Source organism: Bifidobacterium miconis (assembly GCF_019331735.1).
Classification (GTDB): Bacteria; Actinomycetota; Actinomycetes; order Actinomycetales; family Bifidobacteriaceae; genus Bifidobacterium; species Bifidobacterium miconis.
In genome coordinates this window covers 1-56,385 of record NZ_JAHBBH010000019.1, presented here as the reverse complement: position 1 = coordinate 56,385, position 56,385 = coordinate 1, and the positions used below count along the sequence as shown (strand labels likewise).

52 protein-coding genes and 7 tRNA genes are annotated in these 56,385 nt (G+C 65.8%); 39 read left to right on the top strand and 20 right to left on the bottom strand.

The window, feature by feature from the left end; all coding sequences use genetic code 11:
- A partial coding sequence (locus tag KIH79_RS07890; RefSeq protein WP_420829370.1) for a 2Fe-2S iron-sulfur cluster-binding protein occupies window positions 1-422 on the bottom strand: 422 nt, incomplete at its 3' end.
- Window positions 423-524: 102 nt separating this feature from the next.
- Window positions 525-2,462: an FAD-binding protein gene (locus tag KIH79_RS07885; protein WP_219058892.1), complete on the bottom strand. Its 1,938-nt coding sequence runs from the start codon at window positions 2,460-2,462 to the stop codon at window positions 525-527.
- A 74-nt stretch (window positions 2,463-2,536) separates the two neighbouring features.
- Here KIH79_RS07885 and KIH79_RS07880 point away from each other — a divergent pair, with 74 nt between their 5' ends.
- Window positions 2,537-2,881: an MGMT family protein gene (locus tag KIH79_RS07880; protein ID WP_219058891.1), complete on the top strand. Its 345-nt coding sequence runs from the start codon at window positions 2,537-2,539 to the stop codon at window positions 2,879-2,881.
- Between the two features lie 42 nt (window positions 2,882-2,923).
- Here KIH79_RS07880 and KIH79_RS07875 read toward each other — a convergent pair whose 3' ends face one another.
- The 5 genes from KIH79_RS07875 to KIH79_RS07855 all read right to left on the bottom strand — a co-directional run bounded on the left by KIH79_RS07875 (window position 2,924) and on the right by KIH79_RS07855 (window position 9,616).
- On the bottom strand, window positions 2,924-4,396 hold the full coding sequence (locus tag KIH79_RS07875; RefSeq protein WP_219058890.1) for a DNA-processing protein DprA: 1,473 nt from the start codon (window positions 4,394-4,396) through the stop codon (window positions 2,924-2,926).
- A complete protein-coding gene (locus KIH79_RS07870) occupies window positions 4,393-5,931 on the bottom strand; it encodes a YifB family Mg chelatase-like AAA ATPase (RefSeq protein WP_219058889.1) in 1,539 nt (512 codons plus the stop codon). Before KIH79_RS07870 ends, KIH79_RS07875 begins: the two co-directional genes overlap by 4 nt.
- Entirely contained in the window at window positions 5,931-6,437 is a 507-nt protein-coding gene (locus KIH79_RS07865) for a YraN family protein (protein WP_219058888.1), read from the bottom strand. Before KIH79_RS07865 ends, KIH79_RS07870 begins: the two co-directional genes overlap by 1 nt.
- A 188-nt stretch (window positions 6,438-6,625) precedes the next feature.
- The gene (locus KIH79_RS07860; RefSeq protein ID WP_219058887.1) at window positions 6,626-8,209 is read right to left on the bottom strand and encodes a substrate-binding domain-containing protein; all 1,584 of its coding nucleotides are present in this window, start codon (window positions 8,207-8,209) and stop codon (window positions 6,626-6,628) included.
- A gap of 189 nt (window positions 8,210-8,398) precedes the next feature.
- Window positions 8,399-9,616, bottom strand: a complete 1,218-nt coding sequence (locus KIH79_RS07855) for an NADP-dependent isocitrate dehydrogenase (RefSeq protein ID WP_219058886.1) — start codon at window positions 9,614-9,616, stop codon at window positions 8,399-8,401.
- Between the two features lie 114 nt (window positions 9,617-9,730).
- Here KIH79_RS07855 and KIH79_RS07850 point away from each other — a divergent pair, with 114 nt between their 5' ends.
- The 13 genes from KIH79_RS07850 to KIH79_RS07790 all read left to right on the top strand — a co-directional run bounded on the left by KIH79_RS07850 (window position 9,731) and on the right by KIH79_RS07790 (window position 23,563).
- On the top strand, window positions 9,731-10,852 hold the full coding sequence (locus KIH79_RS07850) for a GuaB3 family IMP dehydrogenase-related protein (RefSeq protein ID WP_219058885.1): 1,122 nt from the start codon (window positions 9,731-9,733) through the stop codon (window positions 10,850-10,852).
- A 183-nt stretch (window positions 10,853-11,035) separates the two neighbouring features.
- Window positions 11,036-11,521 carry a hypothetical protein gene (locus KIH79_RS07845; RefSeq protein ID WP_219058884.1) on the top strand — a complete coding sequence of 162 codons (486 nt, stop codon included), beginning with the start codon at window positions 11,036-11,038 and terminating at the stop codon, window positions 11,519-11,521.
- A 46-nt stretch (window positions 11,522-11,567) separates the two neighbouring features.
- Window positions 11,568-13,643: an AMP-dependent synthetase/ligase gene (locus KIH79_RS07840; protein ID WP_219058883.1), complete on the top strand. Its 2,076-nt coding sequence runs from the start codon at window positions 11,568-11,570 to the stop codon at window positions 13,641-13,643.
- Window positions 13,644-13,645: 2 nt separating this feature from the next.
- Window positions 13,646-14,134, top strand: a complete 489-nt coding sequence (locus tag KIH79_RS07835) for a peptide deformylase (RefSeq protein ID WP_219058882.1) — start codon at window positions 13,646-13,648, stop codon at window positions 14,132-14,134.
- A gap of 321 nt (window positions 14,135-14,455) precedes the next feature.
- Entirely contained in the window at window positions 14,456-15,292 is an 837-nt protein-coding gene (rpsB, locus tag KIH79_RS07830) for a 30S ribosomal protein S2 (RefSeq protein WP_219058881.1), read from the top strand.
- A gap of 74 nt (window positions 15,293-15,366) precedes the next feature.
- Entirely contained in the window at window positions 15,367-16,224 is an 858-nt protein-coding gene (gene tsf, locus KIH79_RS07825; protein ID WP_219058880.1) for a translation elongation factor Ts, read from the top strand.
- A gap of 226 nt (window positions 16,225-16,450) precedes the next feature.
- Window positions 16,451-17,149, top strand: coding sequence for an alpha/beta fold hydrolase (locus KIH79_RS07820; RefSeq protein ID WP_236023710.1), 699 nt, complete (start codon window positions 16,451-16,453; stop codon window positions 17,147-17,149).
- Between the two features lie 143 nt (window positions 17,150-17,292).
- Complete coding sequence (gene pyrH, locus KIH79_RS07815) at window positions 17,293-18,033, top strand: UMP kinase (RefSeq protein ID WP_219058879.1); 741 nt, start codon at window positions 17,293-17,295, stop codon at window positions 18,031-18,033.
- 73 nt (window positions 18,034-18,106) lie between these two features.
- The gene (gene frr / locus KIH79_RS07810; protein ID WP_219058878.1) at window positions 18,107-18,661 is read left to right on the top strand and encodes a ribosome recycling factor; all 555 of its coding nucleotides are present in this window, start codon (window positions 18,107-18,109) and stop codon (window positions 18,659-18,661) included.
- A 122-nt stretch (window positions 18,662-18,783) separates the two neighbouring features.
- Complete coding sequence (locus KIH79_RS07805; RefSeq protein WP_219058877.1) at window positions 18,784-19,818, top strand: phosphatidate cytidylyltransferase; 1,035 nt, start codon at window positions 18,784-18,786, stop codon at window positions 19,816-19,818.
- 101 nt (window positions 19,819-19,919) lie between these two features.
- On the top strand, window positions 19,920-21,134 hold the full coding sequence (gene rlmN, locus KIH79_RS07800; RefSeq protein WP_219058876.1) for a dual-specificity RNA methyltransferase RlmN: 1,215 nt from the start codon (window positions 19,920-19,922) through the stop codon (window positions 21,132-21,134).
- A 198-nt stretch (window positions 21,135-21,332) separates the two neighbouring features.
- Window positions 21,333-22,115, top strand: a complete 783-nt coding sequence (locus KIH79_RS07795) for a hypothetical protein (protein ID WP_219058875.1) — start codon at window positions 21,333-21,335, stop codon at window positions 22,113-22,115.
- A gap of 77 nt (window positions 22,116-22,192) precedes the next feature.
- Window positions 22,193-23,563: an MATE family efflux transporter gene (locus KIH79_RS07790; protein WP_219058874.1), complete on the top strand. Its 1,371-nt coding sequence runs from the start codon at window positions 22,193-22,195 to the stop codon at window positions 23,561-23,563.
- Between the two features lie 17 nt (window positions 23,564-23,580).
- Here the strand turns inward: KIH79_RS07790 and brnQ are convergent, their stop codons facing one another.
- From brnQ to tkt, 3 genes are all read right to left on the bottom strand, one after another.
- On the bottom strand, window positions 23,581-24,951 hold the full coding sequence (gene brnQ, locus KIH79_RS07785) for a branched-chain amino acid transport system II carrier protein (protein ID WP_219058873.1): 1,371 nt from the start codon (window positions 24,949-24,951) through the stop codon (window positions 23,581-23,583).
- Window positions 24,952-25,147: 196 nt separating this feature from the next.
- Window positions 25,148-26,251: a transaldolase gene (tal, locus tag KIH79_RS07780; protein WP_033492192.1), complete on the bottom strand. Its 1,104-nt coding sequence runs from the start codon at window positions 26,249-26,251 to the stop codon at window positions 25,148-25,150.
- A gap of 90 nt (window positions 26,252-26,341) precedes the next feature.
- On the bottom strand, window positions 26,342-28,444 hold the full coding sequence (gene tkt, locus KIH79_RS07775; RefSeq protein WP_219058872.1) for a transketolase: 2,103 nt from the start codon (window positions 28,442-28,444) through the stop codon (window positions 26,342-26,344).
- Window positions 28,445-28,818: 374 nt separating this feature from the next.
- Here tkt and hrcA point away from each other — a divergent pair, with 374 nt between their 5' ends.
- Both hrcA and dnaJ read left to right on the top strand, forming a co-directional pair.
- Window positions 28,819-29,976 carry a heat-inducible transcriptional repressor HrcA gene (hrcA, locus tag KIH79_RS07770; protein WP_219058871.1) on the top strand — a complete coding sequence of 386 codons (1,158 nt, stop codon included), beginning with the start codon at window positions 28,819-28,821 and terminating at the stop codon, window positions 29,974-29,976.
- 51 nt (window positions 29,977-30,027) lie between these two features.
- Window positions 30,028-31,179: a molecular chaperone DnaJ gene (gene dnaJ / locus KIH79_RS07765; RefSeq protein ID WP_219058870.1), complete on the top strand. Its 1,152-nt coding sequence runs from the start codon at window positions 30,028-30,030 to the stop codon at window positions 31,177-31,179.
- 143 nt (window positions 31,180-31,322) lie between these two features.
- Here the strand turns inward: dnaJ and KIH79_RS07760 are convergent, their stop codons facing one another.
- Window positions 31,323-32,114 (bottom strand): fructosamine kinase family protein, encoded by a 792-nt coding sequence (locus KIH79_RS07760; protein WP_219058869.1) that lies wholly within the window; start codon window positions 32,112-32,114, stop codon window positions 31,323-31,325.
- A gap of 153 nt (window positions 32,115-32,267) precedes the next feature.
- Between KIH79_RS07760 and uppP the strand changes: the two genes are divergently transcribed.
- The gene (gene uppP, locus KIH79_RS07755; RefSeq protein ID WP_219058868.1) at window positions 32,268-33,182 is read left to right on the top strand and encodes an undecaprenyl-diphosphatase UppP; all 915 of its coding nucleotides are present in this window, start codon (window positions 32,268-32,270) and stop codon (window positions 33,180-33,182) included.
- Window positions 33,183-33,270: 88 nt separating this feature from the next.
- On the opposite strand, the gene KIH79_RS07750 is transcribed toward uppP, so the two are convergent.
- On the bottom strand, window positions 33,271-34,101 hold the full coding sequence (locus KIH79_RS07750; RefSeq protein WP_236023708.1) for a PAC2 family protein: 831 nt from the start codon (window positions 34,099-34,101) through the stop codon (window positions 33,271-33,273).
- A gap of 173 nt (window positions 34,102-34,274) precedes the next feature.
- Between KIH79_RS07750 and KIH79_RS07745 the strand changes: the two genes are divergently transcribed.
- The 18 genes from KIH79_RS07745 to KIH79_RS07660 all read left to right on the top strand — a co-directional run bounded on the left by KIH79_RS07745 (window position 34,275) and on the right by KIH79_RS07660 (window position 47,116).
- A tRNA-Gly gene (locus KIH79_RS07745) sits at window positions 34,275-34,347 on the top strand.
- 29 nt (window positions 34,348-34,376) lie between these two features.
- Window positions 34,377-34,447 (top strand) — tRNA-Cys (locus KIH79_RS07740).
- Between the two features lie 39 nt (window positions 34,448-34,486).
- Window positions 34,487-34,558 (top strand) — tRNA-Val (locus tag KIH79_RS07735).
- A gap of 32 nt (window positions 34,559-34,590) precedes the next feature.
- Window positions 34,591-34,663, top strand: a tRNA-Val gene (locus KIH79_RS07730).
- Window positions 34,664-34,682: 19 nt separating this feature from the next.
- Window positions 34,683-34,755: transfer RNA gene (locus tag KIH79_RS07725), tRNA-Ala, on the top strand.
- Between the two features lie 31 nt (window positions 34,756-34,786).
- Window positions 34,787-34,862, top strand: a tRNA-Gly gene (locus tag KIH79_RS07720).
- 269 nt (window positions 34,863-35,131) lie between these two features.
- Window positions 35,132-37,177: a threonine--tRNA ligase gene (gene thrS, locus KIH79_RS07715; protein WP_219058867.1), complete on the top strand. Its 2,046-nt coding sequence runs from the start codon at window positions 35,132-35,134 to the stop codon at window positions 37,175-37,177.
- Between the two features lie 167 nt (window positions 37,178-37,344).
- Window positions 37,345-38,100 carry a YebC/PmpR family DNA-binding transcriptional regulator gene (locus tag KIH79_RS07710; RefSeq protein ID WP_219058866.1) on the top strand — a complete coding sequence of 252 codons (756 nt, stop codon included), beginning with the start codon at window positions 37,345-37,347 and terminating at the stop codon, window positions 38,098-38,100.
- Between the two features lie 7 nt (window positions 38,101-38,107).
- Complete coding sequence (gene ruvC, locus KIH79_RS07705; protein ID WP_219058865.1) at window positions 38,108-38,695, top strand: crossover junction endodeoxyribonuclease RuvC; 588 nt, start codon at window positions 38,108-38,110, stop codon at window positions 38,693-38,695.
- Window positions 38,696-38,768: 73 nt separating this feature from the next.
- Entirely contained in the window at window positions 38,769-39,392 is a 624-nt protein-coding gene (gene ruvA / locus KIH79_RS07700; RefSeq protein WP_219058864.1) for a Holliday junction branch migration protein RuvA, read from the top strand.
- An 8-nt stretch (window positions 39,393-39,400) separates the two neighbouring features.
- The gene (gene ruvB / locus KIH79_RS07695; RefSeq protein ID WP_219058863.1) at window positions 39,401-40,456 is read left to right on the top strand and encodes a Holliday junction branch migration DNA helicase RuvB; all 1,056 of its coding nucleotides are present in this window, start codon (window positions 39,401-39,403) and stop codon (window positions 40,454-40,456) included.
- 92 nt (window positions 40,457-40,548) lie between these two features.
- A complete protein-coding gene (locus tag KIH79_RS07690; protein WP_219058894.1) occupies window positions 40,549-40,977 on the top strand; it encodes a preprotein translocase subunit YajC in 429 nt (142 codons plus the stop codon).
- A 78-nt stretch (window positions 40,978-41,055) separates the two neighbouring features.
- Entirely contained in the window at window positions 41,056-41,637 is a 582-nt protein-coding gene (locus tag KIH79_RS07685) for an adenine phosphoribosyltransferase (protein WP_219058862.1), read from the top strand.
- A 54-nt stretch (window positions 41,638-41,691) separates the two neighbouring features.
- Complete coding sequence (gene sucC, locus KIH79_RS07680; protein ID WP_219058861.1) at window positions 41,692-42,885, top strand: ADP-forming succinate--CoA ligase subunit beta; 1,194 nt, start codon at window positions 41,692-41,694, stop codon at window positions 42,883-42,885.
- Window positions 42,885-43,814 carry a succinate--CoA ligase subunit alpha gene (sucD, locus tag KIH79_RS07675; protein ID WP_219058860.1) on the top strand — a complete coding sequence of 310 codons (930 nt, stop codon included), beginning with the start codon at window positions 42,885-42,887 and terminating at the stop codon, window positions 43,812-43,814. Before sucC ends, sucD begins: the two co-directional genes overlap by 1 nt.
- A 50-nt stretch (window positions 43,815-43,864) precedes the next feature.
- On the top strand, window positions 43,865-45,196 hold the full coding sequence (locus tag KIH79_RS07670) for a cell division protein PerM (RefSeq protein WP_236023706.1): 1,332 nt from the start codon (window positions 43,865-43,867) through the stop codon (window positions 45,194-45,196).
- Entirely contained in the window at window positions 45,144-46,775 is a 1,632-nt protein-coding gene (gene purH / locus KIH79_RS07665; protein WP_219058858.1) for a bifunctional phosphoribosylaminoimidazolecarboxamide formyltransferase/IMP cyclohydrolase, read from the top strand. Before KIH79_RS07670 ends, purH begins: the two co-directional genes overlap by 53 nt.
- A 56-nt stretch (window positions 46,776-46,831) precedes the next feature.
- Window positions 46,832-47,116, top strand: coding sequence for a DUF3017 domain-containing protein (locus tag KIH79_RS07660; RefSeq protein WP_219058857.1), 285 nt, complete (start codon window positions 46,832-46,834; stop codon window positions 47,114-47,116).
- Here KIH79_RS07660 and KIH79_RS07655 read toward each other — a convergent pair.
- Window positions 47,033-48,070, bottom strand: coding sequence for an MIP/aquaporin family protein (locus KIH79_RS07655; protein WP_219058856.1), 1,038 nt, complete (start codon window positions 48,068-48,070; stop codon window positions 47,033-47,035). The two genes, KIH79_RS07660 and KIH79_RS07655, sit on opposite strands and share 84 nt — an antisense overlap.
- A gap of 274 nt (window positions 48,071-48,344) precedes the next feature.
- Between KIH79_RS07655 and KIH79_RS07650 the strand changes: the two genes are divergently transcribed.
- The 4 genes from KIH79_RS07650 (at window position 48,345) to KIH79_RS07635 (ending at window position 52,508) form a co-directional block, all read left to right on the top strand.
- Window positions 48,345-49,121, top strand: a complete 777-nt coding sequence (locus KIH79_RS07650; protein WP_219058855.1) for a pseudouridine synthase — start codon at window positions 48,345-48,347, stop codon at window positions 49,119-49,121.
- On the top strand, window positions 49,118-51,253 hold the full coding sequence (gene der, locus KIH79_RS07645) for a bifunctional cytidylate kinase/GTPase Der (protein ID WP_219058854.1): 2,136 nt from the start codon (window positions 49,118-49,120) through the stop codon (window positions 51,251-51,253). The genes KIH79_RS07650 and der overlap by 4 nt, the downstream gene beginning before the upstream one ends.
- 215 nt (window positions 51,254-51,468) lie before the next feature.
- Window positions 51,469-51,542 (top strand) — tRNA-Pro (locus KIH79_RS07640).
- Between the two features lie 264 nt (window positions 51,543-51,806).
- The gene (locus tag KIH79_RS07635) at window positions 51,807-52,508 is read left to right on the top strand and encodes a DUF1206 domain-containing protein (protein ID WP_236023705.1); all 702 of its coding nucleotides are present in this window, start codon (window positions 51,807-51,809) and stop codon (window positions 52,506-52,508) included.
- Window positions 52,509-52,563: 55 nt separating this feature from the next.
- Here the strand turns inward: KIH79_RS07635 and KIH79_RS07630 are convergent, their stop codons facing one another.
- The 7 genes from KIH79_RS07630 to KIH79_RS07600 all read right to left on the bottom strand — a co-directional run.
- Window positions 52,564-52,845, bottom strand: coding sequence for a holin (locus tag KIH79_RS07630; protein WP_219058853.1), 282 nt, complete (start codon window positions 52,843-52,845; stop codon window positions 52,564-52,566).
- 12 nt (window positions 52,846-52,857) lie between these two features.
- Complete coding sequence (locus KIH79_RS07625) at window positions 52,858-53,751, bottom strand: GH25 family lysozyme (protein ID WP_219058852.1); 894 nt, start codon at window positions 53,749-53,751, stop codon at window positions 52,858-52,860.
- Between the two features lie 75 nt (window positions 53,752-53,826).
- Window positions 53,827-54,144 carry a hypothetical protein gene (locus KIH79_RS07620; protein ID WP_219058851.1) on the bottom strand — a complete coding sequence of 106 codons (318 nt, stop codon included), beginning with the start codon at window positions 54,142-54,144 and terminating at the stop codon, window positions 53,827-53,829.
- Window positions 54,145-54,166: 22 nt separating this feature from the next.
- Window positions 54,167-54,634, bottom strand: a complete 468-nt coding sequence (locus tag KIH79_RS07615) for a hypothetical protein (protein WP_219058850.1) — start codon at window positions 54,632-54,634, stop codon at window positions 54,167-54,169.
- Window positions 54,635-54,682: 48 nt separating this feature from the next.
- On the bottom strand, window positions 54,683-55,156 hold the full coding sequence (locus tag KIH79_RS07610; protein ID WP_219058849.1) for a hypothetical protein: 474 nt from the start codon (window positions 55,154-55,156) through the stop codon (window positions 54,683-54,685).
- Window positions 55,157-55,187: 31 nt separating this feature from the next.
- Window positions 55,188-55,667 (bottom strand): hypothetical protein, encoded by a 480-nt coding sequence (locus KIH79_RS07605; protein ID WP_219058848.1) that lies wholly within the window; start codon window positions 55,665-55,667, stop codon window positions 55,188-55,190.
- 509 nt (window positions 55,668-56,176) lie between these two features.
- Window positions 56,177-56,385: hypothetical protein (locus KIH79_RS07600; RefSeq protein ID WP_219058847.1), on the bottom strand; the 209-nt coding region annotated here is incomplete at its 5' end.

Sequence of the window (56,385 nt, the reverse complement as noted above, 5' to 3'; positions counted from 1 at the left end):
TCCGCGCCGCCGGTGCGGCGGAAACCGTCCTCGTCGGTCTGCGCCAGCGGATTCGGCCGCTCGGCCCAGTCGGAGACGGTGGCCGTGCACAGCAGCGTCGGCGTGCCGTTGATCGCCACCGCGTCCGAGCCGCACATGCCGTGACCGCACGAATAGCGGAACGCGAGCGTGGGATCCACGGTGCGCTTGATCGCCAGCAGGCAGTCGAGCACCGTGTCCTCCGGGCGGACGCGCAGCGTATACTCCTGCACCCACTGCTTGCCGCGCGGACGACGGTTGCGCGACGCCCCTCCGCCGAACGGGGAGCCGCCCTTCTTGGCGAACGGCGAACCGCCGCGCGCGCCGCGGTCGCGTTCCGGACGCGGCGTGAACCTGTTCACCTTCAGCGTCACCGTGGTCAGCGCATCGTCCATGCCGCTCATACTGCCTCCCTCAACACAAGAATCGACATCATATTGTGCCATAAGCCGTGGCCGGGCGCGGATTGCGCGGAGGCGGCGGTCATATCCGACTGCCGGTCGCGATCAATAGGCGCGTGCCTGCGGCGGATAGTCGACGACGCGCACCGGCTGCCACAGGATGCCGTGAGCGGTTTCGCCTGCCGTCTCAGGCCGTTCGCGGCTTTCGCCATCGAACGACGAACCGATCATCGAGTGGGCGAGGAACCGCTCGTCGTCGCGCTCCGGGAAATCCAGCCGTTTGAGCGAACCGCGCGACTCGTGACGCGCGTCGGACGCCCGCAGCACCGCGTCGGCGAGCGTGATCAGATGCCGGACCTCCCAGATCGCGGTGATTTCCTGATTGAACGCCGCCATGTCGCTGTGCGCGTGCAGTGCGGCCGCGCGCGGCATGAGCTCGTCGCGCAGCGTGTCGAGCGCCTCGTCGATCGTCTGCGCACTGCAACGGACCGCCACGGCCTGCTCCATGACGCGTCCGAGATCGGCGAGCAGTCGGTAGGGGTTGTCGTCGGAGCCGTCGCCGCCATCATCGGCGGCGGGGGACAGGAGCGCGGCGAGTTCGTCTCCACGGACCCCTGCCGCGGCGTCGACCGCGGCGGATTCGTCCGCATCGTCCGTGACGTCGGCCATCGGATCGTCGACGGGATGATCGGCGACGCGCGCGGCCAGCGTCTGGCCTGCCCTGGTGCCGAACAGGCATGCGTCGAGCAGCGAGTTGCCGCCGAGGCGGTTTGCGCCGTGCACGGACACGCACGAACACTCGCCCGCGGCGAACAGGCCGGATACGATCTCGCGATGCGCGGCGGAGCCGCCGTCGGAGCCGGCGCCGGCGACCCAGCGGTACACTTCGCCGTCCGTGGTGATCGGAATGCCGCCCATCGTGTAGTGCGCGGTCGGCTTGACCGGAACCCAATCCACGGCCGGGTCGATGTTCGCGTACTTGCGCACCGTTTCGACGACCTGCGGCAGCACGGCCTCCATATGCTCCCGGTCGATGCCGGTCATGTCCAGCCACACGCAGTCCTTCGGGCCGTCCGGATCCTTCGGATCGGCCACGCCGCGGCCGGCGTCGATCTCGGCCATGATCGAACGGCTCACCACGTCGCGCGCCGCCAGATCGCGGTGCTCCGGCGCATAGTCCGCCATGAACGCCCTGCCGTCCGCATTGCGCAGTACGCCACCTTCGGCGCGTGCAGCCTCCGACAGGAGAATGCCCGTATGCGCGAGCCCGGTCGGATGGAACTGCACGAATTCGACGTCTTCGAGCTGCAGGCCGGCGGCCAGCGCCAACGCCATGCCGTCTCCGGTCAGATCCCACGAATTCGACGTGGTGTGGAACAGGCGGCCGGCTCCTCCGGTGGCCAGCAGCACGTTGCGCGCGTGAATCGCATGGACCTTGCCGTCGTGCGTATCGTAGGCGACGACGCCGGCGACGCGTCCGCCGTCCCCGTCCAGCACCAGATCGGTCACATACCATTCCTCGGCGAATTCGACGCCCGCCCCCACGCATTCCTGCCACAGCGTGTGCAGGATCTGATGGCCCACGCGGTCGGCCGCATAGGCGGCGCGGCGCACCGGCTCGCCGCCGAAGTCCCGCGTGTGCCCGCCGAAGCGACGCTGCGCGATATGCCCGTCGTCGGTGCGCGAAAACGCGACGCCGCCGCGCTCCAGGTTGATCACGGTCTGCGGCGCGTATTCGGCCAACAGCTTCGCCGCATCCTGATCGACCAGCCAGTCGCCGCCCTTGACGGTGTCGTAGTAGTGCCAATGCCAGTCGTCGGTCTCCGCGTTGCCGAGGCTCGCGGCGATGCCGCCCTCGGCCGAACCGGTGTGCGAACGCAACGGCTGGAGTTTGGAAATCACCAGAATCTTCGGGTCGATGCCCGCCTCGCGCAAACCCTTCACGGCGTCGGACCGCAGCGCTCCCAGCGCGGCGGACAGACCGGCCGCTCCCGCGCCGACGATCACCGCATCATACATGTCTTCGATATGCTTCGGACTCATACCCCTGATTGTCGGGACACGTCGGGACGAACGCCGCGGCGCCGCAGCGCGACGAATCGGCGATAATGGGACGCATGAGCGAAACCTTCAACGAGCAGGTGTACGACGTGGTGCGGCGCATCCCGCGCGGCAGGGTGGCCACATACGGGCAGGTGGCCGCCTTGGCGGGACGCCCGCGCGCCGCCCGGTTCGTCGGCTTCGCGCTGCACGCCAACCCCGAGCCCGGCGTGATCCCGTGCCATCGCGTCGTGTTCCGCGACGGTTCGCTCGCGCCCGGCTTCGCGTTCGGCGGCCCCGGCGAGCAGCGGCGTCTGCTCGAAACTGAAGGGGTCATGTTTGTGCCGCCGGACGACGATTCCGTGAATGCCGGAGCAGACGGATGGCGCGTCGACATGGCGCAATGCCAGTGGCGCGAGTGACGTGTTCCGCCGGTTCGCGCGCCGCATGGCCACTCCGTCCGGTCACCGGGATACGACGGATACCATGCCGTTCCGCATGTCGATTGCACCGTTGAGTTCCAAATCACCGAGCAACGCCAGAACTTCGGCAAACTCCGGATCGCCGTCCATATGCGCGGCGACCGCTTCGACGGTCGGGGGAACGCGCGCCCGCCGGCAGCGGAGCAAGGCCTTGCGCACCGCGGCGTGGCCTGAAGATTCGGCATCGGTTATTGCCTCGGCCCCGTCTCCGTTCGCCACGGTACCCGTATCCGACGTCGATTGGACTGATGTCCGCTGTCTCGATGGCTGTGACGTTGGTGGGTGCGGTGACGACGCGTCGGCCGGCGCCGTACAGTCCGCTTCAGCCGAAGGATCCGTGGCCTGCGGCAGGTCCGTCAGGTCCGGCATGTGCGGCGGATGGCAGTATTCGTCGACGGCGCGGACCGACGGCAGCAGCATGGCCTGATGGTCGTGAATGATCCGATTGCAGCCCGCATTGTGCGGCGCGTCGATGTCGCCGGGAACCGCATACACCTCCCGGCCGAGTTCGGCGGCCCAGCTCGCCGTGTTCAGCGCTCCGGAACGCAGCCTCGCCTGCACCACGACCACCGTGGACGCCAATGCGGCGATGATCCGGTTGCGTAGCAGGAAACGGCGGGCCTCGGGCACGGTGTCCGGACTCAGCTCGCTGACCAACGCGCCCCCGCACGCCGTGATCCGCTCGAACAACGGCCCGTTGCAGTGCGGCCCCACATGGTTCAGTCCTCCGGCGAACACGGCCACGGTCCGTCCCACCGATTCGGGACCATACCCTTCCTGCGCCGGGGCGAGCGCGCCCCAGTGCGCGGCCGCATCCGTTCCCATCGCGCCGCCGGAGACCACCAGATGCCCGTCGGCTGCGGCCCTGCGACCGATCTCGCGCGCGATGGCGCGGCCATACTCGTTCGCGCCCCGGGATCCCACCACGGCGATCGGCTTCGCGCAGCTCGTCAGCGCCCGCGGCTCGCCTACGCCCCACAGACACAGCGGCGCGGCCCAATCCTTGCGAATCGACAGGTCGGCGAGCTGCTTGGGCCAGCACGCATGACCGGGCGCGATGATCCACTGTTCGCCGCCGCACGTGAGCCATTCGGCCGCATGCTCGGCATCCACGGAGGGAAGCCGCGCGAAACGGCGAAGCCATCCTTCCAGCGCGCTTCGGAACGCCGACAGCGTGGACGGCGTCGGCTTGCGGCCCCAGCGCACCAGACCGCGGACGAATATATCCTCCAACGCCTGCCGCGCCGACTTGGCGGACACAGTCGTCCTACTGGGGGCGTTCCGGGCATCCGATCCCGATTCGGCCAGCAGCGACAGGACCTCCCTCGCGCCATGATCGGCCCCCTTGACCGTCGCGTACATGATCGCGTCTGCGCCGTCCAGACAGCACGTGAGCACGGCGCGCGCCAGCGCGTCGCCGTCGGGCGCACGGCCCGAACCGACCGGGCTGTTCATGACACCCTCGTACGCAGCATGATGCCCTGATTCATCTCCTCGTATCCGGGAGATGTGATCCCGGCCAGATCGGCCAGCGTCCATGCCAGACGCATCGCCCGATCCGCGCCGCGCAGACTCAGCCGCTGCGCCTCCAACGCCCGGTTCACCAGCGCCAACGCCTTCGCCGACGTATGCGCGTGCAGCCATTCGCCCGACGCCTGCGCATTGCACGACCAGCCTTGGCGGGCAAACCGCTCGCGCGCCGTCAACCGCGCCAGCACCACCGACCGGCGCATGTCGCGGCTGGTCTCGCCCGGCTCGCCGTCACCGCCGCGGTCGACGATGCGCTCCACCGGCGGCACCTCTACCTGAATGTCGATCCGATCGAGAATCGGCCCCGACAAGCGGGAAAAATACCGGACGCGATCCTTCTCCCGGCACGTGCAGCGCTCGCCGGTGCCGTACGCGAACCCGCACGGGCACGGATTCGCCGCCATGACCAGCTGGAAACGCGCCGGGTAGTACGTCGACCCCTTCGAACGGGACAGGGCGACGTATCCGGACTCCAACGGCTCGCGCAGCGTCTGCAGCGTGCGCGACGAAAACTCCGGCGCCTCATCCATGAACAGCACGCCGCGATGCGCCCTCGTGATCGCGCCCGGAGCCGCGATCCCGCTGCCGCCGCCGACCAGCGCCGCCGTCGACGACGTATGATGCGGCGCCTCGAACGGCGGCACGTCGGAAATCCCGTAACTGGGCAGCACCCCGCACAGCGAGCGGATGGACGCGACCTCCAGCTGTTCGGCGGCGTTCAACGGGCACATGATGCCCGGCATGCGGGAGGCGAGCATGGTCTTGCCCGACCCCGGCGGCCCGGTCATCAGCAGGTGATGGCCTCCCGCAGCTGCCACCTTCAACGCCCACTTCGTCATGCGCTGTCCCACCACCTCGCTCATGTCGCCCGTCGCCGGCGGAGCGAACGGTTCCTCCCGCGCCGCCGTTTCGGCGGCCGCAGCGCCGTCCGGCGGCGCGTAGCTGGCCCGTCCTCCCATCAGCTCGATCAGCTCGCCGACGTGACGCACGCAGGTGACGTCCAGCCCGTCGACCAGCGCCGCCTCGTCCTCGTTGGCCATCGGCACGATCAGCCGCCGCACGCCGCGCTCGCGGGCGTGGAGCAGAATCGGCAGCAGTCCGTGAATGGGCAGCACGGTGCCGTCGAGGTTGACTTCGCCGAGCACGATCGTCTCCGCCAGACAGTCGTGCGGTATCGCGCCGGACGCGCTGAGCACGCTTGCCGCGATGGCAAGATCGTGCGACGAGCCGCGCTTGGGCATGGATGCGGGGGACAGGTTCACCGTCACGCGCGTTTCCGGCCAACGGAACCCGCTCGCCTGACAGGCGGATTTCACCCGCTCGCGCGATTCGCTCAGCGAGGTGTCGGGCAGGCCGATCACGCTGAAATACGGCAGCCCGGGGGAGATGAACGCCTGAATCTGGATGATGAATGCCTTGAGGCCGAGCAGACCGACCGACAATGCGCTGCCAATGGCCATCAGAACGCCTCCCTGATGTGGTTGACGGTGGGGGAGGCGCCCACTGGCGCGGTGATCGCGATCACGTCGAAGCGGACGCCGCGATGCGCCATGCGGTGTTCCGGGCACAGCAGCCACTGCACGCCGGCCCGGCGCAGGGCGAGCCGCTTGTGCGCGGTGACCGCTTCCTGCGGGGTGCCGTACCGTGCGTTGCGCCGCGTCTTGACCTCCACGAACAGCACGATGTGCTCCGGCGTGACGGCGATGATGTCGAGTTCGCCGTATCGGGAGCGCCAGTTGCGGTCGAGGACGGTGCAACCGCGGCGTTCCAGCCATGCGGCGGCGTACTGTTCGCCCAAGGCGCCGAGCTGCCTGGGCGTCAGATCGATGTCGGCGAACCGGAAGGCCAGAACGTCGAGCGGGTTTGGCGCGGCCTCGCCGCGCGGCGCACGGACGGAGGGGGAGTCGAACGGATCGGCGGGCGCGCGGCGGCGGTCTTCGGACGAAAAACTGAGTGTGGTATCCATGGACCCAGTGCAACAGAACCGCGGAACGCCCACAAGCCCAATCGGGCAATGTGGACGCAGCCTCGATTCCTCGGCGTGTTGTGGATAACTCCATGTGGACAACCGGCCGTGTTATCCACATGAAGCGCGGCACGAGGCAAGCCGAAGGCCCTGATCTCCCTTGCGGCGGCTTTCCTGCGACGCCTTCCTTACAGTCCGGCGTCGGCCGGCGTGATGTACCCCGGGTCGATGAGCGCGGCCTTGAGATTGGACGCGCTCACCGCGATCAGCTCCGCGCCGACGGTGGGCACGCTGACCCCGTCGACCTTGCCGGGGGAGACGAATGACAGCGTGTTGCGGTTGACCGCCTTGCCGGCGTTGAGGTTCAGGCAGACCGTGGCCGTGTGCTGCGCGAGGGTCATGCGGTCCTCCAGCGCGGTCATCCACTGCTGCCCGGCGACGATCAGCGGCATGGAGTCCACGTAGGCGCCGTATCCGGTGACGATCGGCCAGCGGGCATTGGTCTCGTCCGCCGCCTTCCGCTTGTCATCGTCCGTAGCGCCGGAGCCGGTCTGCTCGTCGGGTGCCTTGATCGGATCCGGCACCTTGTCGCGCTGCAGGTCCTTCTTGCCGGTGATGTTCTCCACGATGCCGGAAATGGTGATCGACGGGTTGATGTCGGCCGCGGATCCCGTATATCCCAAATCATCGAGTTCTTTGGCCACGAGCGCGGCCGTGTGGTCGTTCATGGCGATGATGCCGTCGATGCGCGTGTGCGTGGAGGGCTTGCCCTTGTCGTCCGCGCCAAGCCGGTCGCGCAGCTCGGCGGCCACCGTGTCGTCCTTGCCCGAGGCGAATGCGACGGTTTGCCAATCGCCCGATCCGGTCGCCTTGTCGAGCGATCCGGACGGACTGACCGCCTGCCCCGACCGGAAATAGGGTTGGAGCACGGACCATGCGCCGCGGAACGCCTCCGCCGCGAACGTCGCCCCGCTGCCGTCGGCGCACGCGTCCCCGTCGTCGGTCATCGCGTCCGTCTTGTCCGTACCGGACGCAGGCGTGCATGGCAGCAGTATTTCGATGTTTTTCGGATTGTCGGTGCTGGCCTTTGACAGTTCGAGCTTGTCGACCAGCTTGCTCGCCTGGATGCGTCCGATCTCCTCGGCCGTGGACATGCGCACGTAGACGTCCGGTCGGAAGCCGCTCAGCGTGCCCGACAGCATGACCACGTGCATGCCGTTCTCGCGGGCGAGCGTCAACGCGGATTTCAGTCTCGCCGCGGCGTCCTGCAGCGTCTGGTCGTCATCCGATCCGGACTCGGCGTTCCCGGCAGACGACGACGCGACCTGCTGGTCCACGTAGTCGCCGTACTGGCGCACCGTGTCGTCGGGGTCGGTCACCGGAGCGATGACGATGGTCGTCGCCGCGTTGTCGCTGGATGACGCGGTTGCGGACACGTGGTCGACGACGTAGTCCTGTACGTCGCGGCTCTGCTTGTCGAGACTGTCCGAGGACGTCGTGGAAATGCGCTTCTTGGCGATGCCGGCCTGCTTGAGCGCCGCGGTGAGCGACGGCACGAATGCCGTCCACTTGTTGGTCGGGGTGTCGCCGGACAGCGTCACGCCGTCGGACGGGGTGAAGATCGCGACGTTGCCGGTACTGGTGGCGCCCGCGTCGCCCGCGGCGTCGCCGTCCGACGACGATGCCGCGCACGCGGCGAGGGACAGCGTCATGCCGGCGACGGCCAGCAGCGCGGTCAGCCGGCGTGCGATGAGTGTGTCCCGGAAAGCCATATCCAAATCCTCCGTCGCTTGGGTGCGTCGCGCGGGCGCATGCTTGCACGACGATTCTAGTCGATGGCCTGTCTGCCCGCGAGAGGGGCCCGCTGCGGCATGCGGCATGGCAACGGCCCGTGCGCGTCCGCAGGGCGGATGCGCACGGGCCGTTGAAGCCGTTGGTGCGGGAATCGCGGGAGGGTATCGTCAGGCGAGCGCCTTGGCGAGGTTCTCGTCGAGCGCGTTCATGAACCCGTCGGTGTCGAGCCACGGCTGGTCGGGGCCGATGAGCATGGCGAGGTCCTTGGTCATCTGGCCGCCTTCGACGGTGTCCACGATCACCTTCTCGAGCGTTTCGGCGAAGTGGCGCACTTCGGGCGTGCCGTCGAGGTCGGCGCGGTGCTTGAGGCCGCCGGTCCACGCGAAGATCGAGGCGATCGGGTTCGTCGAGGTCTTCTCGCCCTTGAGCCAGCGGCGGTAGTGGCGCGTCACCGTGCCGTGCGCGGCCTCGGCCTCCACGGTCTGCCCGTCCGGGGTCATGAGCACCGAGGTCATCAGGCCCAGCGAGCCGAAGCCCTGCGCTACGGAATCGGACTGCACGTCGCCGTCGTAGTTCTTGCAGGCCCAGATGTAGCCGCCGTGCCACTTGAGCGAGCTGGCCACCATGTCGTCGATCAGGCGGTGCTCGTACGTGAGGCCCTCGGCCTCGAAGCGCTCCTTGTATTCCGTCTCGTACACTTCGGCGAAGATGTCCTTGAACTGGCCGTCGTACGCCTTGAGAATCGTGTTCTTGGTGGACAGGTACACGGGGTAGTGGCGCATCAGGCCGTAGTTGAAGCAGGCGCGCGCGAAGCCGCGGATCGAATCGTTCACGTTGTACTGCACCTGCGCCACACCGCCGTCCGGGCCGTAGTCGTAGACGACGTGCTGGATCGGCTCCGAACCGTCCTCGGGCGTGAACGTGACGGTCAGCCGGCCCGCGCCCGGCACCTTGAAGTCGGTGGCCTTGTACTGGTCGCCGAACGCGTGGCGGGCCACGACGATCGGCTTCGTCCAGCCCGGCACGAGACGCGGGACGTTGCTCATGACGATCGGCTCGCGGAAGATCGTGCCGCCCAGGATGTTGCGGATCGTGCCGTTCGGCGACTTCCACATCTTCTTCAGACCGAACTCCTTGACGCGCGCCTCGTCCGGCGTGATCGTGGCGCACTTGACGCCGACGTGCTCGCGCTGGATCGCGTGCGCCGCGTCGACCGTCACCTGGTCGTCGGTGGCGTCGCGGTTCTCGATGCCCAGATCGTAGTAGTCGAGATCCACGTCCAGATAGGGCAGGATCAGACGATCCTTGATGTCCTTCCAGATGACGCGCGTCATCTCGTCGCCGTCGAGCTCGACGACCTTGCCTTCGACCTTGATTTTGGCCATGCTGTCTCCTTGGGTGGTTTGGAATATGGGTCAAGTCATAGCGCATGTTTGTAACGCGCGCGGGCGCCGTATCCGAAACGCGGACTGTCACGAGCGGGCATTAGCCTTACAACCATGTCTCAGGAAATTGAAATCGGTTTGGGCAAGAAGGGCCGTCTGGCCTACTCGCTGGACGACGTCGCCATCGTCCCCTCCCGTCGCACGCGCGACCCCGAGGACGTGTCCACCTCGTGGCAGGTGGACGCCTACGAGTTCGACGTGCCGGTCATCGGCGCGCCGATGGACTCGGTCACCAGCCCCGCCACCGCCATCGCGATGGGCAAGATGGGCGCGCTCGGCGTGCTCGACCTCGAAGGCCTGTGGACGCGGTACGAGAACCCCGAACCGCTGTTCGAGGAGATCGCCGGCCTGCCCGCCGACGAGGCCACGACGCGCATCCAGCAGATCTACGCCGAGCCGGTCAAGCCCGAGCTGATCACCGCGCGCCTGCACGAGATCCGCGACGCGGGCGTCACCGTCGCCGGTGCGCTTTCCCCGCAGCGCACGCAGCAGTTCTACTCGACCGTGGTCGACGCCGGCGTCGACCTGTTCGTCATCCGCGGCACCGTCGTGTCCGCCGAACACGTCAGCCGCGACCACGAGCCGCTCAATCTCAAGAAGTTCATCTACGACCTCGACGTGCCGGTCATCGTCGGCGGCGCGGCCAACTACACGGCAGCCCTGCACCTGATGCGCACCGGAGCGGCCGGCGTGCTCGTCGGCTTCGGCGGCGGCGCCGTGTCCGCCACGCGCAAGACGATCGGCGTGCACGCGCCGATGGCCACCGCCATCGCCGACGTGGCCGAAGCCCGCCGCGACTACATGGACGAGTCCGGCGGCCGTTACGTCCAAGTCATCGCCGACGGCGGCATGGGCGACTCCGGCAGCTTCGTCAAGGCGCTCGCCATGGGCGCCGACGCGGTGATGCTCGGCGCCCCGCTCGCCCGCGCCACCGAGGCGCCGGGCCGCGGCATGCACTGGGGTTCCGAGGCCCGTCACCAGACGCTGCCGCGCGGCTTCCGCACCAACGTGGGCACGGTCGGCTCCCTCGAGCAGATCCTGTTCGGGCCCAGCCATCAGGCCGACGGTCAGGTCAACTACATCGGCGCGCTGCGCCGCGCCATGGCCTCCACCGGATACGTGGACGTCAAGAACTTCCAGCGCTGCAACGTGGTCGTCACCCCGTACGGCCGCTGACCGGAAACGGTCGGGAGCACCGGCCGACAGTTATCCACATTTCTCAACATATCCACAATTTGGCCCCCGTCCGTTGACGGGGGCCTTTTCGTATGGTGGAGTGGAAAACGGGCGCCGACGGCGGCGCCCCGGCGCAAGGCCGCTGCCGCGGAGCGCCGCCGCACCACAGAGAGAAGGTGGACCATGGAGGATGCTGCGTTTCGGGCGTGGAGGCGCGAACCCATTCCCGCGGAGGAGGGGTTCCTTCATTTGGAAATGTCGAACAGGCCCGTGCCCTACCGCATAGCGCGATGCTTCGTCGGCGAAGTGGATTCCGTGCAGTGCAGGGCACTGGCGATGTCGTCGTGCCGCATCTCGTGCATGGCGACCGATGCGGTGCGCGACAGGCTCCCGTTGGAGCGGCTGCAGCGCAGCGTCACCGGACAGGCGCTGCGCAAGCTCGACAACATGGCCGTGATCCTCAGGCGGGACGCGATGGAGCATCCCGCGCGCGGGCACCGCATGGGCACGCTCCCGGTGGTCCCCCAGTCGCTCAACGGCATGCTGGTCAGCGCCGACAAGCTCGAAATGCACGTTCATCTGACCATCGGCTCGGACCATCACTGGGTGAACATCATCCTGCAGCGCATCGGATGCCGATGGATGTGCGTGATGGCCGACGTGGGCTAGGCGCGACGTGCGCGGCGACGGTGCCGCCGGCGCTATCATAGCTGGTATGTTGCGTGAATACTCCGTGAAAACGATCCGTCCCACGACGGAAGAGGACACCATATACTCGCTGCTGGCGCACCGCGTCGCCCGGGATCCCGACGACCTGATCGCCCAATGGCAGGACGACGGGACGCGCCAGTGGCACGACGTGACCGCGGGCCAGATGAACGAGCGCGTCCGTCAGGTCGCCAAGGGGCTGATGGGCCTCGGCGTCAAGCCAGGCAGCATGGTCGTCATCTATTCGGCCACCTGCTACGAGTGGGGCGTCGTCGATTTCGCGTGCGCCGCCATCGGCGCGGTCAGCGTGCCGATCTACGAGACCGACTCGCCCAAGCAGGCGGCGAACATCGTCGCCGACGTGGATCCGGTCATCGCCTTCGCCGGCGACTACGACCATGCGCTCACGCTCGACCAGATCCGGGCCGGCCGCGAGAGGCTCAGGTACGTGTTCAACTTCAAGGCCGCCGGACTCGACGCCGTCGCGGACTTCGGCGAGGCCGTCTCCGACGAGGAGCTCGACCGCGCCATCGCGCGCGTCAAGGCCGACGACATGGCCACCATCGTGTACACGTCCGGCTCCACCGGCAAGCCGAAGGGCGCGATGCTGTCGCACCGCAACTTCACGCACACCGTGCTCAACGGCTACGAGGTACTCAACGACATGCTCTACCAGCCGAGCCGCCTGCTGCTGTTCCTGCCGCTGGCGCACTGCTTCGCCCGATACATCCAATACGTGGCGATCGGCTCGCACGGCGTGGTCGGCTACATCCCCGGGGCCAAGCACCTGCTGGCCGACCTGCGGGGCTTCAAGCCCACCTATCTGCTCGGCGTGCCGCGCGTGTTCGAAAAGGTGTACAACGCCGCCTCGCAGAAGGCCGGCAACGGCATTCAAGGCCGCGTGTTCGCCCGCGCCGTGAAGCATTTCGTGCAGTGGTCGAAGGACGAGCAGGAGACCGGACGGCACCCGCTGCCGGCCCGCATCGAGCACGCGTTCTTCATGAAGACGGTCGGCGCGTCCATTCGCTCCGCGCTCGGCCCCAACCTCAAGTACCTCGCCTGCGGCGGCGCGCCGCTCAACGTCGACCTCGCGCATTTCTTCAACGGGCTCGACGGCATCACGTTCATCCAGGGCTACGGCATGACCGAAACGGCCGCGCCGTGCATGGTCAACTTCCAAGACTCCAACCGCGTCGGCTCCGTCGGCCACCCCGGCTGCGCGGAGGTGAAGCTGGCCGACGACGACGAGCTGCTCATCCGCGGCGAAAGCGTGTTCCTCGGATACTACAAGCAGCCCGAGCTGACCAAGGAGGTGCTCGAACCGGACGGCTGGCTGCACACCGGAGACCTCGCGACCATCGACGACGACGGCTTCATCTACATCACCGGTCGCAAGAAGGACATCATCATCACCGCGGGCGGCAAGAACATCAGCCCCGCGCCGATGGAGGATACGATCGGCACCTGCCCGATCGTCTCGCACGCGGTCGTGGTCGGCGACGGCAAGCCGTTCGTCTCCGCGCTCATCGAACTCGATCCGGAGATGACCCGGTCGTGGCTCGCCTCGCAGGGCCTCGACCCGGACATGCCGATGGCCGAGATCGCCCAGTCCGACGCGGTGCGCGCGTACGTGCAGCAGTACGTCGACCAGGCGAACGCCAACGTCTCCCGCGCCGAATCCGTGCGCAAGTTCGCCATCCTCGACGAGGAGTTCAGCCAGGACAAGGGCACGCTCACCGCGAGTCTGAAGGTCGTGCGCCCCAAGGTGCTGCAGCGCTACGCCGACGTGATCGAGAACGTGATCTACACTTCCAAGTCGCCGAGCCGTCCGCTGCCGAAGACCGTGCAGCTGCTCGACAAGACCACGGAAACGGTCAAGCAGGCGTCCGAAAGCGTCAAGCAGGCGTCCGAGAACGTCAAGCAGGTGTCGGAGACGGCTCCGAAGAAGGTCCGCGAGGCGCTTGACACCATGCAGGACCGGATCCGTCGGCAGCAGGGCGAGCCCGCCGCCGACGCGGATGCGGGCGAGGCGCCGGCCGACGGCAAGGCGAACGACGACAGCAACGACAGCGAGGAGAAGTAACGTTGGCAATCCGTGAGATCAGGGTCGTGCCCGACCCCGTGCTGCGCACCCCGTGCGACGAGATCAAGGACATCACCCCGGCCGTGCGCCGGCTGGTCGAGGACCTGCTCGAAACCGTGAACGATCCGGGACGCGCCGGCCTGTCCGCCAACCAGATCGGCGTGAGTCTGCGCGCGTTCTCGTACAACATCGACGGCAGGATCGGCTACATCCTCAACCCGGTGATGGAGGAGAAGCGCGGCGAGCAGTACGGCGACGAGGGTTGCCTGTCGGTGCCCGGCCTGTGGTACAAGACGCGTCGCGCCGACTATGCGCGCGTGCGCGGCATCGATCTGGACGGCAACGAGGTCGTGCTCGAGGGCAGCGGCCTGATGGGACGCATGCTGCAGCACGAATGCGACCACCTCGACGGACACGTCTACCTCGACCGTCTGGAGAAGGAGGAGCGTCGCGAGGCGCTCCGGTACATGCGCGCACACGCGGCCAAGTAGGCCGCCGCGCCGCGCGAGCGCCCGGCCCGGCTTGCGTTCGGGTTGGGCGGCTTTCGTCCGCGAATCTCCCGGCGCCTCCCGGCGGAGGTGCCGGGAGATTTTTGTATAGGGCATGCCATATCCTGAAAACTTGTGTGCCATCCCGGCAATGGCCGTAGTCGCAGACGGCCGGAGCCACCCGATATCGTCAACCGGCACACACCATATCGCGCCATGTCCGCGACGGTCCGTGTCGGTCGGCCGACGCCCCGGAACAACGGGGCCGACGCTGCACGCGGACGCGCATGGCCAGGCAATAACCGACAAGAAAGGTAGTGCATCATGGCACAGATCACGATGAGCGAAATGCTCAAGGCCGGCCTCCACTTCGGTCACCAGACCCGTCGTTGGAACCCGAAGATGAAGCAGTTCATCCTCACCCAGCGCAACGGCATCCACATCATCAACCTGTTCAAGTCGCTCGAAATGATCGACAAGGCCTACGACTTCATCAAGACCACGGTTGCCCACAACGGCACCGTCCTGTTCGTCGGCACCAAGAAGCAGGCCCAGGAAGCCGTGACCGCCCAGGCCACCCGCGTGAACATGCCGTACGTCTCCGAGCGCTGGCTCGGCGGCATGCTGACCAACTTCCAGACCGTGTCCAAGCGCGTCAACCGCCTCAAGGAACTCGAGGAGATGGACTTCTCCGACGTGCACGGCTCCGGCCTGACCAAGAAGGAGCTCCTGCTCCTCGAGCGCGAGAAGGACAAGCTGAACAAGCAGCTGGGCGGCATCCGCAACATGAACCGCACCCCGTCCGCGATGTTCGTCGTCGACATCAACAAGGAAGCCCTGGCCGTCGAGGAAGCCCACAAGCTGGGCATCCCGGTCGTGGCCCTCGTCGACACCAACGCCGATCCGGAAGCCGTCGAGTACCCGATCCCGGCCAACGACGACGCCATCCGCGGCATCGAGCTGCTGACCAGCCTCATGGCCGACGCCGTGGCCGAGGGCTTGCTGGAGCGTTCCGGCAAGGCCGCCAAGGCCGAGGGCGAGACCGAGCAGCCGATGGCCGCTTGGGAGAAGGAACTGCTGACCGAGGGCAACGCCGAGCAGGCCGCCCCGACCGAGGCCGCTCCCGCCGCCGCTGAAGCCGAGGGCGAAGCCCAGGCCTGAGCATCCGTTATGATGGGAGGCGGCATCGCCTCCCATTCATATATGGGAAACATCGATTTAGAGGAGACAAACCAATGGCAGCAATCACTGCAGCTCTGATCAAGCAGGTGCGCGAAGACACCGGCGCCGGCATGATGGACGTCAAGAAGGCCCTGACCGAGGCCGAAGGCGACGTCGCCCGCGCCAAGGAAATCATCCGCGCCAAGGGCATCCAGGCCGCCGGCAAGCGCGAGGGCCGCAAGGCTCAGGAGGGCACCATCGCCTCCAAGGTCGTCGAGACCGCGAATGGCGAGACCGGCTACGCCGTCGAGCTGAACTCCGAGACCGACTTCGTGGCCAAGACCCCGAAGTTCGTCGAGTTCGCCGACACCGTGCTCGGCTACGCCGTGGCCGCCGACGCCAACTCCGCCGACGAACTGCTCGAGGCCAAGGCCGAGGACGGCACCGTCAAGGTCGCCATCGAAGAGGCCGCCGCCCTGTTCGGCGAGCACGTCAAGGTCGGCCAGTTCGCCAAGATCTCCGGCGAGCACGTCGAGATCTACGCGCACAAGAAGTCCGCCGAGATGCCGCCGAGCATCGTCGCTATGATCGCCACCGACAAGGCCGGCGCCGCCGTGGCCCACGAGGCCGCCCTGCAGATCTCCGCCATGGGCGCCAAGTGGCTGACCCGCGAGGACGTCCCGGCCGACGTGGTCGAGTCCGAGCGTCGCGTGGCCACCGAGAAGTCCCTGGCCGAGGGCAAGCCGGAGAAGATCGTTCCGAAGATCGTCGAGGGCCGTCTGAACGCCTTCTACAAGGAAGTCGTGCTGCTCGAGCAGCCGTTCGTCAAGGATCCGTCCAAGACCGTCGGCAAGCTGTTCGAGGAGGTCGGCGGCAAGGCCACCGCCTTCGCGCGCATCGAGGTCGGCAAGGGCGAAGAGGACGCCGAGTGAGTCATCGGGCAATCCGTCCGTGACGCCGGCGTGTTTCCTTCACGCTGATCGGCTCTGACCGAACACTGATCACAGGGGACCGCATCCGTACGGATGCGGTCCCCTTTTTGCGCGACGCCCGCGTGGCGCGTGCCGCGCGACCGCCGCATGCGGGCGCCGCACTATAGTGGTGGTGGTTTACGACACGAATCGAACTTTGCGAATCGCATGACTCGGAGGATGCAGCATGATCGAAACGACGATGGGGGAGGGCGGCGTCAAGCCGACCTGCCGCATGAGCGCATGGCGCAAGAATCGTACGACTCCGCGGGAGGCGGCGAAACGCGTGCTGCTCATGCCCGGCACCGGATACAACTGCGACCGTCCGCTGCTGTACTATGCGGCGACCGCGCTCATCGAAAACGGCTGGTATGCGGACCGGCTCGACGTGAACGCCGACTTGTCCAAGACGCCCGCGCGGCGGATCTTCGCCATGCTCGACGACGTGGTGGACCGATGGCTGGAGCAGGTGCGCGCCGACGCCGGCACGGGGAAGGCCCCGCGCGTGCTGGTGGTCGGCAAGTCGCTGTCGACGTTCATCCAGCCCCATGTGGCCGATCTCGGGCTGCCCATGGCCCTGCTGACGCCGGTGTTCTCGCCGGCCGACTTCGACCCGGCGCGTTCGGTGATCCCCGTGCCCGGCGACGCCGACTGGCACGCTGCCGACGCGCCCGAACCGCTGATCTGCGCGGGTACCGCGGATCCGCTGTACGAACCATCCCGCGCGCGCCGGCTGAGCGGTCTGATCCACGAATACCCCGGCGCGAATCATTCGATCGAAGTGCCCGGCGACTGGCGCACGTCCATGACGTATCTGCGCGACGTGACGGACGCGGTGGTCGAATACGCCGAATCGGACGCCGTCCCGACGGCCGTGCGCTCGTGACGGCGCGGACGTATGCCGCTGCGCGTGCGGCGACGTGCGCCCGTTCACGCCACTGTCGTTGTTTGCGGATAGGCTGATAGACGGTAAATTTTGCGGTTTCGCGGCAATGTCAGGCCGCGCCGCATCGCAAGGAAAGGCTGTGTATGACTGGAGAAAACAAGCCTCGCAGAGTGCTGCTCAAACTGTCCGGCGAAGCGTTCGGCGGCGGGAGCGTCGGCATCGACACGCATGTGGTGCGCCGCATCGCCGAGGAGATCGTGCCCGCCGTCAGGCAGGGCGTGCAGGTCGCCATCGTGACCGGTGGTGGCAACTTCTTCCGCGGCGCCGAACTGCAGCAGGCCGGCATCGACCGCTCCCGCGGCGACTACATGGGCATGCTCGGCACGGTGATGAACTGCCTCGCCCTGCAGGACTTCCTCGAGCAGGAGGGCCAGGCCACCCGCGTGCAGACCGCCATCACCATGGGGCAGGTCGCCGAGCCGTACATTCCGCTCAAGGCCATCCGCCACCTCGAAAAGGGCCGCGTGGTCATCTTCGGCGCGGGCGCCGGCATGCCGTACTTCTCCACCGACACCGTCTCCATCCAGCGTTCGCTCGAAATCCACTGCGACGAAGTGCTCATGGGCAAGAACGGCGTGGACGGCGTGTACACCGCCGACCCGCGCAAGCACGCGGACGCCAAGCGCTTCGCCACGCTCGACTACAACCGTGCGCTCGTCGACAACCTCGCCGTCATGGACGCCTCCGCGCTGTCGATGGCCCGCGACAACAAGCAGTGCATCCGCGTGTTCGGCCTCGAGGGCGCCGGCAACGTGACCAAGGCGCTGCTCGGAGACAAGATCGGCACGCTCGTCTCCGACGCCGAGTCCACGCTCGCCGACTAGCCGGACGGCGGCGACGAACCGCCTCACCACGTGAAGCATCAACCAGCAAACCAAACCAACCAAAGGAGCAATCATGGCTAACCTCGTCGATCAGGCCAAGGACCAGATGAAGAAGACCGTCGAAAACACCAAGGAGAACTTCTCCGGCATCCGCACCGGCCGCGCCAACCCGGCCCTGCTCAACGGCATCACCGTCGAGTCCTACGGCATGACCATGCCGCTCAAGTCCGTCGCCACCATCGGCGTGCCGGAGCCGCGCACCCTGTCCGTCTCCCCGTTCGACCCGTCGCAGGCCAACGCCATCGAAAAGGCGCTGCGCGACTCCGACCTGGGCGCCTCCCCGCGCCGCGACGGCAACGTGATCCGCCTGACCATGCCGGAGCTCACCGAGGAGCGCCGCAAGGAGTACGTCAAGCTCGCCAAGACCAAGTCCGAGGAGGGCAAGGTCGCCGTGCGCAACATCCGCCGCAAGACCAAGGAAACCATCGACAAGTCCGTCAAGGACGGCGACATGGGCGAGGACGAGGGCGATCGTCTGCTCAAGGAGCTCGACAAGGTCACCAAGCAGGTCACCGACGAGCTCGACGCGCTGCTCGAGACCAAGCAGAAGGAGATCATGGAGGTCTGACCTCCCCTTCCCCTCGTATGGATCGCGCCGGGCCGGGCCGTTGCCACGGTCCAGCCCGGCGCGATCCGACTTCCCGCGTCACAACAGGTGCCGGAACACGGATCAAACGATGGAGGACCGCGATGGAAAGCCGAGAACAGCGTGAGAAAGAGGCCGAGGAGGCCATCGACGCGATCAACAAGAAAACGGGGCGCAACATGCCCCAAGCCATCGGCACCGCAGCGGTGCTTATCGCGCTCATCATCGCCTGCCTGCTGATCAGCATCGACCTGTTCGTCGCGCTGATCGTCGTCTTCATGGTGCTCGCCCTCTGGGAGCTGCGCGTCGACTTCGCGACCGCCGGCCTGCACATCCCCGTCATCATGCTGTGGTGCTGCTCCGCCGCCACGCTTGTGGCCACCTATCTCGCGCCGCACCACATCGTCGCCATGGCGATGGGCATCACGGCATCCGCCGTGCTGGTCGCCGTCGCCGCCAGCGCCAAAATGAGCGTCGGCAACCGGCTGTCGACCGCCGTCGCCGCCAGCGCCAAAATGAGCGTCGGCAACCGGCTGTCGACCGCCGTCGCCGCCAAGCTCGCGCATACCGACGCGGGCGCGCGGCTCGAATCCTCCTTCAACCACGAGGGCGGCGAGCAGCATCACAGCAGGCTCGGCCATGTCGCGGTCTCCCTGTTCACCGTGCTGTACATCCCGCTGCTCGGATCGTGCCTCATCATTCCGCTCACGTTCAACGGGCATCCGGTCGCGCACGCCATCATGCTGGTGTTCCTGCCTGCGCTGAGCGACACCGGCGGCCTGTTCGCGGGCGCATGGCTGGGCAGGCACAAGCTGTCCCCGCGCATTTCGCCGAAGAAATCCGTCGAGGGACTGATCGGATCCATGCTCTTCGCGATGGCTGGCGCATTCGCCGTGTTCGCCTGCACGTACGACTCCTCCCTGTGGACGACCCGCTGGTGGGTGCCCGTCGCGGCCGGCATCATGATCGGCGTCGTCGGCACGTTCGGCGATCTGTGCGCCTCCATGCTCAAGCGCGACATCGGCATCAAGGACATGGGCCACTTGCTCAAGGGCCACGGCGGCGTGATGGACCGCATCGACTCGATTCTCCTGTCCGCGCCGTTCACCTGCCTGCTCTTGTGGGCCACCGGCCTGTGACCGCCTGTGACCGCCTGTGGCCGCGTCGTGTTGTGACCGGTCCGCCGCCGCTCTGTCACGTTGTTGTTGTCAAGAACCATGATCGCAGTATTGGACGTGAGATGACCGAACATATTGAGACTTCCGGAACCCCTGAAACCACCGGCACGCCGGAAACCGGCATCACGCCGGGCGGCACCACCGGCGCGTTCCGCGACGTGCTGTCCAAGGACCATGCGCGCCGCGGCAAGCCGCCGCTGCACTTCGCCGACATGACCCCCGAGCAGCGCATCGCCAAGGCGGCCGAACTGGGCCTGCCGAAATTCCGCGTCAAGCAGCTCGCCAACCACTACTACGGGCATTTCGACGTCAACGCCGCCGAATTCACCGATTTCCCGGCCGCCAAACGCGCCGAGGCCGCACAGGCGTTCTTCCCCGAACTCATCCACGAGGTCACCCGGCAGGTGGCCGACAACGGCATGACCATCAAAACGCTGTGGCGCCTGTTCGACGGCTCGCACATCGAGTCCGTGCTCATGCGCTATCCGACCCGCACCACGCTGTGCATCTCCAGCCAGGTCGGCTGCGGCATGGGATGCCCGTTCTGCGCCACCGGCAAGCTGGGCCTCACCCGCAACATGTCCGCCGGCGAAATCCTCGAACAGGTGCGCGTCGCCGCTCGCATGATGCGCGACGGCGAGGTCGCGGGAGGCCCGGGGCGCCTGAGCAACATCGTGTTCATGGGCATGGGCGAGCCGATGGGCAACTACAACTCCGTGCTCTCCGCCGTGCGCCAGATCAGCGCCATGCCGCCGGAAGGCTTCGGCATTTCCGCCCGCAACATCACCGTATCCACCGTGGGCGTCGTCCCCGGCATCAAGAAGCTCACCGCGGAAGGCATTCCGGTGCGCCTCGCCGTCTCGCTGCACGCGCCCAGCGACGAGCTGCGCGACGAGCTCGTGCCGATGAACAAGCGTTTCAACACCACGCAGGTGCTCGACGCCGCACACGACTACTATCTGGCCACCAAGCGGCGCGTGAGCATCGAATACGCGCTCATGCGCGGCATCAACGACCAGGCCGAGCACGCGAAGCTGCTCGCCAAGCGGCTCAACCATTACGGCGACGACTGGGTGCACGTCAACCCGATCCCGCTCAACCCGATCGAAGGCTCCCGCTGGACCGCCTCCAAGCCGGAGGACGAGAAGCGGTTCCTTGACATCCTGCACGCGGCCGGCATCACCGCCACACTGCGCGACACGCGCGGCCAGGACATCGACGGCGCCTGCGGCCAGCTGGCCGCCAAAACCAAGGAAGCCTTCGGCCAACAGGCATAGTTTGCGTCGCGACGACGGCGGGCGGGGGATCGACACGCTCTCCCGCCCGCTCGCCTGCGACGACTTCGGTCCGTGTTTCGCCGCGGCGAGACGGCCAGCCCCGCCCGGAGCGTTTTTTGCGAACAACCTCCGCACATTCCGAAGCAAGACGACTATGCTGTCGTGCGGCAGATTCGTAAGGTCCGGAAAGGAACGACAATGGGGTTCATCGATCTGGTGGAGCATCTGTTCGCGCATGATGCGCCGAACACGGCGAAAATTGGCAAGCCGCTGACGCTGCGCGACGCGAAAACCGCACTGGCGATGGTCGCCGTGCACCAGCCGCTCGCCGACATGCGCAAGGTCGCCGACGCGGTCAAGCAGCTGCAGGACGAGTTCCCGCAGTACGCGACGTACGGGATGACGCACTACTACAACGAGCCGAAGCGCGTGCGCTTCCAGTCGGAAGGCGGCAGGTTCGTCGACGCGGACGCGATCGCCGACGCGTTCGCCGCATCCGCGATCCTGCAGGACGAGATCACGATCCAGCATCTCATGGGCGACATCGCCGACAACCGAGAGCATCGCGACCCGGCCAAGACGCCTGCGATTCCCGCCGACGAATTGGCCAAGCGCACGCGCGAACACCTGTCCGGCACGGACGACGCCGCACGCCGCGCATGGCTGTTCGCCCTGTACGATCAGCTCGACGACATCGACGAGGCGACCAAGGACGGGCTGGAACCGCTGCGGAGCGCTTTGGCGGATGCCGCTGCGTCCGGCGCGCCTGCGGCCGAAGCGCCGGCTGCCGCGGACGACAAGTCGGCGACGCGGGCGCAGATCGTCGCGCTGCTGTTCCCTGATCCCTCGTCCGCGGCCGGCGACGCCGCCCATCGTGCGCTGTCCGATCCGCAGGCCGCGACGGACGACTACATGGCCGCCGTGCGGGTCTTCCGGGACCACGGGGTGTCCGTGCCCGAATCGGTGACATTGGAACGCTGACCGGCGTCTCCCGAAGAAGCAGCCCGGAGCATCGGGACTCCGGAAACCCGCACCTCCAGGACCTGGACAAGGAACCCATGACGACAAGAACGAACGCGCCGGACGCCGGGCTCGGCACGACGCCGGTGCCCCGGCTCGCGCTGGCCATGTCCGTGCCGACCATCGTCGCGCAGGGCGCGAACGCCTCGTACACGATCATCGACCGCCTGTTCATCGGACACATTCCGCACGTCGGCAACGAGGCCATGACCGGCGTCGGCATCTGCTTTCCGATCCTGCTGGCCGTCTCCGCGTTCGCGTCGCTCGTCGGCGCCGGCGGCGCGCCGCGCGCGTCCATCGAACTCGGCCGCGGCAATTTCAGGAAGGCCGAACGCATCCTCGGCACCAGCACGGCGTTCCTCGTCGCCCTCGCCATCGCCCTCACCGCCGTGCTGCAGCTGGCGAAGCGTCCGATCCTCGTCGCGTTCGGCGCCAGCGAGGCGACCATCGGCTACGCCGTCGACTTCATCACCGTCTATCTTGCCGGCACGCTGTTCGTCCAGCTCACGCTCGGCCTCAACAACTTCATCTCCGCGCAGGGCAAGACCACGGTCGCCATGGTGTCGGTGCTCATCGGCACCGGCGTGAGCATCGCCCTCGACCCGCTGTTCATCTTCGCCTTCGGCTGGGGCGTGCGCGGGGCGGCCGCCGCGAACGTGATCGCCCAACTGGTCTCCACCATATGGATCGTATGGTTCCTGTCGTCCGGACGCAGCGCGATCCGGCTGCGCCTTGCCAACGTCCGCTTCAACCGGCTGATCCTGCCGGCGCTGGCGCTGGGGCTCGCACCGTTCATCATGCAGATCACCGAATGCCTGATCAACGTGGTGTTCAACGTCGGGCTGCAGCGCTACGGCGGCGACGACTACGTCACGTCGATCACCATCATCACGTCGCTTATGCAGATCGTCAGCGTGCTCACCGCCGGATTCCAGCAGGGCATCCAGCCGATCGTCGGCTACAATTTCGGCGCGCGCGACATGGACCGCGTGCGGCAGGCGATCCGCATGGCGTTCCTCACACAGATCGTGTCGGCGACGGCGCTCGTCTCGCTGCTCGCCGCATTCCCAGGCTTCTTTGCCGGTTGGTTCACCGACAAGCCGGACGTGATCGCGATCGTCTCACGGATGATGCCGATCTTCGTAAGCGGCTGGGGCATATTCGGCATCCAGATGGGCGTGCAGTGCTCGCTCGTCGGCATGGGACAGGCGAAGCCGGCGATCTTTCTCGCCATCCTGCGCAAGATCATCCTGCTCGTGCCGCTCGCGCTGGTCCTGCCGCATTGGCTGGGCGTCAACGGCATTTTCATCGCCGAGCCGATCTCCGACGCGACGTCCGGCATCGTCGCCGGCATCCTGTTCTTCTTCGTCTACCGGAGCATCCGAGCGCGGATCGCCGCGGATCGCTGACCGGCCAATCCGGCCGGTCACGAGGAACGTGAGTGTGAGCGTGCGCCGCGCAGCCACGCATCGGCGATGCCGATGACAAGACCGAACGCGGCCGGCGCGACCCATCCCAGCTGATAACGCTGCAACGGCAGCAACGCGAGCACGGCGTCCAGCCACGGAACCGACCCGCCGAACACGACGGCCAGACTGGCCACGCACGTCGCGAACGACGAGACCGCGACCAGCAGCACGGTCCATCCGTACACGCGGCTGAGCCGTGCCCCGAACGCGCGATGCGCGAACGAGAGCAGCACCAGCACGATCGCGATCGGATACAGCGCGGCGAGCACCGGCACGGACACTTTGATGATCGCGCTCAGACCCGCGTTCGAGACGAGGAAGCTGAACACGGTGAACACGGCCTGCCACGCGCGATAGCTCACCGAGCGGCCCGCAACGACAGGGAACCGCTCGTGGAAGTACGTCGCGCAGGTGCAGATCAGTCCGGTGCACACGTTCAGGCAGGCGATGACGAACACGACGCCCAGAAACGCGGTGCCGACATGGCCGAACAGCGACGACGTGAGATTGGTGAGCACCGTCGCGCCCGTGTCCGTCTGCGGATCGATGCCTGCGATCGCGCCCGACACGACGCCCACATAGCTGAGCACGCCGTAGATGACGACCAGCAGCACGCCGGTGCCGAGCCCGGCGAACGCGGTTTCGCGACGTACCTGCGATTCGTCGTCGACCCCCTGCGCGCGCACGTTGGCGGAGATCACGATGCCGAAATACAGCGCGGCGAGCAGGTCCATCGTCTGGTAGCCGTCCAGAAAGCCGCGGGCCATCTGATTCGCGGCATAGTCGCCGGACGGCGCCGCCGGCGTGCCGGTGCCGTGCACGAGGCAGGCGACGAACAGCACGGCGATGAGCACGATCAGTAGCGGGCCCATGAACCGGCCGAGTACCTTCGAGAGTTTTTCGGGGTGCTGTGCGAACACGAATGCCAGTGCGAAGAACGCCAACGAATAGGCGAGCTGGGCGGGCGCCCGGACTGCGGCACCGTCGCCCGCGATGAACGGGGCGACCATCATTTCGAACGACGTGGTCGCCGTGCGCGGGATCGCGAAGCACGGGCCGATGGTCAGGATGATCGCCAGTCCCATCAGCGTCGCGAAACGGGGGGAGACGCGGCCTGCCAGACGGTCGAAGCCGCCGGCGAAGGTGACGGCCAGCACGCCGAGGATCGGCAGGCCCACGGCCGACACGATGAATCCGACTGCGGCGGCAGGCGTCGACGACCCTGCCTGCGCGCCGACGAACGGCGGGAAGATCAGATTGCCCGCGCCGAAGAACATCGAGAAGAACGTGAACGTCATGAGCAGGCGCTGGCGTGCGGTCAGGTGCATGCGGTGGTTTCCTTTGCTTCTTCGGGGCGCTTTCGGCTGTTGAGGACGAGTCTCCACCATACCTGACACGCGGGAGGAATCGAGCGGGGCCGGTGCGGGCAACAAAAAAGCCCCCGTCCCGTACGGGACGGAAGCTTTTTCGTTCGCTATCGGCTAGCGGTCAGCCGCGATTGCCCAGCCGACCGTGCCGTGACAATCAGCCGTTGACGCGGTCGATGCCGGACTGCACGTCGGCGATGACCGAATCCCAGGACTTGATGAAGGCGGCGACGCCGTCGGCCTCAAGCTTGTCGGTGACGGCCTTGAAGTCGATGCCGAGCTCGGCGAGCTTGTTGATGATGGCGTGGGACTCCTCGTAGGTGCCCTCGATGGACGGAGCGCCGTTGCCGTGATCGGCCAGAGCGTTCAGGGTCTTCTCCGGCATGGTGTTGACGATGTGCTTGGCAACGAGCTCGTCAACGTACTTGCAGTCGGAGTAGGCCGGGTTCTTGGTGCCGGTGGAGGCCCACAGCGGACGCTGGACCTTGGCGCCCTTGGCAGCCAGATCGGCCCAGCGCGGATCCTCGGCGAACTTCTTCTCGAAGAGCTCGTAGGCGAGGCGAGCGTTGGCGACGGCGGCCTTGCCCTCGAGGGCCTTGGCCTCGTCGGTGCCGATCTCCTCGAGCTTCTTGTCGACCGCGGTGTCCACGCGGGAGACGAAGAAGGAGGCGACGGAGCCGATGTGCTTGAGGTCGTGGCCGTTGGCGGCGGCCTGGGCGATGCCCTCGATGTAGGCGTCGATGACCTGCTCGTAGCGCTCGAGCGAGAAGATCAGGGTGACGTTGACGGAGATGCCCTTGGCCAGAGTGGCGGTGATGGCCGGCAGGCCCTCGAGGGTCGCCGGGATCTTGATCATCGCGTTCGGGCGGTTGACCTTCTCCCACAGCTCGACGGCCTGCTTCTCGGTGGCCTCGGTCTCGTGGGCGAGGCGCGGATCCACCTCGATGGAGACGCGGCCGTCGACGAAGTCGGTCTTCTCGGCGATCTCACGGAAGATGTCGGTGGCGTTGCGCACATCGGTGGTGGTGAGCTCGCGGATGGCGGTCTCGACGTCGACCTTGCCGAGCTCCTTGAGCTGCTCGTCGTACGGACCGACCTGGCTCAGGGCCTTCTGGAAGATGGACGGGTTGGTGGTGACGCCGACCACGTTCTTGTTGGCGATGAGGTCCTGCAGGGAGCCGGACTCGATGCGGGAGCGGGACAGGTCGTCCAGCCAGATGGACACGCCGTTGTCGGACGTACGCTGAGTTGCTTCAGTCATTGTTGTTTTCTCCTTGATACCTGTTGGATCAAATTTTTGGCGGGGGAGGGGCCTGCCCGAAGCGAGGCCCCTCCCGGTTCACCCGATGAATCAGGCGTTGGCCTCGGCGATGGACGCCTCGGCGGCCTCGACCACGTGCTCGGCGGTGATGCCGAGGTCGATCATGTTCTGAGCGCCGTCGCCCTGCAGGCCGAACTGCTCGATGGACACCGGCTTGCCGTAGGAGCCGAGGTACTTGTACCACGGCATCGCCACGCCGGCCTCGACGGACACGCGGGCCTTGACGGAAGCCGGAAGCACGGCCTCCTTGTACTCGGCGTCCTGCTCCTCGAACCACTCCATGGACGGGAAGGAGACCACGCGGGCCTTGACGCCCTTCTCGGCGAGGGTCTTGGCGGCGGCCACGGCCCACTGGACCTCGGAGCCGGAGGCCATGATGATGACGTCCGGGGTGCCTTCGGTGTCGACGAGCACGTAGGCGCCCTTCTTGACGCCGTCCTTGGCCTTGGCGGCGGTCTCGGCGAGGGTCGGCACGCCCTGACGGGTCAGGACCATCGCGGTCGGCAGCGTGTTCTTCTTCTCGAAGAAGTAGCGGTAGGCCTCGGCGGTCTCGAACGCGTCGGCCGGGCGGACGACCTCGAGCTGCGGGATCGCGCGGAAGGAAGCAAGGTGCTCGACCGGCTGGTGGGTCGGGCCGTCCTCGCCGACGGCGACGGAGTCGTGGGACCAGATGTACAGGTTCGGGATCTCCATGAGGGCGGCCAGGCGGACGGCGGAACGCTCGTAGTCGGAGAACATGAAGAAGGTGCCGCCGAACGGACGGGTGTAGGAGCCCAGCAGGATGCCGTTGGTGATGCAGCCCATGGTGAACTCGCGCACGCCGAAGTGCAGCTGACGGCCGAACTCGTTGCACACCGGCCACTGCTTGGTGGCGCACTCCGCCGGGGCGAAGGTGGCGGCGCCCTTGAGATCGGTCTTGTTGGAGCCGCCGAGGTCGGCGGAGCCGCCCCACAGTTCCGGCATGACGGCCGCGATGGCGTTGAGGACGGAGCCCGAGGCGCCACGGGTGGCGACGCCCTTGCCGACTTCGAAGGTGGCCTCGAGATCGTCGAGGGCCTTGTCGAAGCCTTCCGGCAGCTCGCCGGCCTTCAGACGCTCGTACAGGGCAGCCTTGTCCGGGTTGGCCTTGCGCCAGGCCTCGAACTTCTCGTCCCAGGCCTTGTGGGCCTCGAGGCCGCGCTCGGCGACCTTGCGGGCGTGGGCGAGGGCCTCCTCGTCGACCTGGAAGGACTGCTCCGGATCGTAGCCGAGCAGCTTCTTGAGGCCGGCGACGGCCTCGGCGCCCAGCTTGGAGCCGTGGGAGGACGGATCGTTGGTCTTGCCCGGGGTCGGCCACGCGATGAGGGTGTCGACCTTGATGAGCTTCGGCTGGTCCGGGGCGGCGGCCTCGGCCTTGGCGATCACGTCGGCCAGGCCCTCGACGTCCTCCTTGTAGGAGCCGTCGGGCTGGATGAAGCTGAACTCGTCGGTGTACCAGCCGTAGGCCTGGAAGCGCTTGAGCACGTCCTCGGCCAGCACCAGGTTGGTGTCGCCCTCGATCTGGATGCGGTTGGCGTCGAATATCACGGTGATGTTGCCGAGCTTCTGGTTGGCGGCCAGCGAGGCGGCCTCGCCGGAGATGCCCTCTTCGATGTCGCCTTCGCCGCAGATGACCCAGATCTTGTGGTAGAACGGGGAGTCTTCCTTCGGGGTCTCAGGATCGAGCAGACCGCGCTGGAAACGCTCGCCGTAGGCGAAGCCGATGGCGGAGGCAAAGCCCTGGCCCAGCGGGCCGGTGGTCATTTCGATGCCCGGGGTCAGGCCGTACTCCGGGTGGCCCGGGGTGCGGGTGTCGGCGCCGCCGCGGAAGTGCTTGAGGTCGTCCAGGGTCAGACCGTAGCCGGAGAAGTACAGCTGGACGTACTGGGTGAGGGAGGCGTGGCCACCGGAAAGGATGAAGCGATCGCGGCCTTCCCACTTGGGGTCGTTCGGATCATGCTTGATGAAGTGCTGGTAGAGAGTGTAGGCGATCGGCGCCAGCGAGACGGGGGAACCGGGGTGGCCGCTTCCCGCCTTCTCGACCGCATCAGCCGAAAGGACCTTGGCCATCTTGATGGCGCGCTCGTCCAGTTCGGTTTCCTTGAATTCGGTCATGTCTGTAGTTTTCCTTCCAATACTTCGGACACCACGCGCATGGCTTGTGCCATGCCATGCATGCCCTCACATTGCCCTTACATAATAACCGTGCGAACCGACTAAGCGGTGTGGTTTTTGGCGTGTTTTGTGAGTTTGTGTGCTGTTAGCGTTCACAATGAACGCGAATGGTACGTTGTGTGAATGTCAGGCCAACGGCGGGATAATGCGGACCGTCGCGCGTGAGGACGGCCGAAAATACTCCCAGAACGAACGCGTTAGCACTCGACACGCGGGAGTGCTAATACAATATGAACGAAACGCAACACGTGCGCGTCGCGTTTGTGCGGGGCACCCGTTGCATATCATGCACGCATATATAAAGGAGGCGCGTCATGACGCAGTCGCGTCGCATGCTGGTGCTGCGCGCCGTCGTGGAGGATTACATCCGCTCACAGGAGCCCGTCGGGTCGTCCTCGCTGACCAAGGCCCACGATCTGGGCGTGAGCTCCGCCACCGTGCGCAACGACATGGCCGCGCTGGAGGACGAGGGATACCTCATCCAGCCCCATACCTCCGCCGGCCGCATCCCCACCGAAAAGGGATACCGGTACTTCGTCGACCGTCTCGCCACGGTCATGCCGCTCTCGCCTGCGCAGCGCAGCGGCATCGCCACGTTCCTGTCCGGTTCGGTCAGCCTGCAGGACACCCTGCAGCGCGCGGCCCGCCTGCTGTCGCAGATCACCGGTCAGGTCGCGGTCGTCGCGTCTCCGGCGCTCTCCAAGGCGACGCTCCGGCACGTCGAGATCGTGCCGGTCGGCGCGAGCGTGCTGCTTGCCGTCGTGATCACCGACACCGGCCGCGTCGCGCAGCATACGCTCGCCGTGCGGCCGATGCCGGCCGCCGACGATCTGTCGCGATTCTGCGACGTCGTCAACCGTCAGTGCTCCGGCCTGTCCTTCGCGGCCGCCGTCGAACGGCTCCGTGCGATCACGGCCGATCCGGCGTGGCGTTCCGCGTCGTCCGTCGGCGAATCGCTCGCCGCGGCGTTCGCGACGATGGCCGACGACGAGCGCGCCAACGAAATGTACGTCGCCGGCGCGTCCAAGCTCGCGCACCAGCGCACGCCGGCCGATCTGGCCCCGCTGTTCGACGCGCTCGAGGAGCAGGTCGTCATCATGCGCCTGATGAGCGCGCTGAGCGAAGAGCCCGGCCCCGACGGCGTCGGCGTGGCCATCGGGTCGGAGACGCACACCCCGGGGCTGATGCACGCCTCCGTGGTGACCAGCGGCTACGGCCGGACGGCGACGGCGGACGGGGCGGCCGCCGAGCGGGCAGACGCGGCCGATGGCGCCGGGGCGGCCGGCGCAGGCACGGTCGCAGGTGCGGATCTCACGCAAACGGGCCCGGCTGGAACCGGGGAGCCGCTCGCATTCGTCGGTTCGATCGGGCCGACGCACATGGACTACGCCGCGACCATCGCGGCGGTGAGGGCCGTCGCCCGTTACCTGACCGCCTCGCTGGCGGCGGACGGCGGTCCGATCGGGGACTGACCCCGGCTTATGGCACAATGACACGCGACCAACAACGATAAAGGACGGACAGTGGCAGACTACTACGAGGTGCTCGGCATCGAACGCACGGCGAGCGAGGAAGAGATCAAGAAGGCCTATCGCAAGATGAGCCGCAAATACCATCCCGACATCGCCGGCCCGGAATTCGAGGACAAGTTCAAGGAAGTCAACAACGCCTACGAGGTGCTCAGCGACCCCGACAAGCGCCGCATGTACGATTCCGGCGTCGACCCGAACAACCCGAACGCGGGCGCGGGAGGATTCCCGGGCGGCTTCTCCGGCATGGGCGACATGGGAGACATCTTCGGCCAGTTCTTCGGCGGCGCGTTCGGCGGCTCGCAAGGTCCGACCCCGCGTACCCAGCCCGGACGCGACGCGCTCGCCTCGACCTCCATCGATCTGAAGACCGCCGTGTTCGGCGGCACCGCCCACGTCAAGATCAACACGTTCGGCCTGTGCCAGGAGTGCGGCGGATCCGGCGCGCAGAACGGTTCCCAGCCGGTCACCTGCCCCCAGTGCCACGGACAGGGCTTCGTGCAGAAGGTGGTGCGCACCATGCTCGGCCAGATGATGACCTCCGCCCCGTGCGAGAAGTGCGAGGGGCACGGCACGGTCATCGAGAACCCGTGCCCGTCCTGCCTCGGCCACGGCCGCGTGCGCACCACACGCTCCGTGGGCGTGACCATCCCCGCCGGCATCTCCGACAACGCCCGCCTCCGCTTGGCCGGTCAGGGCGAGGTCGGCGAGGGCGGCGGCACCGCCGGCGACCTGTACATCGACGTGCGCGTCAAGCCCGACAAGCAGTTCACCCGCGACGGCGACGACCTGCACTGCTGGATTCAGGTGCCGATGAGCTGGGCCGTGCTCGGCCACGACGTCGACATCGACACGTTCGACGGCGCGAAAACCGTGACCATTCCCGAAGGATGCCAGCAGGAGGATACGGTCACGCTCAAGGGACTCGGCGTCGCGCGCATGCGCCAGCAGGGCGAACGCGGCGACCTCATCGCCCACATCGCCGTCCGCGTGCCCACCAAGCTCAGCGAGCACGAGCGCAAGCTCATCGAGGAATTCTCCGACAGCCACGACGGCGACGCGTCCCACGTGGCGCAGGGCTCCAAGCCCGCCTCGGCCGGCGCGCGCAAGGGCTTCTTTTCGAAGCTCAAGGACGCGCTGAGCTGAACGGCCGCCGTATGAAGCGGATGAAATAAGCCGATGCGCAAATGGCCGTCGTGCCCGATGGAACAGGGCGCGACGGCCATTCGCGTATTCGACGCGGTCGATCGTCATCCGTCGGCTGCCGCAATTCGATCGCGTCGACGGGCCTATTTGAGCAGCGAACGGCACATGGCGCGGTATTCGCTCACATAGCCGCCGCCGAAGAACACGCAATGCCCGGCGATCGGATAGAGCTGCCACAGCGTCGTGCGTTCCTGCCACCCGGCCTTGAGCGGGTGCACCGACTGGTAGCCGTCCAGAATCTCGGTCAGATAGCTCATGCCGAACAGATGCAGCATCGCCAGATCCTCCTCGCGATGGCCGCCATGCGCCGCCGGGTCGATCAACACCGCCTCGCACTGCCCCGAATCGGCGGTCCACATCACATTGCCGCTCCACAGATCGCCGTGCACGCGGGCCGGCTTGTCCGCCGCCGCCCGGCCCAGCAGGTCGGGCAGCGCGTCGACCACGCGCTGCGTGAGTTCCAGATCGGCCTTCGTCAGCTCGCCTCGGGCGATGCCCAGCTCGACCATCGGCAACAGGCGGCCTTCGGCGTAGTACGTCGCCGGATCATCCCACGCGCCGGTCGTCATCGGCACCGGATCCTGCAGCGGGCCGAAATAGCACGTTCCCTCATAGCCGGCGGGAGCCGAGCCGAAATGCGCGGCGCCCGCATCGTGCATGTGCGCCAATGCCGCGCCGAACTCGTGCGCCGCCTTCGGCGTGGGGGAGCACGCATCCACACGTTCGATGTCCAGATGGTCCTTGCCCCAGCCGTACACGTCCACCACGCGCGGACCACCCTGCGCATGCGCCTCCCCAAGCCACTCGAGGCCACGGCCCTCGCACTCGAAGAACCCCTCCGGCGCCCACATGCGCGACTTGCGGTACGTTGCCATATTCCCTCCATTCCCTCCTTGCGGAGCACGGACGATGTCATCCCCGATTGTGGGCATTTGACGAGACAATCCGCCGGCTGTGCCCATTCTTAGAGACCGGTGAGTAACGTTGGTCGATGCAAACGAAAACATGACCGGAATCAAGAGGGGATCATGAATTTCTTTCAGGCGATCATACTGGGCCTGGTGCAGGCGCTGACCGAATACCTGCCCGTGTCGTCCAGCGCGCACATCCGCATCATCGGCGACCTGATGATCGGCTCCGACCCGGGGGCCGCGTTCACCGCCATCATTCAGATCGGCACCGAGCTGGCCGTGCTGCTGTACTTCCGCCACGACATCATCCGCATCCTGTCCCACTGGTTCGGCTGCCTGTTCGGCCACAACGGCAAGGACTGGAAGCACCGCATGGGCCAGGGCGACAAGGACGCCCTGCTCGGCTGGTACATCATCCTCGGCACGCTGCCGATCGTCATCGCCGGACTTGCGTTCAAGCACGCGATCGAATCGACGCTGCGCAATCTGTGGATCACCGTCGCCGTGCTGTTCGTCTTCGGCGTGCTGCTGTGGATCGTCGACGACCGCGCCCGCCAGATCAAGCGCATCGAGGACATGACCGCCAAGGAGGCGCTCATCTTCGGCATCGGCCAGATGCTCGCCCTCATTCCGGGCGTCTCCCGCTCCGGCGGCACCATCACTTTCGGCCGCGCCATGGGCTACACCCGCGAAGCCGCCGTGCGCGTCGCCTTCCTCATGGCCATCCCCGCCGTGTTCGGCGCGGGCCTGCTCGAAGCCGTCTCCGCCGTCAAGGACTACGCCGCCGGCGACCTCGCCGGCACGCCGTTCCCCGGCTGGGGGCCCACGATCGCCGCGACCATCGTCTCCTTCGTCGTCGGATACATCGTGATCATCGGCTTTTTGAAGTTCGTCTCCACGTTCTCCTACAAGGCGTTCGCGATTTACCGCATCGCGCTCGCCGTCATCGTCGCCCTGCTGCTCATCACCGGCGTGCTGCAGCCGCTGGAGGCGACGACCACGGCCGCAGCGGCGCTCGCCGTCACGGCGTGACCGTCTGCGGCGCAGGCCTGCCGCACTGCCGCATCGCGCACGGCGGGCCTGCACCGCATCGACCCGCGCTAGGGACTGCTGCGGGACGTCAGCCGAGGTCCTTGAGAAAGGCCTCGGCCTCCCGCACCAGCTGCTCGCATTGAGGCCCGCCGAGGGATGCCTCCCGGCGGGCTTTGTCATGCCTGTCGTACTTGGCTTCAAGATGCCGGACGTAGTCTTGAAGCGCGTCGTTGCAGCGCACCAGCATCGAGGCCTGCGCCTTCCATTCCTCGGCCTTGCGCGGCAGGTCGCCCGCATCGAGATCGACGCCGAGCAGATCCGAGAGTCGTCCGAGCAGGTCCAGCGTGGCCTGCGCGCAGTCGCCGTCGCCCAAATACTGGGGGACCGACGCCCACATCGTCGTCGTGTCGAACCCGTCCTGGGCGGCGATGTCGTCGAGAATCGTCGGGATGCCTGCCGGACCGCTGTAGCGCTGGTCGGGATCGACGTCGGCGTTCTCGCAGTTCACGTCCACCGGCAGCGGACGCGTATGTGGGCAGTCGGCGAACATCGAGCCGAGCATGACCACATGCGTCACGTCCAGTTCGTCGGCGATGCGCAGCGATTCGCGGCAGTACTCGCGCCAGCGATAGTTCGGCTCGGGCGCGAGCTGCGCGATCAGGTGGCGGCCGGGGGCGACGGCGATGTCCCAGAACGTGGTCTGCGGCCAGACGATGCGCCGGCGTCCCGTCGCGTGACAGACGATCGGCCGGGTTTGCTGGTAGTCGTAGAATCCGTCGCAGCGGATGCTGCGCACCTCGCGCGACTCGTAGACGGCGGTCAGATGGCGCACGACGTTCGTCGCGGCCTGGCAGGCGTCGTTCCATCCTTCGAACGCGGCGATCATCACCGTGTCGTTCGACGTTGCTTCTTCCTTCATGCCTTCTAATGTAACCGGTCCGAAAACCCTTGGAATTCCTTATGCCGGAGGCGAATTGGCGGTTGCGCGGCAAGCATGCCGGACCGGTGCGACACGCCGTGGTTTGCATGGGCGGCCGATGCGTGTATAGTAATCACTTGTGCTCAGGCGGTGGTAAGTCGCCGGGAAGCATTGCGGACATAGCTTAGTTGGTAAAGCGCAACCTTGCCAAGGTTGAGACCGCGGGTCCGAGTCCCGTTGTCCGCTCTAAGGTCCGATGAGTTGACGACCTTTGCGGTGGGTTAGCCAAGCGGTTAGGCAGCGGCCTGCAAAGCCGTATAGACGAGTTCGACTCTCGTACCCACCTCTCAGTCGGCCGACGTGTTCGGCGGATTGGATATGACCCGGGCGGTTGGCGCAGAGGTAGCGCACTTCCCTGACACGGAAGGGGTCACAAGTTCGAATCTTGTATCGCCCACGAGTGCTTGGCATTCACAATTTCATAGGTTCGGGTGATTGGCGCAGCGGCTAGCGCACTTCCTTCACACGGAAGGGGTCGTAGGTTCGATTCCTACATCACCCACGAACGCAGTAGGCGTTTCGGGGCTATGGCGCAGCTGGTAGCGCATCTCCATGGCATGGAGAGGGTCAGGGGTTCGAATCCCCTTAGCTCCACTGGAATCCGCTTCTCACGGCGGAATCCTTTGCGGACATAGCTTAGTTGGTAAAGCGCAACCTTGCCAAGGTTGAGACCGCGGGTTCGAGTCCCGTTGTCCGCTCCAGTTCAAGGCTCCCCGGATGGGGAGCCTTTTTGCGTTCCGGTTCCGGACTCGTGGATCGCGGCGTGCGGCGCCGGCATCCTTGGCGGTTCCCGAGACCGGACCGTGCGTGGCGGAAAGAGCTCGCTGAGCGCCGACTCAGCGAGCCCTTTCCGCCACGCCGTGAGAGCGTTCACGGCCAATGTCGGCGCTCGATCCTATCGTGTCCCATGTTGATTACCAGTCCAGGCCTGCCCATTGGTAACGCGGGCCCCGATAGCAAAGGACACATCATGGCGCAAAGCTCCATCTCCATTACGGTCAACGGCGAAGCGAAGGAGGTGGAAGCTACCACCACCGGCACCGAACTGTTCGCGGACGACAAGAACATCATCGCCGTGCGCCTCAACGGCGAACTGCGTGACCTGTACACGCCGCTTGCCGACGGCGACGCGGTCGAATCCGTCGCGCTCGACAGCGAGGACGGCCTCGGCATCATGCGTCACTCCGCCACCCACGTCATGGCGCAGGCCGTGCAGGAACTGTTCCCGAACGCCAAGCTCGGCGTCGGCCCGATCATCAAGGACGGCTTCTACTACGACTTCCAGGTCGACCAGCCGTTCACGCCGGACGACCTCAAGAACATCGAGAAGCACATGCAGCGGATCATCAAGTCCGCGCAGTCCTTCCGCCGCCGCGTCGTCACCGAGGAGGAGGCGCTCAAGGAGGAGGCCGACCAGCCGTTCAAGATCGAGCTGATCCAGGACAAGGAAGCGCACCTCGACCCGTCCACCGCGACCGAGATTTCCGGCAAGGAGCTCAGCTTCTACGACAACGTCGACCGTGACGGCAACGTCGTGTGGAAGGACCTGTGCCGCGGACCGCACCTGCCGAACACGCACTTCATCAAGGCGTTCAAGATCGAGCGTTCCGCCGCCGCCTACTGGCGCGGCTCCGAGAAGAACCCGACCATGCAGCGCATCTACGGCACCGCATGGGCCAGCAAGGAAGACCTCAAGGCCTATCAGACCCGTCTCGAGGAGGCCGCCAAGCGCGACCACCGCAAGCTCGGCGCCGAAATGGACCTGTTCTCCTTCCCGGAGGAGATCGGACCTGGTCTTGCCGTGTTCCACCCGAAGGGCGCCGCGGTCATCAACGCGATGGAGGACTACTCCCGCGAGATGCACCGCAAGTACCACTACAGCTTCGTGCAGACCCCGCACATCACCAAGGGCGGCCTGTACGAGACCTCCGGCCACCTGCACTGGTACAAGGACTCCATGTACCCGGCCATGCGCCTGGACGAGGAGCGCGACGCGGACGGCAACATCACCAAGCAGGGCTTCGATTACTACTTGAAGCCGATGAACTGCCCGATGCACAACCTCATCTTCAAGTCCCGCCAGCGCTCCTACAAGGAGCTGCCGCTGCGCCTGTTCGAGTTCGGCACCGTGTACCGCTACGAGAAGTCCGGCGAGGTCCACGGCCTGACCCGCGTGCGCGGCCTCACCCAGGACGATTCCCACATCTACTGCACGCGCGAGCAGATGAAGGGCGAGCTGACCAACCTGCTCACCTTCGTGCTCAAGGTGCTGCGCGACTTCGGCCTGGACGACTTCTACCTCGAGCTGTCCACCAAGGATCCGAACAAGTACGTCGGCAGCGACGAGATCTGGGAGGAGGCGACCAACACGCTCGCCGAAGTCGCCAAGGACTCCGGCCTCAACCTCGTGGCCGATCCGGGCGGCGCCGCGTTCTACGGTCCGAAGATCTCCGTGCAGGCCCGCGACGCGATCGGCCGCACCTGGCAGGTGTCGACCATCCAGCTCGACTTCAACCTGCCCGAGCGCTTCCAGCTCGAGTACATCGCGGCCGACGGCACGCACCAGCGTCCGGTCATGATCCACCGTGCGCTGTTCGGCTCCATCGAGCGCTTCTTCGCCGTGCTGCTCGAGCACTATGCAGGCGCGTTCCCGGTGTGGCTCGCCCCGGTGCAGGTGCTCGGCATTCCGGTCGCCGACGAGTTCGCGCCGCATCTGGCCGGCTTCGTCAAGAGCCTCGAGGACGAGATGGTCCGCTGCGAGATCGACTACTCCGACGATCGCTTCGGCAAGAAGATCCGCAACGCCTCCAAGTCCAAGACGCCGTTCATCCTCATCGTCGGCGAGGAGGACATGAAGAACAACGCGGTCAGCTTCCGCTTCCGCGACGGCAGCCAGCTCAACGGCGTGCCGGTCGACCAGGCGCGCCAGCAGATCCTCGACGTGATCGCCAAGCGCGTCCAGGTCAACTCCGCGGACGACTTCAAGGCCGCCGTGGCCGCTCCGGCCGAGGCCTGATCCCGGCAGTTGCCAACGTGTTCCGCGGGACGTGCGTACGTCCGTTCCGCGGAACACCTGTGTTCGCCGCCGTGTTCGGCGCTTTGCCGGCATTGCTGGCAGTTGTCTGCAAAGCGCTCTAAACTTATCCCGTTTGCCAGTTTTATCCGTACATTTGTAGGAGCATTATGTCAGGTCATTCCAAGTGGGCGACCACCAAGCACAAGAAGGCCGCCATCGACGCCAAGCGCGGCAAGCTGTTCGCCAAGCTCATCAAGAACATCGAGATCGCGGCCCGCATGGGCGGCGGCGACCCGGACGGCAACCCGTCCCTGTACGACGCCATCTACAAGGCCAAGAAGGCTTCCATGCCGGCCGACAACATCAAGCGCGCCGTCAAGCGCGGCTCCGGTGAGGAAGCCGGCGGCGCCAACTACGAGGACATCGTCTACGAGGGCTACGCCCCCGCCGGCGTCGGCCTCATCATCGAGTGCCTGACCGACAACCGCAACCGCGCGGCCGCCGAAGTGCGTTCCACCCTGACCAAGGGCAATGGCTCGCTGGCCACCTCCGGCTCCGTGTCCTTCAACTTCGAGCGCAAGGGCCAGATCGAGGTCCCGTCCGAAGGCGTGGACTTCGACGACCTGTTCGAGAAGGCCGGCGACGCGGGCGCCGAGGACGTGATCGACGACGGCGACGTGTTCACCGTGATCACCGATCCGTCCGACCTGCACACCGTGCGCAAGAGCCTGCAGGACGCCGGTTTCGACTACGATTCCGCCGATATGGTGATGCGTCCGAAGAACGAGGTCGAGCTGAGCCTCGAGGACGCCCGCAAGGTGTCCAAGCTCATCGACAACCTCGATGATCTGGACGACGTGCAGAACATCTACTCCAACTGGACCGCCTCCGATGAGGTCATGGCCCAGCTCGACGAGGAGTAGTCCTCGCGTGATCATTCTTGGCGTTGACCCCGGGCTTACACGCTGCGGGGTCGGCGTGATCGAAGCCGGCGCACACCGCCGGCTTTCTTTTGTTCACGTCGATGTCGTCCGTTCGTCTCCCGACATGTCGCAGGATCTGCGCCTGCTGGCCATCTACAACGGGCTGGCAGCCAAGCTGGACCGGTTCGTTCCCGACACGGTGTCCATCGAGCGCGTGTTCGCGCAGGAGAACCGCAACACGGTGCTCGGCACCGCGCAGGCCGCCGGCATGGCCATGCTCGCCGCCGCGCAGCGGGGCATTCCTGTGGCCCTGCACACGCCGACCGAATCGAAGCTGGCGATCACCGGCAACGGTCATGCGCTCAAACCGCAGATGGAGCGCATGGTCGCCCGCATTCTCGGACTCAACGAACCCCCGACGCCGGCAGATGCCGCCGACGCGCTGGCCATTGCGATCTGCCATGCGCTGCGCCCGGCCGGCGCATTGCAGGGAGGGGAGCGCGAACAGCATCTGACGCCCGCGCAGAGGCAGTGGGCGCAGGCCGCGCAACGGTCCGCGAAACGTTCTCGCCGCAACGCCGATCGCGGCATGTGACGGGCGTTGGTCGAGTCTTCCGTATAGACTCGTCGAACAGATGTTCGATATCGTGGAACGATAGGGGATTGCCATGATCGGAATGCTCAACGGGCGCGTCGCGGAGGTGAACGCCGACAACGCCCTGATCGAAGTGGCCGGGGTCGGCTACGAGACGCGCATGCCGTCCGCGGACCTCGCCTCCCTGCACGCCGGGCAGGAGACGCGCGTCTACACGTCGCTGAACGTTTCCCAGGACTCCATCACGTTGTTTGGCTTCCTGTCGCCGGCCTCCAAACGCATGTTCCTGCAGTTGCAGAAGGTCAGCGGCATCGGGCCCAAAGTCGCACTGTCCCTGCTGTCCACGCTGCCGCCGGATCGGCTGGCGCGGGCGGTCGCCGACGGCGACGCCACGGCGCTGGCCAAGGCTCCGGGACTGGGCAAAAAAGGTGCCCAGAAGATCATCCTCGAACTCAAGGGTTCCATTGACCTCGACGCCATTGAATCCGGATCCGCCTCGTCCTCGCGCGCGTCGCGCTCAGACGCCAACATGCTGCAGGTCGTGGAGGGACTGATGTCGCTCGGATGGCGGCAGAACGACGCGCAGACCGCGGTCGAGAACGCATGCCGCGACAACGGCGTGGACATGCCGCTGTCCGAAGACGACGTGCCTCGCGTGCTCAAGTTTGCCCTGACCTCCCTCGATCGCGGAAGGTGACCGCCAATATGGAATACGACGCCCAGACCAACACCGGCGCGAAAGAGGAATCCCTGCGCATGGTGTCCGCCGCCCCGATCGGCAACGAACCGGTCAGCGACGAGGAGCTGCGCCCGCACGCGCTGGAGGGCTTCATCGGCCAGCCGTTGCTCAAGGCGCAGCTGCAGCTGTTCCTTGACGCCGCGCGCAAGCGCGACGTGCCGCCGGACCACATCCTGCTCGCCGGTCCTCCCGGACTCGGCAAGACCACGTTGGCGATGATCGTCGCCAACGAGCTGAACGTGCCGATCCGCGTGACGTCCGGCCCGGCCATTCAGCATGCAGGCGATCTCGCCTCGATACTCAGCTCCCTGGATTCGGGGGAGGTGCTGTTCATCGACGAGATCCACCGTCTGCCAAGGGCCGCCGAGGAGCTGCTGTACATCGCGATGGAGGACTTCCGCGTCGACGTGATGGTCGGCAAGGGACCGGGCGCCACGTCGATCCCGCTGACCCTGCCGCGATTCACCGTCATCGGCGCCACCACGCGAGAAGGCATGCTGCCGTCCCCGCTGCGCGCCCGGTTCGGCTTCACCGCGCATCTGGATTTCTACCCGCACGAGGAACTGGAAAAGCTCATCGAGCGTTCCGCCGTGGTGCTCGGCGTGAACCTGGGGGAGGAGGCGGCCCACGAGATGGCCGTGCGCTCCCGTGGCACGCCGCGCATCGCCAACCGCCTGCTGCGACGGGTGCGCGACTGGGCCATCGTCCACGATCTGGATGTGGTCGGCCCCGCCGACGTCAAGGAGGCGCTGTCGCTCTATCAGATCGACGCCGAAGGCCTTGACCGGCTTGACATCGCCGTGCTCAACGCCATCGTCGGGCAGTTCAACGGCGGACCGGTCGGCCTGAACACGCTTTCGGCGATGGTGGGCGAGGAGGCCGAAACGGTCGAGACCGTCTGCGAGCCGTATCTGGTGCGCGAAGGGTTCCTGATCCGCACGCCCAAGGGGCGCGTCGCCACCGAAAAGGCGTGGTCCCACTTGGGTTTGACGCCCAAGGAGGATGTCAGCAAGCTATTCTAGACTTTTGGCTTTGGACATACGCCCGAACGCCGGCGCGCGCCGCACCGGCATCGTTCATAACCGTTAGGAGTACCGTTTTGCCCGCAGAGTCCATGAATCTCATCATGATCGTCTTCCTGGTCTTCATGATCGCCCTCATGTGGTGGCAGTCCAAGAAGGCCAAGAAGCAGCAGCAGGAGAAGCAGGACTTCCGCGCCAACCTGCAGCCCGGCACCGAAATCATCACCATCGGCGGCGTGATCGGCAAGGTCGTCTCCGTCGACGCGCAGTACGAGGAGATCGTCATCGACTCCGAAGGCTCCAAGCTTCGCTTCGGCTTCAACGCCATCAGCCGCGAATACGTGCGTCCCGCATACGTGAGCGACGACGAGGTCGACGAGAACGGCAATCCGCTGCCGCAGGACGGGACCGACGAGGCGCAGGTGCCGGTGGACCGTGCCGCGGACGCCGTCGCGGACGGTACCCTCGATCAGCCCGACCAGACCGGCGCGTCCGACGAGTCGCAGCACGACGCCAAGTAATCCTCACCGCAGGCAGTCATCGGCCATCCCCAGAGTTTTTCGCTACGAACCATCCTTCACGTAAGGCAGGCGCAGACCATGTCGCAATCCGATATCACCATCGCCCGTCTGGCCGAAATCGGTCAGGACAACGCGGAATATCTCATCTCCCGCATCCGTTCGGTACGGGGCTTCCCCAAGGAAGGCATCAACTTCCGCGACTTCATGCCGGTACTCGCCGACCCGAAGGCGCTGGGACTGATGCTCGACGCGCTCGAAGCGGCGCTGCCGGTTCCCGCCGATTCGTTCGACGCCATCGCAGGACTGGAGGCGCGTGGATTCCTGTTCGGCCCCGCGCTGGCGGCTCGTCTCGGCAAAGGGTTCATCGCGGTCCGCAAAGCGGGCAAACTGCCCCCGGAAACCATCGGCGAATCGTATGATCTCGAATACGGCACCGCCAGCATCGAAATCGAAGCGAATATGGTCCAGCCGGGAGAGCGCGTGCTCATCGTCGACGACCTGATCGCCACGGGCGGCACGGCCAAGGCCGCGGCCGACCTCATTCGTCGCGCCGGCGGCGAGGTCGCCGGCTTCAGCTTCGTGATGGAGCTCGTTGGCCTCAACGGTCTTGAACCGCTCGGAGACGTTCCCAGCAGCACGCTGGTCACCATGCCGGCCTGAGCGGCTTGCCGGACCCGCATCACACGGTCGTTAAGAGGATAGGAAACGCATACCATGGATCTGTATGAGTATCAGGCCAGGGAGCTGCTCGAAGAGCAGAACATCCCCGAACCGAAGGCGATTTTCGCCCAAAACTCGCATGAGGTCGCCGAAGCGGCCGACAAGCTCGGCTACCCGTGCGTGATCAAGGCGCAGGTGAAGATCGGCCATCGCGGACAGGCTGGCGGCGTCAAGCTCGCCCATAACCGGGACGAGGCCATTCTGCTGGCCGAGAGCATCCTGCCGATGACCATCCACGGCCATAAGGTCAACGGCGTGCTGGTCGCCGAGGCCAAGAACATCCTCCATGAGTACTACGTGTCCATCTCCGTGGACCGCACGTCCCGCGACTACGATGTGCTGGCCACCGCCAACGGCGGCACTGAGGTCGAGGAAATCGCCCGCGAGCATCCCGAAGCGGTCAAGCGCCTGCACATCGATGCGCTTGGCGACTTCGACGAGGCCGCCGCCGTAGAGATGGCCAACAGCATCGGTTTCTACCATGCGGACGTGCATCAGGCGGCCGACATCCTGCTCAAGATGTGGCGCTGCTTCAAGGAGAACGACGCCACGCTCGTGGAGATCAACCCGCTCGCCAAGATCGGCGATCCAGACGACGAATCCTCCAAGTCGCTGTGCGCGCTTGACGCCAAGATCTCGCTGGACGACAACGCCGCCTTCCGCCACGACGGGTGGACGCGCTTCGCCGACAGCGTCGAAGCCGATCCGTATGAGACCAGGGCCCGTGAACACGGCCTGCACTACGTGCACCTGCATGGCGAGGTCGGCGTGATCGGCAACGGCGCCGGTCTGGTGATGAGCTCCCTCGACGCCGTCTCCGGCGCCGGCGAGGAACAGGGCACCGGCATCAAGCCCGCCAACTTCCTCGACATCGGCGGCGGCGCGTCCGCGGCCGTGATGTGCGACAGCCTCGAAATCGTGCTGTCCGATCCGCAGGTCGAATCGGTGTTCGTCAACGTGTACGGCGGCATCACCTCCTGCGAGCAGGTCGCCAACGGCATTCTCGAGGCCTTGACCAAACTCAACGCCGCCAAGCCGATCGTCGTGCGCTTTGACGGCAATGCCGCGGCCGAAGGCCTGAGCATCCTCGCGCAGGCGGAAAACCCGAACCTGCACGTTGCCAAGACCATGGAGGAAGCGGCGCAACTGGCGGCCCGCTTCGCCGCGGACGCAAAGGAGAACAACTGATGGCACTGTTCATCGAAGATGGGGCACCGGTCATCGTTCAGGGCATGACCGGCCATCAGGGCATGACCCATACCGCCCGCATGCTCAAGGCCGGCACCAACATCGTCGGCGGCACCAATCCCCGCAAGGCCGGCACGGTCATCGACTTTCCGGGAGCGAACGTGGACGGCTCCGACGCCCACGTTCCGGTGTTCGCCACGTGCGCCGAGGCGCGTGAGAAGACCGGCGCCAAGGCCAGCGTCGTGTTCGTACCGCCGAAGTTCGCCAAGGGCGCCGTCGTCGAGGCCGTCGAAGCGGGCATCGAGCTCATCGTCGTCATCACCGAAGGCATTCCGGTGGCCGACAGCGCCTACTTCGTCGAGCTTGCCCTGCGCAAGGGCGTGCGCATCGTCGGACCGAACTGCCCGGGCCTCATGACCTTGCCGTCCACGCCCGAATCCCACGGCGTGAACCTCGGCATCATCCCCGACGGCATCGTCTCCCGCGGCCCGCTCGGCCTCGTGTCCAAGTCCGGCACGCTCACCTACCAGCTGATGGGCGAGCTGTCCGACATCGGCTTCACCGCATGCCTCGGCGCCGGCGGCGACCCGATCGTCGGCACCACGCTGCTTGAGGCGCTGCAGGCGTTCGAAGCCGATGACGCGACCAAGGCCGTCGTCATGATCGGCGAAATCGGCGGTACCGCCGAGCAGGACGCCGCGCAGTGGGCGGCCGCGCACATGACCAAGCCCGTTGTCGCCTACATCGCCGGTTTTACGGCGCCCGAAGGCAAGCAGATGGGCCATGCCGGCGCCATCGTCTCCGGCGGCAAGGGCACCGCGAAGGACAAGAAGGAAGCCTTGGAGGCCGTCGGCATTCGCGTCGGCAAGACCCCGGGGCAAACCGCCGACATCATGCGCGAGGTGCTTGCCGAACACTCGCTGATATGATCGCACACCTGAAATCCCTGTTCAAAGGTGCAGGGGCCGCCGCTGCGGCGATGGCGGTATTCGCCATCGCCCTCGGCTGCTTCATAGCCCTCATGCTTCTGGTCATTTCCATGGAGGAGGGCGGCGACAATCTGTCCGCCCATGCCCTGTCGCTGACGGCGGCCGTCGTGTTGCTCAGCCAAGGATCCGGCTTCACCGTCGGGCCGGTCCAGCTCACGCTGGTGCCGTTACTGCTCACCGTCCTGCTGATCGCGTTGGTGCGCGCCTTCGCGCAGCGAATGTCCTGCGACGCGCCGGGCTATGCGGGCGGGCTCGTCGTCTGGCTGCTGCTTGACGGCTTGTTCCGAGGCGGCACGGACGTGGAGCTGCACGACGATCTGCTGGTGACGCTGGCCAAGGGCTGTCTGGTGTTCTCCATCGGATATCTGCTGGCCGCGTTGCCGGTATCGATGACCGTCGCGCGTGTCGTGCAATGGCTTAGGGATTCGGTCGCCGACCGTTTGCGCACGACGATTCGAACCGGAGTCATGACGGCCGCGTCGCTGATGCTGGGATATCTCTCGTTCGGACTGATCACCGTGATCGTCTGGGCGGTACGCAATCATGCCGCCGTGGCCAAGCTGTTCGAATTGCTGGCGATGGGAACCGGTTCGCGTATCCTGACCACCGTCGCCTGCGTGGCGTGGCTGCCGAATCTGTGCATCTGGGCCGTTTCCTGGCTGTTCGGCGCAGGGTTTTCCATCGGCGACCTCGGCTCGTTCACCCTGTGGATCGGACAGTCCACCGCATTGCCGTCCATTCCGGTATTCGGCATATTCCCCGAACCGGTCGAGGACCAGACGGTTCGCGTCGCGCTCGTCTCCATTCCGCTGCTGTGCGGTCTTGTCGCCGGATTGGCGGCGATGTGGTCGAAGAAGGCGTTCGCCATGCGCATTGGCGGGGAGACAAGCCAGCCCGACGCCGAACTGGTCATGTCGTTCGCCTATCCGGCCGGAGGCTTCTGCCTGACCTGCGCCCTGCTGTCGATTTCGTCGTCGCTGCTGTTCGTCGTTTCGAACGGTGGGCTCGGCAAGGAGCGGCTCGCCAGCATGGGCGTCGATGTCGTCCAGTCCACGCAATCGGTCGGCAGGCCCACCGCGCTGGGACTGCTCGCCGCATGGCTGCTGTCGCTGGTTGGCGTCGCGGCCGTTTTCGGGATACGCTGGGCCTCACGACGGGTTCGCGGGCGCGGCTCATCCGCGGTCGGCGCGACGGCGGACAGCACCGCGGCAGCAGAAGACGTGCCCGCAACCGGGCGACAACAGGAAACCGCAACCAAGGAGGAACAGGATGACGAACACGAACCGACCAATACGACGGGCGCTGGTATCCGTCTTTCATAAGGAGGGCATCGAGGTTCTCGCCCAAGCCTTCATCAAGGCCGGCGTCGAAGTGGTATCCACCGGATCCACGGCGAAGAAGCTCGCCGAGCTCGGCGTGAACGTGACCGAGGTCTCTCAGGTCACCGGCTTTCCGGAAAGCCTTGATGGCCGCGTCAAGACGCTGGATCCGCACATCCATGCGGGCATCCTCGCCGACATGACCAACCCCGACCACGTCGCGCAGCTCGAAGAGCTCGGCATCAAGCCGTTCGATCTGGTGGTCGTCAACCTCTATCCGTTTGCGGACACCGTGCGTTCCGGTGCCGACGAGGCGGCCACGATCGAAAAGATCGACATCGGCGGCCCGTCCATGGTCCGCGGCGCGGCCAAGAACAGCGCCACCGTCGCCATCGTCACCGATCCGGCCGACTACAAGCTGGTCGCCGAACGCGTGGCCGACGGCCGCGGCTTCGATCTCGCGGAACGCCGCTGGCTCGCCGCCAAGGCGTTCGCCCACACCGCCGCCTACGATGCGACGATCAACGAATGGACGTCGAAGCACTGGCCGAAGCCCGACACCGTCGACGAAACCGAGCACGACGATCTGAACGCCCCGGTCGACGACGCCAAGTTCCCGGCCGCGTTCACCCGCACATGGGATCGCGCGCACGTGCTGCGCTACGGCGAAAACCCGCATCAGCAGGCCGCGCTGTACATCGACCCGCTGCACCGCGACGGATTCGCCCACGCCGAGCAGCTCGGCGGCAAGCCGATGAGCTACAACAACTACGTGGACGCCGACGCCGCGTGGCGGGCCGTGTGGGACTTCGCCCCGCAGATCGCCGTCGCCGTCGTCAAGCACAACAATCCGTGCGGTCTGGCCATCGGCGCGACCGCGGCCGAAGCGCACAAGAAGGCGCACGCCTGCGATCCGATGAGCGCGTACGGCGGCGTGATCGCCTGCAACACCACCGTCACCCTCGAAATGGCGGAAAGCGTGCGTCCGATCTTCACCGAGGTCATCGTGGCCCCCGCCTACGATCCCGAGGCGCTCGAGCTGCTGCAGACCAAGAAGAAGAACCTGCGCATCCTCAAGGTGGCCGAACCGCCGAAGGGCCATGAGCAGTTCCGCCAGATCGACGGCGGCCTGCTCGTGCAGACCACCGACCTCATCGACGCGCCCGGCGACGATCCGAACGGCTGGAAGCTTGTGTCCGGCGAGCCGGCGGACGCCGACACGCTCAACGACCTGCTGTTCGCGTGGCGCGCCATCCGCTGCGTCAAGTCGAACGCCATCCTGCTTGCGCACGATCAGGCGACCGTCGGCATCGGCATGGGGCAGGTCAACCGCGTCGACTCCTGCAATCTCGCGGTCGAACGCGCCAACACGCTGGCGGACGGCGCGGATCGCGCGTCCGGCTCCGTGGCCGCGTCCGATGCGTTCTTCCCGTTCGCCGACGGCGCCGAGATCCTCATCAAGGCCGGCGTGAAGGCGATCGTCCAGCCCGGCGGCTCCATCCGCGACGAGGAGGTCATCGAGGCCGCGAAGCAGGCCGGCGTGACCATGTATCTGACCGGCACCCGTCATTTCTTCCACTGATCGGGAATCCGGGCATTCCATCCGAGTTATCTGAGTATCCGAGAAAGGCGGCGCACATGCATGATCATCCATTCGTCTCCGAAGCCCATGAAGGCAAGCCGTGGTTCGAATGGCTCGTCGGCGGTGTTGTGGCGGTGTCCGTGATCGTCGCCGCCCTCGGATACACGATGGCCGCAACCGTGATCATCTCGGTTGCGGCCATCGTCACCGGGCTGCTGCGGCTTATCATGCGCGAACGCAGCCCATGGAAAGTGCGCTCAGTGGCGTTCGATTCCTTCGTCGGCATTGCCCTGGGCGTCGGACTGCTCGTCAGCTACCTCGCCATACGCATGCTGTCCTGACTGCTCCGCATCGGCTTCGTCAGCGGATTCCGCTGTTTCCGCCGTTTCCGCGGTCGCGTCGCTGTCCGGCGCGGCCGCTTTCTCATGCTTGGCCGACTGAGCCATCTGGGAGGCGATCATGACCAGGGCCACCACCGCGGCGGCCAGCACCGGGCACACCCAGAACACCCACAACTGGCCCAGCGGCTCGGTGGTCAGGCCTTGCCCCTGCGCGAACAGGGCGATGCCGGTGGCGCGGGCCGGGTTCAGGGACGCGCCGGTGATCGGATAGCAGATCGCCGCGCCGACGCCGTAGGCGACGCCGAGAGCGGTCGCGCGGGCGCCGAACCGGCCTTGGGAGGCGTCGTCCGAGAAGCGGCGCATCGCGGTGCCGACGATGATCAGCGAGGCGACCACTTCGACGACGATGGCCATGGTGACGCCGAAGCTGATGCCCACGGAATTCACCGTCGAATAGGACACCGAACCTTCCGCATAGCCGTTGACGGCCGGAGTCAGCCACACCTTCTCGGCGATCGAGCTCGACGTCGGCAGCAGGAACCGCAGCAGCGCGCCCGCGCCGATCGCGCCGACGAGCTGCGCCACGACGTACGCGACGGCGTCGATCGCGGCCGTGCGCGATACCAGCACCGAGGCAATCGTCACCGCCGGATTCAGCTGCACGTCGGACACGCCCGCCAGCAGCGTCGTCACGCCCGCGTACGCCAGCGCCGTTGCCACGGTCACGAACGCCATGTTCGCCCCGTAGATCGACGTGCCGAACGAGCTGATCGCATAGATCGCGAAGCAGACCAGGAACGATCCTGCCAGTTCGGCCAGCGTTCGCACGACCAGCGGCGTCGTCGCGGGCCGCGAGGCCTCGGCCGCGGTTCCGGCGGTTTCGTCGGGCCGTGTGGCCGCGGCATCCTGCGCGGGTGACTCCCCGTACACGTCTTGTGCTTCGAAAGCAGTCATAATACCAATCCTCTGTAGATATCGTCGTCGCGGGCCGGGCCCGCCGGACGAATGTCATAGTACCAGCACCGTCCGCACCGTCTCCTGAGCGGAACGGCACGCGAACGCAGATCGTCGCAACACGTCATCGTCGCAACACGGCGTCGTCGCTGTCGGACCAGGGGAGCCGCTATCATATGGATGTCCATCATGCAACCCGATGTTCGCATGATGTCGCCATCAGGAATAATCAGTAACGGGCGTACCAAGTACGCAAGGCCACGTTGGGAGAACGATGCCAAACGCATATTCCCGCGCCGAGAAGGCGCATATCCATGATGATCGCAACGCCGTCCGCCTGCAGAAAATCCTTGCGCAGGCCGGATTCGGCTCCCGCCGCAAATGCGAGGAGATGATCACCGACGGTCGGGTCGAAGTCGACGGCGAGCTGGTCACCGAACTCGGCACCCGCGTCGATCTCGAACACCAGCAGGTGCGCGTCGACGGATCGCGCGTGCGCATCAACCCGAATCACGTCACGCTGGCGCTCAACAAGCCCAAGCGCGTGCTCAGCGCGATGGAGGACCCGAAGGGCCGCTACACGCTGCGCGACATCGTCGGAGACAAGTACGAGCGCATCTTCCACATGGGCCGACTGGACTACGATTCGGAAGGCCTCATCCTCATGACGAACGACGGCGAACTCAGCCAGCACGTCATGCACCCCAAGTACGAGGTCGAAAAGACCTACATCGCCACGCTCGAAGGCAAGATCAGCGGCACGGTGTGCCGTCGTCTCGTCACCACCGGCGTGCAGCTCGACGACGGCTGGATCAAGCTCGACCACTGCGCGATCATCGATTCGAACCGCGACACCACGATCGTCAAGGTCGTGCTGCATTCGGGCAAGAACCGCATCGTGCGCCGCATCTTCGGCTCGATCGGCTTCCCGGTCAAGCGCCTCGTGCGCACGCAGATCGGCCCGATCAAGCTCGGCGAGATCAAGCCCGGATCCTACCGTGTGCTGTCGCAGACCGAGGTCCGCTCCCTGTCGAAGGCGGTGGGCCTGTGATCCGCGTCGCCATCGACGGTCCCGCCGGTGTGGGCAAGTCCTCCACGTCCAAGGCGCTGGCCAAGTATTTCGGATTCGCCTATCTCGACACCGGCGCCATGTACCGCGCATGCGCGTGGTGGTGCCTGCACCGCGGCATCGATCTCGACGCCGCATCGCTCGACGAGCAGCTCGTCACGGAAACCGTGGGCGAATTCTTCACCGACGGTCATTTCGACATCTCCGTCGACCCGGACGACGCGCGCGTGTTCGCCGACGGCGAGGACATCAGCGACGCGATCCGCTCGTCCGAAGTCTCGTCCCATGTTTCGAAGGTGTCCGGCATCGTGCCCGTGCGGCACGTGCTCGTCGCGGCGCAGCGCGCGCTCATCATGCGCGAATCCGCGGTCGACTCGTTCTCCGAGGGACGCGGCGTCGTCGCCGAAGGCCGTGACATCACCACGGTCGTGGCTCCGGACGCCGAGGTGCGCGTCCTGCTCACTGCCCGCGAGGAGGTGCGCCAGGCCCGACGGACCGGACAGGCCGTGGGTGCGGGAGCCGTCGGATCCGACGACGTCGCCGCACGCGACAAGGCCGATTCGAAGGTCACCAGCTTCATGACCGCCGCCGACGGCGTCACCACACTCGACAATTCGGACCTCGACTTCGAGCAGACGCTCGACGTGCTCATCGGCATGGTCGAGGACGCGATCGAGGAGCAGGAGTACGAGCAGTACGTCGCCAACCTTGACGACTACGATCTGGACGAGGCCGACGAGGCGCTCGTCGCGCAGCGCGGACCCGCCGACGCCGACCGGGGCAACGGCCCCAAGCAGGTCGGCGTACTCGCCGTGATCGGACGTCCGAACGTCGGCAAGTCCACGCTCGTCAACCGCATCCTCGGACGTCGCGCCGCCGTCGTCGAGGACACGCCCGGCGTGACCCGCGACCGCGTCAGCTACGATGCGGAATGGGTGGGCACCGACTTCAAACTCGTCGACACCGGCGGCTGGGAAGCGGACGTCGAAGGCATCGACTCCGCGATCGCGTCGCAGGCGCAGATCGCCATGCAGCTGTCCGACGCGGTCGTGTTCGTCGTGGACGGATCGGTCGGCCTGACCGACACCGACGAGCGCATCGTCAAGCTGCTGCGCGCGTCCGGCAAGCCCGTCACGCTCGCCGTCAACAAGATCGACGACGCCGCCAGCGAATACATGGCCGCCGAATTCTGGAAGCTCGGACTTGGTGAGCCGTATTCGATCTCCGCCATGCACGGCAGGGGAGTGGGCGACCTGCTCGACGCCGCGATCGACTCGCTGAAGAAGGCGGAGAAGACCTCCGGCTTCCTCACGCCGACCAATCTGCGTCGCGTCGCGCTCGTCGGGCGTCCGAACGTCGGCAAGTCGTCGCTGCTCAACCAGCTCGCGCACGAGGAGCGCTCGGTCGTCAACGATTTGGCCGGCACCACGCGCGACCCGGTCGACGAAGTCGTGCGCGTCGACGGCGAGGACTGGCTGTTCATCGACACGGCCGGCATCAAACGCCGCCTGCACAAGCTGTCCGGAGCGGAATACTATTCGTCGCTGCGCACGCAGGCCGCGATCGAACGTTCGGAACTGGCCTTGGTGCTGTTCGACGCGTCGCAGCCGATCTCCGATCAGGATCTCAAGGTGATGAGCTCCGCCGTGGATGCGGGCCGCGCGATCGTGCTCGTGTTCAACAAATGGGACCTCATGGACGAATTCGACCGCCAGCGCATGGAACGCCTGTGGAAGACCGAATTCGAACGCGTCACCTGGGCGACCCGCGTGAACCTGTCCGCCAAGACCGGCTGGCACACGAACCGTCTGGCCCGCGCGATGCGCGAGGCACTCGACTCGTGGGACAAGCGCATCCCCACCGGCAAGCTCAACGCGTTCCTCGGCCAGATTCAGGCCGCGCACCCGCATCCGCTGCGCGGCGGCAAGCAGCCTCGCATCCTGTTCGCCACGCAGGCCTCGACGCGCCCGCCGCGGTTCGTGATCTTCGCCACCGGCTTCCTCGAGCACGGCTACCGCCGCTTCATCGAACGTTCGCTGCGCGAGGAATTCGGCTTCGAAGGCTCGCCGATCCAGATTTCGGTGAACATCCGCGAGAAGAAGAAGCGCAAGTAGTTTGTGGGAGCTCGTGGAAGCTCGTGGGATGGGCGGAGCGCGGTCGTGCCGGCGACTTTTGCGCCGCGGATCCCCGCACGTCGTCCCAGCAACGGCTGACCGGTGATCGCCGTGTCGCATGCGCGTTGTTCCAAAGGAACACGCCGTGTGCGACACGGCGATTTTGCCTTTTCTTCGACGTATGGTAATTTATCTACTCGGTGCTTCGCGCCGATCGGACCATAGCGCAGTTTGGTAGCGCACTTGACTGGGGGTCAAGGGGTCGCGGGTTCAAATCCCGCTGGTCCGACTTTTTGGAAGATTGGAAAATAGCCGCTTTGCCTTACGGGAGTAGGGCTGAGCGGCTTTTCTATTTTCCGCATTTTTCTCTATTTTTCACCTAATTTCCGGCAATGTGTGCCCAAAATGTGCCCACGGCGGGGTCTGAAAAAACGTTTCCCAGGGCGCAAAAAGCGCCCCGCCGGCCTCCGGTATGGAGGACTGACGGGGCGCTTCCCATTAGTGGGTCATGTTGGCTCACAGTTATGCAGTGGTTCGCGTACCATTGCAGACCATGTTATTGAGAATCGATTCCGACCGGTTGCAGACGCTTCTGCAGAAGAGGCGCGAGGCCGTAGGTTTCGGCCCAAAAGCCACGAATGCGGTCGCGTTCGTTGAGGGATGCTTCCTCATACTGTCCGCGTTTGCCTCGAACCTTCCCTTGTGGATGGCGGTGCCGTTCGGTTTTGCTGCCGCAGCTGTTACCGTCTATGCGCTTGTCGGGCTTATCATTGCATGGAAAGACGGCTATAGTGCCGAGGATCTATATCAGGAGTTGAAAGCCATGGACCGGACGGAGAAGCACAGCAGCATCATTGCCATCAATGACGGCAACCGCTATCTTCTCTACCATGACAACGGGTGGGATTGCGATTTCTTCCCCAACCATGCCACCGCCGACAGCGAGACCGAGAACCTTCGACTGCTTACCGACTATCTTTCCACCGGTTTCGACATCCCGAAGGAAGACTTCAAACTCGTTCGTGTCACCAATGAAACGCATGAGAAGTATTCGGCCGAACATAACGAGGACCGCGTATACGACTACACGCTTTACAAGGCCGATATCCTGCATATGCCCGACGCGTGGAAGGCGGAACGGTTCCATGTGGACTCCAAGGATTGCCGTTGGATGACCACGGACGAAATGCTTTCAGATGACACGATCCGCAGCAAAAACCGCGATGTGGTCTCCATGGTAAGAGATCACGCCTGATCATTAAACGCGAGAAAGCGCCCCGCCTCCGCTTGGGAGACGGGGCGCTTCTTGGTTACTGGCCTGCGATGGTGGCGACGTTGTGGCCGTCGTCGACTTTGGGGATGCCTGCCGCGCTGGTCAGCAGTGAGAGGATTGCGGCGAGTCCGGCGGTGCCGGCGATGACTCGCCAGTCGACCGAGCCGATCAGGGTGGTGGTGCCGATGGCGGCGACCGCGGACTGGGCGGCGGTCTTGATCGCGCGAATCGCCGCGGCCTTGCCCCAGAGGATGAGGTTTTCGGCCTCGCTGCCGTCGATGAGATCGTCGAGGTCGGGTTTGCCGTTGTTTTTGACCATGATCGTGTTCCTTTACTTGTCGATGCGGATGCCGAATGCGTCGGGGTTTTCGACCTTGTTCTGGCCGGGCTTGCCCCTGAGCGCGCCCCATTCGACGACCTTGGCTCCGGACTGGCGGAGCACGTTGAGGGTGTCCTTCTGGTCTTCGGGGTCGTGGAACGCGCGCCACGTGCCGGCGAGCACGTTCGCCACGCAGATCGCGCCGCTGTACTGGAAGAGGATATGCGTTGCCTTCATATCGCTGATGACTCCTTCGATGAGATCACTGGTAGTGGTGGTTGGTTTGGTGGTTGTGGTTTTGCCGCCGGTGGCGTAGGCCTGCCATGCGGCGCGGTCTCCGTAGAACTTGTTCAAATCAAGGCTGCCGTTCCAGCCGTCGAGCTTGCCGCTGCTCGTGTACTGGCGCATGGCGCAGCTGTACGCTCCCTCGTTCCACGGGGTCGACTGGTAGCCGGTGGGCGTGTAGTTCGCGTATTGGACGACCCACAGGCCGCAGGTCTTGCGCACGTCCGCGGGTATCTGGCTGATCGCGCTGGATTGCACGTAGACGAGCGGCCATATGCCGGTGCGCTCATGCACGCGGTTCACCCACTGGCGGACCCACGCGCCGTTGCCCCACGCCTTGTTGCCGCCGGACTCCCAGTCAAGGACCGGGATCGCCTTGCCCTTGTAGGGGTTGAACGTGGTGAGGAAGTAATCGGCCTCCGCGATTGCGTTCCCGCCGCTGGCGTAGTGGTAGGCGCCGAGCAGCTTGCCGGCCCGCGCCGCGCCGCCGATCTGCGCGCCCCACGCCGGGTTCACATAGGACACGCCTTCGGTGGCTTTGACGATGGCGAAGTCGCACGGCACTTTGGCGAGGTCGATGCCTGTCTGGTAGCTGGCGATGTCGATGCCGTTTAACGCCATACATGCTCCTTTCCGCCCGGTTCCGGGCATGAAAAAGCCCGGAAGCATTTGCCTCCGGGCTTTGATTCGATTGGGTTATTGGGGGTCGGGTTTGATGTGCGCGTCTCGGATGTCCTCGATCATGGCGGTGCCGAGCCCGTTGCCTCCCAGATCGTGGTAGGCCGAGTAGATCTGTTCCGCGCGTTCCTTGATGTGGATGGGGCACACGTGCCCGTCCTCGACCTGCCGGTCGTTGATTTCCTCCAATCGAAGGAACAGGATCAGGCGCATCGCGCGTTCCAGCGCGCTGGGTTTCTCGAACCGGCGCAGGATCCACGCGGTGAACGTGCCGGTGGCCCCCGACCCGATCACGGCGGTCAGGACCACCGCCCACACGGGAATCGTCTCTGTCAAGTCATGGCCTTCTTTCCTTCCTCTACTGTTTGAACAGGGGGTAGTTGGTTTTGTCGAACCATGTCAGGTTCTGGGATTGGAGCGCGTTCCAGTCGTCCACCGTGTACAGGCCGACGCGTTTCGGGGTGACCACGGTGTCGCGGCTCTGCAACCATAGGTAGACTTGCGGGGAGTTCCCGTTGGCGTTGGGTACTACGATCCGGTACACGATTTTCGTGTCGGTCGCTGTGATTTTCGTTCCCAGATTGGTGTCGAACCGGCCGATGGCGACGTTTCCGACGATCGGAGTCGCGAAATCCACCACGGCCACGTACGGCACATCGTATTCGACCGTACTGCCGAAGATCAGGCACGTGCCGGTCTCCCCGTCCGCGTCCTCCTTGATCGAGTACGTCCACAAGCCGGTAGTCGGATCCTGCACGCCCTGCGTACGCCACCCCGCATGATTCTTCGCCGCGGACGGATCCAAACACAGATTCTCGATCCTCATGCCGCCAGCCCCCAATCCTGGGAGTCGGCCGCCTGACGGGTCAGGAGGCTAAGCCCCCCCGAGGATGAGAGGCCGGGTGTCCTCATCGAAGAAATCGCTTCCGTCCAGCGCCTTCACTGTTTGCTCCCAGTCTGTTTCCGACATGAGCAGGAACCGATCGTAGACGGCCTTGCCTTCGTCGGGGCAGTACAGGCGGATGAGGAAACTGCTGGTGGGCGTGAATTTCACGATTGCCGTGCCGCTGGTGACGCTGCTATATCCGAGCGTGACCCACGGGTTGCGTTGCGCGATCACGATCATCCCATTGCGCAGGGTCGATAGGTCGCCGCTCACGACTCCCACGTCCACACGGAACACAAGAGGCGTGTTCCGCAACCCGCTGAACGTGAAATCGGCGAAGCATTCCTGCATGCCGGCCTGGGCGGTGACGGTGACGCCCTTCGTGCCGTTCATGCCGGTGGTGCTGTTATGGGGAAAGCCGACCATTGTCTCCGGACGCACAAGATTTCTGGCGTACGTCATCGCGCCACCCCCATTCCGGGGAAGGAAGCGGCTAGAGGATGAGGCGTTGGCTTTCGCTGGTGAACGACGGGGCCTGCGCCTGCAACGCCTGCCAGTCGGTTTTCAAGCCCAGGAACAGGCGGTCCCACACGGCGCCGCCTCCGTTCGGCGCGCACACGCGCCAGACGAGTTCCCTGACCGTGTCCGGCACCCGGAACTCGAACACGTAGGATTTCACCTCGACCGTCTTCGGAGGGGCAAACAGCGGGATCGCCCAAGACTGTGGATTCCAGACGGGCAGCGGCCCGTTCTGCGTTGTGTTCTGCCCTCCGTCCGGTAGAGTCACGCCCAAACACCGGCCTGCGATCACGTACACTCCCGACTGCTCGACTTGGAATGAATCGCTCTGCGCGAATGTTTCGGACGAAGACCCCTTGTGAGCGAGCGTCAGCACGCCGTCCGTCCAGTCGATGTCCGTCGGCTGCGACGTCTCGCGCCACACGCGCGGCACATAATTCACGATCCGGGTCATGCCGCCACCACCCAGTAAGAGCGAGTAAGGCGGCGAGCAGGACCCTGGGATCTACATCCCCCCCCCCGTTGCGGACTAGGGGTCGGATGGTCTGGTCAATGTGGGCGAGGTCGCGTTTTCTCATTTCGTTGTACTCCTCGATTGTCTTAAGCACTGTCACGTTGCGTAGGACGAGTCCTCCCTCGTCGATCAGGATCGAGCAGATGTTCTCGGTCAGGGCCTGAATGACGAGCAGCCAGCCGTTGTTGGCCAGCACTTTGCACATGCTGGGATATTCCACGGTGGGTTTGGAGCCGACGGAAGCATCCCGCAGATAGTTCACGACCACGATCCCGTTAGCGGGGATCGTCTTCTGCGAAGGTTGGATGCTGAACGACACCTCGCCCTGCTTCCGCGCGTAATACCATTTGCCGTTGGATTGCTTGGATGAGTCACACCGCCAGCTCATCCGCTGCAGCAAGCACTGCGGGTCGGTGTCCAGATTCTCGATATCCACGGTTGATCTCCTTTCAGTCCATGATGTAGAGGACGCTCGGGCTGTTGTTTTCGGGGCCGGTGGCGAACGTGTACATGTCCGTGAGCACCGACGTCGAGCTGGCGGTGAGCTGGGTGAAGTAGACCGGCTTGCTTTCGGTCATTTCGTTGGTGGCCCGATACCGGATGTGCATGTAGTACAAGCGCCCGCTCGCCAAAGCGGGCATCGCGGTCTTCGAGTCGA

Excerpts from the sequence above, each read along its gene's own strand:
- rpsB (WP_219058881.1), top strand. The coding sequence starts at position 14,456 with ATGGCACAGATCACGATGAGCGAAATGCTCAAGGCCGGCCTCCACTTC.
- KIH79_RS07870 (WP_219058889.1), bottom strand. The coding sequence starts at position 5,931 with ATGGCCATTGGCAGCGCATTGTCGGTCGGTCTGCTCGGCCTCAAGGCA.
- KIH79_RS07750 (WP_236023708.1), bottom strand. The coding sequence starts at position 34,101 with ATGAAGGAAGAAGCAACGTCGAACGACACGGTGATGATCGCCGCGTTC.
- KIH79_RS07635 (WP_236023705.1), top strand. The coding sequence starts at position 51,807 with ATGTTATTGAGAATCGATTCCGACCGGTTGCAGACGCTTCTGCAGAAG.
- KIH79_RS07885 (WP_219058892.1), bottom strand. The coding sequence starts at position 2,462 with ATGAGTCCGAAGCATATCGAAGACATGTATGATGCGGTGATCGTCGGC.
- KIH79_RS07805 (WP_219058877.1), top strand. The coding sequence starts at position 18,784 with ATGGAAAGCCGAGAACAGCGTGAGAAAGAGGCCGAGGAGGCCATCGAC.
- KIH79_RS07630 (WP_219058853.1), bottom strand. The coding sequence starts at position 52,845 with ATGGTCAAAAACAACGGCAAACCCGACCTCGACGATCTCATCGACGGC.
- KIH79_RS07850 (WP_219058885.1), top strand. The coding sequence starts at position 9,731 with ATGTCTCAGGAAATTGAAATCGGTTTGGGCAAGAAGGGCCGTCTGGCC.
- KIH79_RS07865 (WP_219058888.1), bottom strand. The coding sequence starts at position 6,437 with ATGGATACCACACTCAGTTTTTCGTCCGAAGACCGCCGCCGCGCGCCC.
- KIH79_RS07650 (WP_219058855.1), top strand. The coding sequence starts at position 48,345 with ATGCCAAACGCATATTCCCGCGCCGAGAAGGCGCATATCCATGATGAT.
- KIH79_RS07875 (WP_219058890.1), bottom strand. The coding sequence starts at position 4,396 with ATGAACAGCCCGGTCGGTTCGGGCCGTGCGCCCGACGGCGACGCGCTG.
- pyrH (WP_219058879.1), top strand. The coding sequence starts at position 17,293 with ATGACTGGAGAAAACAAGCCTCGCAGAGTGCTGCTCAAACTGTCCGGC.
- KIH79_RS07880 (WP_219058891.1), top strand. The coding sequence starts at position 2,537 with ATGAGCGAAACCTTCAACGAGCAGGTGTACGACGTGGTGCGGCGCATC.
- tsf (WP_219058880.1), top strand. The coding sequence starts at position 15,367 with ATGGCAGCAATCACTGCAGCTCTGATCAAGCAGGTGCGCGAAGACACC.
- hrcA (WP_219058871.1), top strand. The coding sequence starts at position 28,819 with ATGACGCAGTCGCGTCGCATGCTGGTGCTGCGCGCCGTCGTGGAGGAT.
- tkt (WP_219058872.1), bottom strand. The coding sequence starts at position 28,444 with ATGACCGAATTCAAGGAAACCGAACTGGACGAGCGCGCCATCAAGATG.
- rlmN (WP_219058876.1), top strand. The coding sequence starts at position 19,920 with ATGACCGAACATATTGAGACTTCCGGAACCCCTGAAACCACCGGCACG.
- KIH79_RS07660 (WP_219058857.1), top strand. The coding sequence starts at position 46,832 with ATGCATGATCATCCATTCGTCTCCGAAGCCCATGAAGGCAAGCCGTGG.
- tal (WP_033492192.1), bottom strand. The coding sequence starts at position 26,251 with ATGACTGAAGCAACTCAGCGTACGTCCGACAACGGCGTGTCCATCTGG.
- KIH79_RS07615 (WP_219058850.1), bottom strand. The coding sequence starts at position 54,634 with ATGAGGATCGAGAATCTGTGTTTGGATCCGTCCGCGGCGAAGAATCAT.
- sucC (WP_219058861.1), top strand. The coding sequence starts at position 41,692 with ATGGATCTGTATGAGTATCAGGCCAGGGAGCTGCTCGAAGAGCAGAAC.
- ruvB (WP_219058863.1), top strand. The coding sequence starts at position 39,401 with ATGGAATACGACGCCCAGACCAACACCGGCGCGAAAGAGGAATCCCTG.
- KIH79_RS07820 (WP_236023710.1), top strand. The coding sequence starts at position 16,451 with ATGATCGAAACGACGATGGGGGAGGGCGGCGTCAAGCCGACCTGCCGC.
- KIH79_RS07790 (WP_219058874.1), top strand. The coding sequence starts at position 22,193 with ATGACGACAAGAACGAACGCGCCGGACGCCGGGCTCGGCACGACGCCG.
- KIH79_RS07610 (WP_219058849.1), bottom strand. The coding sequence starts at position 55,156 with ATGACGTACGCCAGAAATCTTGTGCGTCCGGAGACAATGGTCGGCTTT.
- frr (WP_219058878.1), top strand. The coding sequence starts at position 18,107 with ATGGCTAACCTCGTCGATCAGGCCAAGGACCAGATGAAGAAGACCGTC.
- sucD (WP_219058860.1), top strand. The coding sequence starts at position 42,885 with ATGGCACTGTTCATCGAAGATGGGGCACCGGTCATCGTTCAGGGCATG.
- KIH79_RS07795 (WP_219058875.1), top strand. The coding sequence starts at position 21,333 with ATGGGGTTCATCGATCTGGTGGAGCATCTGTTCGCGCATGATGCGCCG.
- KIH79_RS07655 (WP_219058856.1), bottom strand. The coding sequence starts at position 48,070 with ATGACTGCTTTCGAAGCACAAGACGTGTACGGGGAGTCACCCGCGCAG.
- KIH79_RS07840 (WP_219058883.1), top strand. The coding sequence starts at position 11,568 with ATGTTGCGTGAATACTCCGTGAAAACGATCCGTCCCACGACGGAAGAG.
- KIH79_RS07690 (WP_219058894.1), top strand. The coding sequence starts at position 40,549 with ATGAATCTCATCATGATCGTCTTCCTGGTCTTCATGATCGCCCTCATG.
- thrS (WP_219058867.1), top strand. The coding sequence starts at position 35,132 with ATGGCGCAAAGCTCCATCTCCATTACGGTCAACGGCGAAGCGAAGGAG.
- KIH79_RS07860 (WP_219058887.1), bottom strand. The coding sequence starts at position 8,209 with ATGGCTTTCCGGGACACACTCATCGCACGCCGGCTGACCGCGCTGCTG.
- uppP (WP_219058868.1), top strand. The coding sequence starts at position 32,268 with ATGAATTTCTTTCAGGCGATCATACTGGGCCTGGTGCAGGCGCTGACC.
- ruvA (WP_219058864.1), top strand. The coding sequence starts at position 38,769 with ATGATCGGAATGCTCAACGGGCGCGTCGCGGAGGTGAACGCCGACAAC.
- KIH79_RS07685 (WP_219058862.1), top strand. The coding sequence starts at position 41,056 with ATGTCGCAATCCGATATCACCATCGCCCGTCTGGCCGAAATCGGTCAG.
- KIH79_RS07670 (WP_236023706.1), top strand. The coding sequence starts at position 43,865 with ATGGCGGTATTCGCCATCGCCCTCGGCTGCTTCATAGCCCTCATGCTT.
- KIH79_RS07760 (WP_219058869.1), bottom strand. The coding sequence starts at position 32,114 with ATGGCAACGTACCGCAAGTCGCGCATGTGGGCGCCGGAGGGGTTCTTC.
- purH (WP_219058858.1), top strand. The coding sequence starts at position 45,144 with ATGACGAACACGAACCGACCAATACGACGGGCGCTGGTATCCGTCTTT.
- brnQ (WP_219058873.1), bottom strand. The coding sequence starts at position 24,951 with ATGCACCTGACCGCACGCCAGCGCCTGCTCATGACGTTCACGTTCTTC.
- KIH79_RS07855 (WP_219058886.1), bottom strand. The coding sequence starts at position 9,616 with ATGGCCAAAATCAAGGTCGAAGGCAAGGTCGTCGAGCTCGACGGCGAC.
- KIH79_RS07605 (WP_219058848.1), bottom strand. The coding sequence starts at position 55,667 with ATGACCCGGATCGTGAATTATGTGCCGCGCGTGTGGCGCGAGACGTCG.
- KIH79_RS07845 (WP_219058884.1), top strand. The coding sequence starts at position 11,036 with ATGGAGGATGCTGCGTTTCGGGCGTGGAGGCGCGAACCCATTCCCGCG.
- KIH79_RS07710 (WP_219058866.1), top strand. The coding sequence starts at position 37,345 with ATGTCAGGTCATTCCAAGTGGGCGACCACCAAGCACAAGAAGGCCGCC.
- KIH79_RS07625 (WP_219058852.1), bottom strand. The coding sequence starts at position 53,751 with ATGGCGTTAAACGGCATCGACATCGCCAGCTACCAGACAGGCATCGAC.